The sequence below is a fragment of the Martelella sp. FLE1502 genome (assembly GCF_053484255.1).
The window spans coordinates 53,963-111,633 of sequence record NZ_JBAKFQ010000005.1; the positions used below are offsets into that span (position 1 = coordinate 53,963).

Sequence of the window (57,671 nt, forward strand, 5' to 3'; positions counted from 1 at the left end):
TTCCTATTACGAATATACCGGCGACGACTATGAGGCCGATCAGGCCAGGATGGCGGCGGACCCCAAGACGCAGGAATGGTGGTCGGTCTGCATGCCCTGCCAGAAGCCGCTTGATACGGCAAAGGACGGCGAATGGTGGATCGAGATGGAAGACGTGTTCCACCTCGACTGAAGGACTTTGAGGCGCGCCGGAGCGGGCCTCAGATCTTCTTCACGAATTCAGATTTCAGCTTCATGGCGCCAAAGCCGTCGATCTTGCAGTCGATATTATGATCGCCGTCCACCAGACGGATATTCTTCACCTTGGTGCCGACCTTGAGAACCTGGCTGGAGCCCTTGAGCTTCAGGTCTTTGATGACGGTCACCGTATCGCCGTCGGTCAGTTGATTGCCATTGGCGTCGGCAAATACCGGGGCGTCGCTTTCAGCCGCTCCCGGCGACCATTCATTGCCGCATTCGGGGCACATCAACAGCGCGCCGTCTTCATAGGTGTAGACCGACTGACATTTGGGACAGGGCGGCAATTCGCTCATGAACATCCTCTTGAGTGTTGGCGCTGCGATGAGCGGGATAGCGCCAGCAGACTGCACGACGCCTATTCCGGTGATCGGAAAACCCGAGCGTCGTAGTGGGAAACGGAGGGCTTGTCGAGTATGCGGAGACGTTTCACCGCTGCGGGATGAACGCCGCCAGCCGGATTGTAAAACGCGCATCGCCAAAAGCGCCCCTTGCATTCCATCCAAATTTAAATAATCTATTCAGATAAGAATGACGCACTAACCTGAAGGAGGAGCAGGTGTCAGAAAATCCTCGCAATCCGGCGCAAAGCTGGGCGGCAGTTCGCGCCCCGCGCCCCATCGTGATCTTCGGCGGCGGCTCGATCGTGGGCGATGCCCATATGCCCGCCTACCGCATGGCAGGCCTGCCGGTCGCCGGCATCTACGACATCGATCCCGAGCGCACCGCCAAGGTCGCCGCTGAATGGGACATCACCCCGTTTGCGAGCGTCGAGGAAGCGGCGGCCGTGCCCGGTGCGATTTTCGACCTCGCCCTGCCGCCCGTCGCCCATGTGGACGTGCTGAAGCGCCTACCAGATGGTGCTGCCGTGCTGATACAGAAGCCGATGGGCCGCAATCTCGATGAAGCGACGCAAATTCTGGAAATCTGCCGGGCCAGGAATCTGACGGCGGCGGTGAACTTCCAGCTCCGCTTCTCGCCGATGATGCTCGCCATCCACGATCTCTACCAGAGCGGCGCGCTCGGCGAACTTGTCGATGTCGAGATGCATGCCAACATGATGACGCCCTGGGACCTTTGGCCGTTCCTCAAGTCCATGGACCGGGTCGAGATCCTGCTGCACTCGATCCACTATCTCGACCTGATCCGCCATTTCCTCGGCAATCCTGCCGGCGTTCACGCCCGCACCATGGGCCATCCACTCTCGACAATGGCACAGACCCGCACCTCCGCGATCCTCGATTATCCGGAGCCTGTCCGCGCGGTGCTCTCGATCAATCACAACCACGATTTCGGCCCGAAATTCCAGGACTGCTACTTCCGCTTCGAGGGCACGAAGGGCGTCGCGACGACGACGCTCGGCGTCAACCTCAACTATCCGAAGGGTGTGCCTGACGAATTGTGGTTCTGCGAAAAAGGCGGCGAATGGCAGCAGATTCCGCTTTCCGGCACCTGGTTCCCGCATGCCTTTATCGGCGTGATGAGCAATCTCCAGCGCTTCGTCTCCGGCGCTGACGCCCGCCTGATCACCTCCGTCGAGGACGCCTGGAACACCATGGCGCTGGTCGAGGCCGCCTACCAGTCGAGCGCCTCGCCCGCGACGCCCATCAAGGACAAACCATGACTGCCGAAAATGACGACCTGCCGCTTGCCGGTGTGCTGGTGCTGGACATGTGTCAGTTTCTGTCGGGCCCTTACTGTTCGCTTCGCCTTCAGGACCTCGGCGCCCGGGTGATCAAGATCGAACGCCCCGGGCTCGGCGACCTGTCGCGCCGGCTCTACCTCTCCGATACCGAGATCGGCGGCGATTCGACCATCTTCCACGCTATCAACCGCTCCAAGGAAAGCCTCGCCATCGACATGAAGGACGAGGCCGATCTGGCGGCGCTGCGCAAGTTGATCGGCAAGGCCGATGTCGTGCTGCAGAATTTTCGGCCCGGCGTGATCGAACGGCTCGGCCTCGATTACGAGACGGTCAAGGCCTTCCATCCGGGCGTGGTCTACGGCTCGATCACCGGCTATGGCGACGAAGGCCCCTGGGTCAAGCGGCCGGGTCAGGATCTGCTTGCCCAGGCGCGCTCCGGCGTGATGTGGCTGAACGGCGACGAGGATCAGGGTCCCGTGCCCTTCGGCCTTGCGATTGCCGACATGCTGGCGGGCGCGGCATTGTGTCAGGGCGTGCTGGCCGCACTGGTGAAGAAGGGCCGCACCGGCAGGGGCGCCCATGTCGAGACCAGCCTGCTCGAAGCGCTGATCGATTTCCAGTTCGAGGTGCTGACCACCCATCTCAACGATGGCAAGCGCCCGCCGAAGCGGTCCTCCTTCCGCTCGGCCCATGCCTATCTCTCCGCGCCCTACGGCGTTTATCCGACAGCGAACGGCTATCTGGCGCTGGCGATGATGCCGATCGATCAGCTCGCCGATGTGCTGAAGATCGATGCGCTTGATCCCTATCGCGGCAAGCCGCCGCTATGGTTTTCCGCCCGTGATGACATCAAGCGCATCATCGCGGCGACGCTGAAGGAGCAGACCACCGAGCATTGGCTCTCCATTCTGGAGCCGGCGGACGTCTGGTGCGCCAAGGTGCTGGACTGGCCGGAACTCATGGATCACGCCGGCTTCAAGGTGCTCGACATGCTGCAGACCGTGACGCGGGATGATGGCATCGAAATCCAGACCACGCGCTCGCCGCTGAGGGTCGACGGCAAACGCATGCAGACCCGCCGCGCCGCGCCGAGGATCGGCGAGCAGAGCGTGGCTATCAGAGCGGAGTTCGGACTGTGACGATAAGACTGAAAGGCATGACCTGGAGCCACCCCCGCGGCTATGACCCGATGGTGGCGAGCGCCCGGGTCTGGCGGAAAAAAACAGGCGTATCGATCAAGTGGGACAAGCGCAGCCTCCAGGATTTCGAAAGCTTTCCCGTCGAGGAACTTGCCCGCCAATACGACATGATCGTCATCGACCACCCGCATGTGGGCCAGATCACGGCGGAACACTGCCTGGCGCCGCTCGATATCGAAGGTCGTGAAGATGAGCGCGAGGCGCTTGCAGAAGGCTCCGTCGGCGCTTCCTACCCGAGCTATAACTATAATGGCCGCCAATGGGCCTTTCCGCTGGATGCGGCAAGCCAGGTCATGGCCTATCGCGAAGACCTACTTTCCTCGGCTCCTGACGATTGGGAAAGCCTGATCGGCCTCGCCCGCGAGGGCCGCGTGCTGCTGCCGCTTCGCCCGCCGCACAATCTGATGACATTCTACACGCTGGCCGCCAACACCGGTACGCCCTGCCGCAATGACGGCCCCGGCCCGCTGATCGGCGAGGCGGACGGGATTGCCGTCTACGAGATGCTGGCGGAGCTTGCGAGCCTAGTGCCCGCGGACAATTTCGCGATGGACCCGATCGCGGTGCTTGAAGCCCTTGCCGAGCCGAGGCCGGCAGGCGTTCTCTCGCCCTATATCTACGGCTATGTGAACTATGCGATGGACGGCTTCCGCCCGCACCGCCTGACCTTTACCGATATTCCCGCGCTTGGGGACAATGGCCCCTGCGGCTCCGCGCTGGGCGGCACGGGCATCGCCGTTTCGGCTTTTTCGGGAAACAGGCAGGCCGCCATCGACTATGCCTATTGGGTGGCCGGCGGAGAGGTTCAATCCGGGCTCTACCCCGAAGCCGGCGGTCAGCCCGGCCACGACGCCGGCTGGGCCGACGACGCCGTCAACGCCAAGACCCATGATTTCTATCGCAACACCCGCAAGACGCTGGAAACCGCCTATCTGCGACCGCGCCATAACGGCTATATGCGCTTCCAGGCCGAGGCTTCAGAAGCGCTCAACGATGCGCTCAGGGATGGCGCATCTCCCCACGCAGCAATCACCTTGCTCAACAACATGTTCGAGGAGAGTTTCTGATGGAGCGTCCGCGCCATTTCGAGGATATCGCCGTCGGCGAGGAGCGCCGCACCTATGGCCGCACGATCACGGAAACCGATTTCGTGGTCCATGCCGGCCATACCGGCGATTTCTTTCCGCATCACATGGATGCCGAACACATGAAATCGACGCCCTTCGGCCAGCGCATCGCCCACGGGACGATGACGTTTGCGATCGGCATCGGACTTTCTGCCTCGGAGATCAACCCGCTCTCCTTCACCTATGGTTTTGAGCGCCTGCGCTTTCCGAAGCCTGTCTTCATCGGCGACACCATCTACACGGTGCTGACGATCGCGCGTTGTGAGGACGACCCCAAACGTCCCGACCACGGCCGCGTCATCGAGGAAGTGCGGGTGAAGAACCAGCGCGACGAGGTGGTGATGGCCTGCGACCACGTCTATCTGGTGCAGCGCCGGCCGGCCTGAAGGGGAAGCCGCAGAAGATGCCTTGGAATGACGGCGATCTGTCAGTGATTACCGAGCCTCGCGCCGAGAATTTCGCCGCGGCTGTTGACCAAGAGCACGACTTCCGGCTCTGGATTGTTCCCCGGGTGCCGCTTTCCTCCCGTATTAGCGCGCCGTACATCAGCAAACGGACCTTTCGACAAGATGTCGACTCGGCCAGGCGGTTGAGCGATGGACCCCGCCCCTTCAACACGAAGATCAAAGACGACCCGAGCTTCGATCTGTGTTCTGTTTCCCGCCTATTTTCTCGCCAATCCGAACATCCGGAAACGGCGGAAGCGGGCTGGCGACGCGGAAAGACCGGCAGGATGAAACTGCCGATCTTCCGGCGGAGCGCCTTCCGGCGGGAAATCGAGGGAGTCTCGGAGGGTGTTGACTTCCTCGACCGTGAGGTTGGGAATGGGCAGATCGCCGGACTGGCGCCAGGCTGACACCTGCTCTTCGGCCTCCGCGCCCTTCTCGCTGTCAACGCCGCGATCGCGCGCCAGCCGACAACAGGTTCATACCCGCTGCAATGCAAAAAAGCCGCCACTGCGAAAAGAGCGGGTCGGCCCAAGCCCGGCAGTGTGACGTCGCCAAGGCGCGCCTTACCGCCACCGTCCGCACTGACCGCGACAGACTTGCTTTCGCCGTGACGTTCATGCACCGTTATGGCCAGCAATCTTGAAAACTGGCAGGCAGGGGGATGCGTCTATGGTGGATTGGCTGGCAAGGCGATGGGTTTCCGCGGCGCTGTTCATGGCGTGCGGCTTTGTGGCGCTGGCGCCGGCAATCGCCATTGCCTTTCCCGCTTTCACCGTGCTGATCTATCTGCACCTGCCGATCTACATGTTTCATCAGTTCGAGGAACATGAGGGGGATCGGTTTCGACGCTTCGCGAACGAACGGATGTTCGGCGGAAAGGACGTGCTGCGCCCGGTCGACGTCATCATGGTCAACCTGCCGGTCGTCTGGGGGGTGAACCTCTACGCATTCTATGCGGCGCTGTTCCTGTCGCCGGGCGCAAGCCTCGTCGCGCCCTATCTTCTGCTTGTCAACGCCGTGCTCCATATCGTGACGACCCTGCGGTTGCGGTGCTACAATCCCGGCCTCGTCACGGCAATTCTTCTCTTCCTGCCGCTCAGCATCGCCACCCTGGTGAGCGCACGGTCAATAGCGGGCGTCACGATCCTGGATCACGCTCTGGGCCTTGCCGCGGCCCTCGCCATCCACCTCGCCATCATGGCGCAGTCCGGCTTGCGCTACCGTCATCAGGCGCGCGCGGCGAAGAACTGACGACGGCGCGCCAGCGCCTGAGAGCGTGTGGCTTGGCGCTTCTGAAGCATTTTCTTGAAAGCGTGGCCGGCGGCCGTCGGGTAAGTTCACAGCGTTTCCGGCTCACGCGTCGGACAACGCCTCGACCGTTGCGTTGAACACATAGCCGTGGCCGCGCTCGGTCTTGATGAAACGCGGGCTGGTCGGCGTCGGCTCGATCTTTCGCCGCAGCCTCAGGATCAGAACGTCGATCGTGCGATCGAAGATGTCGTCTCCGGCGCGGTGGGTGATTTCCAGAAGCTGATCGCGTGAAAGAACGCGGCCATGGCGCTGTACCATGGCATGCAGCAGATCGAACTCGGCCACCGTCAGCGCGATCGGCGCGCCGCTCGGCGCGCTCAGGCGCCGGCGCTCGGTATCCATGACATAGCCATGAAAGCGATAGCCCTGCCGAACCGGCTTCTCGTTGACGAAATCCCCGCGCGCCCGACGGCGGATGGCCTTGACCCGCGCGAGAAGCTCGCGAACGCTGAATGGTTTGACGACATAGTCGTCCGCGCCGATTTCCAGGCCCATGACGCGGTCCAGTTCCTCGTCCCGTCCCGTGAGCATGATGATCGGAACCGAACTGCTGGTGCGTATATTCGCGGCCACGCTGAAGCCGTCCAGATCAGGAAGCTGGAGATCGAGTATGATCAGGTCAAAGCTGTTTTCGGTTGACAATTGCGACAGAAAATCGCTGGCACAGGCAAAGCGCACCGCGTCCATGCCGCCCGAGGCAAGCATGTCGCCCACGACCTCACGGATTGCGGGGTCGTCGTCGACAACAGCAATGCGGGTACGCCCGGCCTCCATCAGTCCCATTGCGCCTTCTTCTCCGTTCCACCTCCAACGGCCTGCGGAAAACTTGTCATGAAGCCGAAGCCCGCGCAAGCTGTCAGTGTTTTTCGCACGCGTGAAGCCGACCTCCGTATGAACAAAGTTACAGCGCCGCTCGCTTTCCTGAAATTTCGGGTTCACAAGCTCTTCGAATACTGGCCAGATGTCGCGGAGATGGAGCGTGGAGAACTCAAGAGGAAGAGTGATGCCAAGCGGAACGAAAGCCCTGGTGGGCGCGGCCTTGCTCGCCTGTCTCCACGCAACCGACGCGAAGTCCAGCGATCTGAACGTCTATTGCGATCTTCCCGCGCGCCAGTGCAGGGCCTTGGTCGATGCATTCACGAAGACCGATCCGCTGGAGGTTGGCATATTCCCCCGGGCCTCCGGCCGCGAAGCGTTGGAAAAAAGCGACATTCTTCTGGCGCCACCGGGCAGTGAGCTGCTTGGGGAAAGCGTTCCCGAAACAGCCGACGCCGTTCCGCTCAATGCGCTTCGCGTATGGGCGCGTCGTCCTTTCGAGCAATCGCAGGGCAGAACTGTCGGGCTTTACGCCGGCATTCTGGGATTTGTGGTCAACACAGAGCTGATACGCCAGCGCCAGCTCAACGAGCCGGCCTGCTGGGCCGATCTTTTGCGTCCGGAGCTTTCGGCGGAAATCCGCATGGACGATCCCACCATTTCCGAGACCGGCTACCGCGTAATGGCGAGCCTCGTGCAGATTCTCGGCGAGGATGCCGCATTCGATTATCTGAGACGATTGCAGGCCAATCTTGCGCTCAACGTCGTCTCCGAAGCTTCCGCCGCCGAAGCGGTAGCCGAAGGCGATTTTGCGATTGCCGTGGTCAATCTTGGCGACGGCATTTCACTTGCAACAAGGGGCTATCCCGTCAAACTGATCGCGCCTTGCGAAGGCACCGGCTTTACGCCGGTTCTGATGTCGATCCTGGAAAAGGCGCCGAACCCGCAAAACGCGCGTCAATTCTACAGGTTTTCGCTCAGCGTTGCCGGTCAATCCGCATCGGCGCCAGCGCTTGTCTACCCTTTGATGTCAAACCCCGGCGTGGTCTTGCCGCCTTCCGCGTCTATCGCCGGTCCTGTTCGCCTCATCGACTATGATTTCGACGTCTACGACAGACCCGACGAACGCAAGCGGTTGACGGCCAGATGGATTGACGCCACCGGCAACCCGAACTAGCGCCGACCCGAAATGAAAGCAGATATCACGACGGCCCCGGCCAGACCGCACGAGAAACAAGCTATGGCGAAGGGTAGCCTCCGTCGACGGCTGCTCCTGACGTCGGTTGCCGTCTTCAGCGCCATCCTGCTGATCGAAGGCGCAGCACTCGTCAGTCTCGAATATCTCGACGGCCAGCTTTCCCGGCTGCAGGCGGAATCGATTGCTGATGGCCGCCGGATGCTCGCCATCACCGAGACCACCTCCGATCTCGCGATCGCAGCACGCCGGTTCCACGAGGTGGCGGATCGCGAGGCTCTATATCAGGCCGAGGCGGAGTTGCGCGGCCAGATGCAACGCTTTTCGGCGCAGATACCATCGCTGACGCAGTCGGGAGAGACAGCACCGGCTCCCTTCGTGGCTGCCGATATTATCGCTGAGGCAAACCGCCTGGAAGGCATTATCGAGCACCTTGCCGCCACCGCGGCGGAAGCGATCGATGCCCATGCCGGTATGCGAACCGATGCGCAGGACCTCGAATTCATCAAATCCGAACTGATGCCGCAAGCACCCGGGCGACCGATGATCGCCGTCGCCCTAACGCTCGCGAGCACGGCGCTCGCCTCATCCGATCGCGCGGATGTGGAAGGCCAGAGGGATGCCTATATCCGGCTTCTTGACGACAATGACCGGCCGATGGCGCTTTCGCTGCTGACATCGCTATTCGATCGTCGCCTGGCCGTCATCGATGTGGAGACCCGCCAGCGCTTTCTGGTCGCGGCGGCGGAAATGGCGACCCGCGAGATCACCGCGCTGGCGCGCGAATACACCAGACTGCTCGACCACGCCAATCTTGAACGCCAGGAAACCACCCGCCGGCTGCTGTTGTTTGGCAAGATCGCCGCGCTCGCCATCGGCCTTGTCGCCCTGGCCGCGGCATTCATCGTGGCCAATGTCTCCGTGCGCGGCGCCGTTCGCGATCTTGCCGGCATCGCCGAGGCCATGCGCCGCCTTGCCGCGGGAGATCCGACGGCCGAAGCGCCGGGCGGCGGGCGGCGCGACGAAATCGGCGCGCTCGCGAATGCCTTTTCCGTTTTCAAGGCCCAGATGATCGAGCGCGAAGAGATGCGCCGGCGACTGACCGAAGCCGAGCGCCTGGAAGCGATCGGGCGGTTTACCGGCGGCGTGGCTCACGATTTCAACAATGTGCTGACCGTGATTTCCGCCAACCTTCAACTGATCCAGGAGACCACCGATCCGGCATCCCTCAACGGCAAGCGCGCGCTGAAGGCCCTGGAAGCCGCCGAGGGAAGCGCTTCCATGGTGCAGCAATTGCTGACCTTCGGCCACCGCCGCACCCTCGATCCCGCGCCGACCGATATCAACGCCGTCATCGCCTCGCTGGTCGATCTCCTAGAAGACAGTTTCGGCGATGCCATCGTGCTGGAAGTGGAAAGCCCCCCGGGTGAAGGCGCAGTGCCGCTGATCGCGCTCGTCGATCCGGGCCAGCTCGAAAATGCCCTGATCAATCTCCTCTTCAACGCGCGTGATGCTATCGGGGAGAAGGGTAGAATACGGATATCGGCGGGCGCATTGCCAACCGGAGAAATCCGGATCCGGATCACGGATGACGGCGCCGGCATGACGCCCGAAGTGCTCACGCATGTTTTCGAGCCCTTCTTCACCACCAAAATCGGTTCCAGGGGGCACGGCCTCGGGCTTTCCACGGTCTACGGCTTCATTCGCCAGTCCGGCGGCGATATTGAATTGCGCTCGACACCGGGGACGGGAACAACGGTCGAGATACGTCTGCCGTCTTATGCGGGAGATCATATCCCGACGTGAAAAGTCGGCCACCATAACCGGCGGCCGGGTTTTATGCAGGCCCCGCGAAACGGCTTATTGCCGCAAAACGATAACCGTGCGGTCATCGAAGTGCTGGGTGGCGCTGGAGCCCTTCACGCCGGGATATTTTCCGATTTTCAGCGGGTCCTCTCGTTCAATTCGCGCCGCCGTCTCTTCCCACGCAGCAAGCGAGACTTCTTCGGGCAGATCGAGATAGCCGTCGCTGAAAAGCTCGATCGATCGGACCGACGCAGTCGGTCGCTCGAAACTCATAAGGCCGGGCCCGCGCGACTTCGTGCCGTTGATGACCGCATAGCCAAGCGGGTGATCGGGATCGTTGGCATAACGGTACTGGCCCTTGGCGATGCCCGCCTTCAGCATCGGCGCGACATACTGCAACAGACCGTTATCGAGCTTGCCTTTCAGCATGTCGGTGGCCTGGGCTAGCAGGTAGGCGCTTTCATCGGCTGAAATCAGTTCGGGCACCGCGGCATCGAAACCCTGGAATACGCCGCGCCGCGATTTTACTTCCAGGTCGCATCCGTCATTTCTGTCGCGTAGCAGAAAGTAGAGCGCCACGCGCCCTGCGGACATGATGTCGTCCACCGGCTTCAGCCCCTGAAACACCTCCTCGCCATTGACGCGGGCGCCGCTGTCGCCGACCAGGGTGAAACGCAGGGTCTCGCCAACCGCCTCCACCAGAACCATCGTTGTCGAAGCCCCTACCCTGCGTCCGAGCAATTCGCTCTCCCGGGCCAAGGCGGTCGCCAGATCGTCATTGATGGTCGTCACGATTTCGTCCGTGGACAAAGCGCCAGGGGCACTCCGGCTGAACAGGGAAGCCAGCGAGGCGGCAGCGGTAAGGGCTGCGAACCGTCCGGAACCCACCCCCCTTATCTGCGAACCATTCACATCGGTGGCGCCATCGAAAATAGCATAGCAGCGGTCCGGCAGCACGAATGGCACATCATCGCCGGGCTGGTCGGAGTTCAGATATTTGGAAATGGAAAGACATTCGATGCGCATTGAAACTCCTTTCGCTCCGGCCGCAGGCGGGCCGGAGACATTGCAGCCGAAGGGGGGTCGCGGCCCCGCCCGCCCGATGATCAGACGAAGGCCCCTTCACGGCTTTCGGAAAGCCGGAAGACGACAAAGACGCAGATGCCGGAACTCACCAGTAGAATTGTCGACAGCGCCGCCGCCAGCCCGAATTCTCCGTCCAGCACCGCGCCGTAGATCTTGATCGGCATGGTGGCGGTCGCCCCGGTATAGAGCAGCAATGTCGATGACAATTCGTTGATGGCGGTGATGAAGCTCATCATTGCCCCGATGATGATGCCGGGAATCATGATCGGAACCGTTACCTTGAGGAAGGCGCGCGCCGGCGGCGCGCCGAGATTGATGGCCGCTTCCTCGATCGAAGGCTTGATCTGCCTAAGGATCGTTGAGGTGGAACGCACGCCGTAGGGCAGACGCCGGATGAACACGACCAGGATGATGATCAGCGCCGTTCCGATAAGGTCGACCGGCGGTTTGTTGAAGGTCAGCGCAAAGCCGATCGCCATAACCACGCCGGGCACCACATAGGGCACCATCAGAAGCCCGTCCAAGAGGCCTGAAAGCCATGTTTCGCGCCGCACGACGATATAGGATATGAATGCGCTGGTAACGGTGATCATCGCAACCGCGGCAAAGGCGAAGGTGAAGGAATTGCCGACGACATTGGGAAGCTCGTTCCATACGCGCTCATAGCTCGACAGCCCGAACCCGCCGGTAAAGACCGGACCGCTGGTGGCGAGAATCGACGTGTAGAACACGATGATCATCGGCAGCGAGGCCATCACAACAACGAAATAGCAAAAGCCATGCACCAGCCAGTTCGGCAGGCCGGAGAGCTTCTTCTGCTCTGGCAGGTTGGTGAGCGCGCCGGCGTAACGCCGCTTGCTGAGGAAGTAGCGCTGCAACACCACCGCCGCCATCGAAATGACGATCATGAGCACCGAGATCGCAACGGCGATCGACGGCGTTCCGCCCATCTCCGACGTGTACTGGTTATAGGCGATGGTCGACAGCGTCCGGAAATTCCGCCCGATGATCGCCGGCGTTCCGAAATCGGCAATCGACAGCACGAAAGCCAGAATGGCGCCCGAACTGACCGCCGGAAATACCAGCGGCAACGTCACCTTGAAAAACCGCGACAGCGGCGAGCAGCCGAGATTGGCGGCGGCCTCCTCGAACGACCGGTTGATCGAGCGCAGCGCGCCCTCGGTCATCAGGTAGACGAAGGGAAAGAACTTCAGCGTGAACACCAGAATGATGCCGGACGTGCCGTAGATCGATGGAATGTCGAGGCCGAGATCGCGCAGCGGACGGGTGATCCAGCCGTTGTTTCCGAGAAGAAGGATCCAGGAATAAGCGCCGATGAAAGGCGGCGAGACCAGCGCCAGCACGGCCACCGTCGAAATGACGCTGCGCCCCTTCACCTGGAAACGGGCAACGAAATAGGCAAGCGGAACACCCACGAGACAGGCACCGATCATGCCGCCGATGCCGACCAGCATCGAATTGCGCAAGGCGCCCAGATAATAGGGATGCGAGAGCACCTGCGCATAATTGCCGAGCGTGAAGTCGCCGCTTTGGGGATCGACGAACCCGACGATGAAGACCTCGGAAAGCGGCGCGATCAGCAGGATCGCGATCACGACGAAGCAGAGCGCGAAGACGACATTCCAGAAATTGAACAGCCGCCGCCAGCTTTTCCGCTGCGGTTCGGAAAGCGGAACGGCGGTCATGACAGCAGCCTCCCGTTTTCGCGATCCTCATAGACCGAAAAATCATCAAAGGGCAGAGAGATCCCGACTTTGTCTCCGGGCCGCAGCCGAACCACATCCTCCCGCGGTTCGACAAGGGCGGTTATCGCGCCAGCCTCCGTGTCGACGGCGATCTCGAGCTCGCGTCCGATGAACATGGCATGGCGCACAGTGCCGGCCATCTTGACGGAGGCGTCTAGCCCCTCCGTACCGACCGCAACCTTCTCCGGGCGAATGGTGGCGACGACCGGCCCGTTGGCCCCGGACAGCGCGCGCGCGAAGGACGTTTCGGCAATGGTCAGCCGGCCGTCCGAAAACGCGGCTTTCATGCGGTTGTTCGAACCGACGAACGACGCCACGAACAGATTGGCCGCGCGGCTGTAGACATCCCAGGGCGAAGCCACCTGCTGGGCGATGCCGCCATACATGACGCAGACGTGATCGGAGATCGCCAGCGCTTCTTCCTGATCGTGGGTCACGTAAATCGTGGTAATGCCGAATTCGCGCTGAAGGTCGCGGATATCGCGGCGCAGATCGACGCGCAGCTTGGCATCGAGATTGGAAAGCGGCTCGTCCATCAACAGCACTTTCGGCCGGATGACGAGCGCGCGCGCCAGGCCGACGCGCTGTTGCTGGCCGCCGGAAAGCTGATGCGGCATACGCTCGGCCAATGGGCCGAGTTGAACGATATCAAGCATTTCGCCGACGCGTTTCTTCAGCGCCTCGCCGCCGATCTTGCGCTGGCGCAGGCCGAAGGCGACATTGTCAAAAACATTGAGGTGCGGAAACACGGCATAGTCCTGGAACACCATGCCGACATCACGCAGATGTGCCGGCTTGTCGCCGATCGATTCCTCATCGACATGAATGGTGCCGCTGTCCTGCAGATGGAAGCCCGCAATCGCGCGCAAAAGCGTGGTCTTGCCGCAGCCGCTGGGGCCCAGCAAGGTGAAAAACGCGCCGGAGGGTATATCGAGAGAGATGTTTTCCAGCGCCGTGAAGTCGCCATAGGTCTTCTTCAGATCGGTGATACGTACGCGCGCCATGATCCGTTCCTGAGTTTAAATTTTCGCGGAATGATGCGAAGGGCGGCGCCGGAGCATCGCCGGAAAAAAACGATTGCCGGAGATACTCTATCTACTTGTTGCGAAGCCTGTTCCCTCCCGGGCGTCAGATCAATCCACCTGACTGCGAGATGCTCCAGGCCGCCCTTCGGGCAATCACTTGGTCATGATCACTTCGTTCCACTCCTGGAGAGCGGTGGGGCGATATTCGGAGGCCCAATCGATATCATATTTGATCAGGTTCAGATCGGAGAGCGGCGTCAGCGCATCGCTTGCGGGAACGTCGTCACGCACGGGACGTCTGCCGATCGATGCCACGATTTCCTGGCCCTCCTTGGACAGGGCGTAATCGAGGAAGGCCTTCGCGCCTTCTTCATTCGCCGGCGTTGCCATGATCGCCATGCCATCGGCCTGCGCCGTCGTCCCGTCGGCCGGATAGATCACGTCGACCGGTCCGCCGCCGAATTTGAAACGCAAACCGACATCCTCGTTGGAAACGCCGACCCATGCCTCGCCGTCATTGACGAATTTCGGCACGGCGCCCGAAGAGTTGGACAGCATGGTGTTGTCGAGGATGCGGCTGTAAAGGTCCCAGCCTTCTTCCAGACCATAAATCTGCAGGACGGTGGCGAGCTGGATGTAGGCAGATGACGACTTGTCGAGGCGCGCGATCGAAACCCGATCCTTGTATTCCGGCCTGGCGAGGTCTTCCCAGGTTCTGGGCCATTCATCCTCGCTCAGTTCATCGGTGTTGATGACGAAGCTCGTGGCGATCACCGTGAACGGCGTCCATTTGCCATCGGGGCGCACGGCTTCAACGATATGATCGGATCCTTCCGGCTGGTAGTCGCCGAACAGATCGGGATTGGCCTGAAGGATTTCACCGCCGACGGACCACAGGACGTCCGAGGTTTCGCGCCCCTTCTCCGCCTTCAGGCGATTGATGAGTTCGCCGGCGCCGGCCTTGATCAGTTCGACCTGCATGCCGGACTCTGCCTCGAAGCCCTGCACCATCTTGTCGACGAGTTCCTGTGGCGCGGCCGTGTAGACGATGACCTTGCCGTCCGCGGCAAACGCCGTCGCCGACGAGATCAACCCGAATGTGGCTGCTGCGGCGAGAATAGCTGCTGTTTTCATTTTCTGCCCTCCTTATATTGGCTTTTCGATCTTTGTCTGCCTTGGCTCCGGCCCCCGCGCCAACGCGGCAACTACAGTGTCTGGGAACGGACCACAGCCACGTAATACTGCGTGCCCGACCTTGCGCTTGAGCCGAGATCTCGCGCCGTGCCGTAGCCCGGCAATTCACTCGAAGCATTTGGATATACTATGGTCTGCGGTGGTGAACTCAGTATTTCAGAAATAGGCAGCGTGTTGTAACACTGTTCATAAAAGCCACGCAGCCTTTCGAACCTTCACTGCGAGCAGTATCGCGAAAGAGAGAAGCAGGTCAAAGACGGATGGAAACCTGCAAATCCGCAGGGATGACAGCGCACCGGAGCCGAAGACGTTTTATCCGACAATAAGGCAGCCGCCGGGAAAAGCGAGCTTCAGCCGTTCGTCCGACCGTGCAGGATTGACATTCTTGGGGAGCGTGACGACTTCCACACGAGCGTGTCCGTGGAATCTAAAACCAGAACCGAAAGTCCACAAAAGGTTCGCGAGGGTCGGAATACGACCTTCCTCAGCAGCGGTGTCATGTACCTTCTTATCGCACAGGAAACGTGAGGTCACTCAGCCCAATCGCAGCCAACAATTGTCGATCAGAATGCAAGACACGCCAAGCCGGCGGTGGATGGACGTACAGCCTGCATGACCATCCACCACGGCTCCATTCCGGCCCGTCAGTCGCGAACGCCGCCTTCGTCGTCCAGTCTCATTCTCTTCAGCTGCCGCAGGCGGCCGAGGAAGATCGGCAGGACGAAGCCGACGATGGCGATGACCCACAGCGTGATCGACAAGGGTGAGCTGACGAGCGTCAAGTAGTCGCCATTGGCGATATTGACTGCGCGGCGGAAGTTCACCTCCATCTCGTTTCCGAGAAGCGTGCCGAGAATGACCGGGACGAGCGGCACGTCCAGCTTGCGCAGGACCCAGCCCATGATGCCGAAGCCTACCATGACGAGCAGGTCGAAGCTTGAACCGGATATGCCGTAGATCCCGACGAAGGAGATCATGGCGACGATCGGCATGAGGATGCGCGGCGGCACCAGCAGCAGGCGCGTGAAGAACCCGACCATGGGTATGTTCATGGCGAGCAGCATGAAGTTGGCGATAAACAGCGCCGCAATCAGGCCCCAGACAACGTCCGGGTTCTGCGTGAACAGCAGAGGACCGGGGGTGATGTTGAGCGCCAGCAGAACCGCCAGCAGAACCGCGGTTGTTCCGGAGCCCGGGACGCCCAGCGCCAGCATCGGCACCAGCGCGCCACCGGCGGCCGCGTTGTTACCTGCTTCCGGCGCAGCCACGCCGCGCGGATCGCCCTTGCCGAACGTGCCCTTGCGGTCGACCAGCCGCTTTTCCATCGAATATGAGATAAACGATCCGAGCGAGGCGCCCGCGCCCGGCAAGACGCCGGCTATGAAGCCGAGCCCGGTGGTGCGCAACATGGTCGGCGTGCATGAACGGATCAGTTTCCACGACGGTGTAATCCGGCCGATTTTCATCTTTGGCTTCGCGGAGATGTCGCTATCGGTGCCCCGATGCTCCAGGAAGACGAAGACCTCCGACAGGGCAAACAGGCCGACGATGGCGACGAGGAAGTCGATCCCGTCATAGAGATGCACCTCGCCGAAGGTAAAGCGGGGCACGCCGGTTTGGGTGTCGACGCCGATCATCGCCAACCCGAGTCCCAGCGCCGCCGCGAATGCGGACTTCGCCTGATTTGTCGACGAGATGCCGCCGAGTGTCGCGAAGGCCAGCGTGAACAGCGCGAAGTATTCGGCAGGACCGAAAAGCAGCGCCACCTTGACCAGCTGCGGCGCCAGAAGGACGAGGCCCCATGTGGCGAAAAACGAACCCACGAAGGAGGCGATGCCGGACAGCGCCAGCGCCTCGCCGGCCCGGCCCTGCTGGGCCATCGGATAGCCGTCGAGACAGGTCATCATCGCCGGCTCGTCGCCGGGAATGTTCAGCAGGATAGAGGAAATTCGGCCGCCATACATGGCGCCGTAATAGACCGAGGTCAGCAATATCAGCGATGGCGTGGCGCCGAGGCCGAGCGTGAATGCGAGCGGGATAAGAATGGCGACGCCATTCGACGGTCCCAGACCGGGAAGCGCCCCCATGATCGTGCCGAGAAAACAGCCGAGCAGCGCGAGCGCGAGGTTCTGCCAGGTCAGGGCGACGACGAAGCCGTCGGCGAGGGAAGAAATCGTGTCCATCGGTTCCTCCTCAGAAGCCGAACGGGCCGCGGGCCAGGGAAAGACCGAGAACCAGGTGGAAGATAATGTAGATGCCGACCGATGTGGCGATGCCGATGATGAGACTTTCAATCGGGCGCGAGCCGAGACGCCAGGTCAGGTAGGCCGCGGCGATTGCCGTGGCGACCACGAAACCGGCAACCGGCAGCAGCTCGGCATAGGCGGCGAGAACCAGCACGGCCAAGCCGATCTCCGCAAGTCGTCCGGCGCGCGGCCAGTGCGGCTCGGGGTCCGGCTTGACCAGGAAATAGACCGAGGAAATGCCCATCACGGCAGCGATGATGTAGGGAAAGACTTTCGGGCCGACGGCATCGGTCAAGAAGCTTTCCTGGATGATCGAGGCCTGCCAGGCGAAGAAGATGGCGATAACGAAGCCGATCCCGCCAAAAATGCGATCGCTCATTCTATCCTCACAATAAACATTGATACTGTCAGGCCCCCGCAGCGGCGTGCGAGGGCGCTTTTCCGGTATTGCGGACGGTTATTGCAGGATGCCGATCTGTTTCGACAGGTCGGTGATGTTCTGCACCGATTCAGCCACGAACTGCTGGAATTCCTCGCCCTGCAGGTCGAGAGGGGCGAGCCCGTTCCGTTCCATCACGGCTTTCCATTCATCGGAGCTGTAGAGCGTGCCCACCGCGTCGACCCAGTAATTGTAGGCTGCGTCGCTCATCTTGCCCGGGCCGTAAAAACCGCGCCAGTTGGCGCCGATGGCGTCGATGCCCTGCTCCCTGGCGGTCGGGAATTCGGCGAATTCGCCGCTGAGGCGTTCGGGGGCCAGGACGGCGAGCACCTTGATGTCGCCGGATTCGACGAAGCCCTTGGCTTCGGACAGATCGCCGGTAAAGGCCTGAAGCGAACCGGCAAGGAGCTGCGTTACGGCTTCGCCGCCACCGGCAAACGCGATGTACTTGACCTTGCGCACGTCCTCGATGCCGGCCTTCTGCGCCGCGATCAGCACCTTGAGGTGATCCCAGCCGCCCACGGCCGAACCGCCGCCGATCGCGACCGAGGTCGGATCGTCCTTGATCTGATCCATCAGTTGCGGAAGCGTATCGATGTCGCTGTCGGCAGCGACCGCAATGACGCCGTAGTCGGCGCCGACGGCGCCGATCCAGCGCACCTGGTCCATCGTATTGCCCGGAAAGGCGTTTTGCGCGAGGCGCGTGGCCGTAGCGGATGAGGCAGCGACAATGAGGTCGTTGTCGTCATCCCGCTTGTTCACGACTTCAGCAAAAGCCACGCCGCCGCCGCCGCCCGAAAGGTTCACGACCTGCATGGTGGACGGGATGATATCGAGATCCTGCATGGTCTTGCCCACCTGCCGGCAGGTGAAGTCCCAGCCGCCGCCGGGATTGGCGGGAGCGATACATTCGGGATTTTCGGGTGTGAAATCCTGCGCGGTCGCCACGAAGGGTGCAAGGGTCAGTGCGGCGGCAACCAGTAGGCTGCGCCCGGGAATCAAAAAGTTCATGATTTCTCCTCCAAAAAGCATACCCGGACATCGTTTACGTCTGCCCGATCGTCTCACCCTACCAGGACAAGCTGTCATCAACCTGTCATTGCTGGCCAGTGAGACTTTCGCCCCGGCGGAGGCGGGTATAGTGTAACTCCGGGAGGAGCAGCGAAACGAAATGCGGGTACTGATCGTGGAGGATGCGGCGGATGTCGCCGAGGCCATAGCGGCGAGCCTGGCGCGGGCGGGCTTTGTCTGCGACATCGCTGCCGATATCGCCCACGCTTCGGCCTTTCTCAAGGCGCAGACTTTCGACGTGCTCGTGCTCGACATCAACCTGCCGGACGGAGACGGTCGTGGCTTCCTGCGCAGCCTGCGCCGTGGCGGCAACCACACGCCTGTGCTGATGCTGACGGCGCGCTTCGACGTTTCGTCCCGCGTCGGCGCGCTGGATGAGGGGGCGGACGATTATCTGGTCAAGCCCTTCGACCTGCGCGAACTGGAAGCGCGACTGCGGGTGCTGACGCGCCGCAATCGCGGCCTGGCCGACAGCCAGCTTTCGCTGGGCCGGCTGGTGATCGACACGGCCGGACAGACCGTGCGATGCGACGGCGACCTCGTCAGCATGACCCGCCGCGAAATGGCGCTGCTCAATCTTCTCGCGGCCCATCGCGGTCAGATCATGTCGAAGGAGCGTCTTTTCGATGGTCTGTTTTCACTCGACAACGCGGATGTCGGCCTGAATACGGTGGAGCTTTACATCGCCCGGCTGCGCAAGAAGCTGGCGGGAGCCGGCGTTGCGATAGAGACGCATCGCGGTCTTGGATACCGGCTGGATGTCGGGGATGCGTAAGGCGGCCGGTTTGCGCGGAACCCTGTCACTCAAGAGCCGTGTCGCGCTCGCCATGGCCGCTGTCCTGGCCGTCGGCGGCGCGATGGTGCTGGTGGCAGCACTTGCCTATGGTCGCCAGGCCGCGCGCGAGGCCTATGATCGGCTGCTTGTCGGCGCGGCAAGCGATATCGCGGAATCCATCACGGTCCGCGACGGCGCAGCACTGGTCGATATGCCGGTCTCGGCGTTCGAACTGCTGGCCCTCGCGCCCGATGACCGGATCAGCTACCGTATCGTCGGTCCGGACGGTCAGACAATAACCGGTTACGATACCGCGCCCTTGCCCCGCGAGGAGGGCGATCTCGTATTCTATGACGGGGCGTTCGGGAGCGAGAAAGCACGCTATGTCAGTCTTGTGCGCCGGTTTGCGGAGCGTAGTTTTTCGGGACCGGTGCAGGTCATCGTTGGTCAGACGTTGAAGGCGCGCACGGAACTGGCCCGTGATATCGCGCAGAACGCGCTCATCGTTCTGGGCGCGGCCGGCGCGGCCATGGCGTTCTTTGCGTGGCTGGTGATGCGCTCCGCGCTTCTGCCTCTGCCGCGTATCGGTTCCGCGCTCAGGCGACGCGACCCGACAGACCTGACCCCCATCGATCTGTCGGCTCCGTCCGAGGTCGCAGCGCTCGTCCAGTCACTGAACGGATTCATGGCGCGCCTCGACCATCAGATGACCACGAACCGAAACCTGATCGGCGATGCCGCGCACCAGCTTCGCACGCCCGTTGCGGCCATTCGCGCGCAAGCCCAATTGGCGACGGAGGAGCCCGATGCCGCGCGACGGGAAAAAATGGTGGCTCGCATTCATGATCGCGCCGTGAGCCTGAGCCATCTGCTGGACCAGATGCTGAACCACGCAATGATCATACACCGCGCGGATACGGCCCCCCGCGCACTCGTTGATCTCCGCGATGTCGCGATCGAGGCCTTCGAGGCGAACGAGCCGGGTGCTTTCGGGAAAACGTACGCAGTCTCCCTTGACCTTCCGGATTTTCCTGTGACGGTCCGCGGCGACATGATGTCGCTTGCCGAGGCGGCCAAGAACCTGCTCGGCAATGCCCTCAATCACGGCCGTCCGCCGGTGCGAATCGGCGTGCGCAGCGGCGATCGCGCGATCCTTTTCGTCTATGACCGGGGCGATGGTCCGCCCGCGGAGATTCTCGACGAGCCTGGTAAGCGTTTTGCCGGCGATCAAAGCAAGGCAAGCGGCGGTCTCGGGCTGGCGATTGCCCATGCGGTCGCCGCAAGCCACGCCGGATGGATAACGTTTCATGCCATCGACGGCGGCTTCGAGGCCGCCCTCGACCTGCCCAAGGACGGATAACGACATGCGCTATCTCGCTTGTGTTCTTTTCCTCGTCTGGTCTTCTTCTGCCGCAGCGCAGGAACTGTCCGAATCATTCGGTCCGCCCACCGCAAGACCGCTCATCATACGCTCGACCACGGATCTTACGGTCATGAAGCCGGTGCTTGAGGGCTACCTGGCGGGAAAGCCGAACCTCAGGATCGAATACGAACAGTGGGGCTCCAACGATCTCTACGAGCTTGCAGCCAGGGACTGCGCCGAGGCAAGCGCCGGCGCCGACATCGTCATCAGCTCTGCGGTCGACCAGATGGTGCGGCTGGTCAATGACGGCTGCGCCGCGACTTACCGCTCCGAACTGACTGCATCGCTTCCAACCGAACTCAGATGGCGCGACCAGCTCTGGGGGATCTCGCGCGAGCCCGCGGTGATGGTCTATAACGCCGATCTTGTGCCCGCCATGGACGTCCCGCGATCGCGTTTCGACCTTCTCGATCTGCTTCGCCCCGAAAACAGCCGCTACCGTGGGCGGCTGGCGACCTATGATATCGAGACATCCGGGCTCGGCTATCTCCTGGCATTTGCCGATTCGCTTGAGGCAACCACCTTCGGCGGTCTCATGGAATCCTTCGGCCGCAGCGGCGCGGTCGCGACCTGCTGTTCCGCCGAAATCATCGATGCGGTGATCGAGGGCAAGTACCTCATCGCCTACAATATTCTTGGGTCCTATGCGCTGGCACGCGCCGAGAAAGACCCGCGGCTCGGCATCATCGCGCCCAGCGACTACACGCTCATGCTTTCACGCGGCGCGATGATACCGCGTGACGCCGCCTCGAAGCAGCTTGCCGCAGAATTTCTCGATTACCTGCTTTCGCGCGCTGGCCGCGAAGCGCTCGAGAAGGCGCTGCTCCTGGTCCGGCTGGACAATGACGATGGTTCGCCGCTCGAACGACCGGAAACCGCGCAGTCCAACGAACGCCTGATCCCGCTTTCTCCGACGCTTCTGATCGCGCTCGACAGGCAGAAGCGGTATATTTTCCGCGAACGCTGGCGCGCCGCATTTCCACGCGAAGAGTGAAAGTTCGTCCCATTTTTCGACACGTTCTCACCAAGCGAGCGTCCCGGCACCCAACAATCGGCCCAGGCCGATGCCAATCAAACAGCCGATGCTTTCCAGACTGTTGAAGCGATCGACAGGCCACTGCCGAGATCATCGGGTCGGATGCGGTTTAGCGACCATTCCCATTGTGGCATTCTGCGACGTGACGAGCGGGAGTTCGAACAGCGATGCCCACGCCATAACGTGAAGGCGCTGAACAACCAGTATTCCGTTCCGGCTTCCCCACCTGTTATTGGAGATTGCCAGAATGATGTCAGGATGGTGCCAGAGCGATTGCAGGACGGGCCAGATGAGCAGTTCTTCATAGATGCTGAAAAATTCTCAGCACCTGCTCCTGTGTTCGGCATGGCTTCAACCTCCTCTGAAGCAGCCTGATGCCGTTTGTGCTAAAGTCATGGGTGACACTGCGGTTTGGATTCGCAGAGTAACAGATAAAACTGTTTTAATTTCAATACTTTGAAGATTGATTTGGCTGGGGAACCTGGATTCGAACCAGGACTAACGGAGTCAGAGTCCGTGGGTCTACCGTTAACCTATTCCCCAACGCGGCGCCCATGGGGCACCGTGGATGTGGTGGGCTTATAAACAGAAAGGCCGGGCTTTGCCAAGGGGGAGATGCAAAATTTTCCGTGCTTCGGGAAGGTCGCTGTCGACAGCATCTCGCGACTGATGCCACTCCGGCGTCCGTTCCGGGTCTGCCGAAGCGGGATTGTCCGAAATCGGGCGTTACCGTTTCCTGCGTCGTGCCGGCAAAGGCCTGCAGAAGGAAGGTCGCGGCGTCGCACAAACGCGCGTGAACCGGGCGCCATCGGGCGCGGCCGGCAGCCTCTCAGAAAAGTCATTGGCCTTGCGGCCTTACGCTGCTATGATTACGTCAACTGAAAATCATATGAGCGCCTTGCAGCGAGCCATTCAATCGGTTTGCGCGGCGTGATGGAATTGGCAAAGTGGAAGACCCCCAAAACAGCGCTGAGCTGTCCGATGGCGGGGCGCGCTTGAACAATGGCGGCAAGGGCAAACGCGCCCGCCGCCGATCCCGGAAAGGTCGCCGCAAGGCCGCCGCCGGAGTGCCCGCATCGCAGGATGCCGTCGTCGCCGACGGCAATGAACAGGCGCGTTCGCCGGAGAGCGGCGAAGCGAAGCCCGCCCGCAACGGCAAGGCTGCGCGCCATCCCTCTTCGGACCGGAAATCCGGCGAAAACCTCGCCAACAGCCCGGATCGTGACGGCGACAAGCCGGCGCGGCGCAAACGCAGGCGTCGGCGCGGCCGGCGTGCGCATACCAAGGGGCCGCTCGGCGCCGATGGCTGCAAGCATGTAGCGGAAAACAAACCCGCTGGCAGTGCCGACACGGCCACACAGCCCCCGCCGCCTCCACCCCGTCGCGAGACGCCGCAGAGCAGTGTCGGCGCGCCGCAACGCGCGCCCGGCCACGGCCTCTATGCCGCGCTCGACCTCGGCACCAACAACTGCCGGCTGCTGATCGCCCAGCCCACGCGCCACCATCAGTTTCGCGTGGTCGACGGCTTTTCGCGCATCGTTCGCCTGGGCGAGGGCCTTGCCGCCACCGGCAGCCTTTCGCCCGCCGCCATGGACCGCGCCATCGAAGCGCTTGCCATGTGCGCGGCCAAGCTCAGGGGCCGCTCCGTCCGGCGCATGCGGCTGATCGCCACCGAGGCCTGCCGCTCTGCCGACAATGGCGAGATCTTCCTCAAACGGGTGCGCCAGGAAACCGGGCTGGAACTCGAAATCGTCAACCGCGAAACCGAGGCAAAGCTCGCCGTATCGAGCTGCGCCTCGCTGATCGGGCGGGAGACGCGCTCGGCCGTACTGTTCGATATCGGCGGCGGCTCCTCGGAAATCGCGGTGATCAAGCTCGACGAGAACCGATCCTACCGGCTCGCCAACCACATCTCGCACTGGACATCGCTCCCCGTCGGCGTGGTGACGCTGTCCGAGCGCTATGGCGGCCATGACGTGACGCCGGAAATCTTCGAGGACATGGTGGCCGAAGTCACCCGCATGCTCGGCGATTTCAACTGTCCGGGTATTGGCGGCGGAAAGGACGATGAGGGCTTTCATCTGATCGGCACGTCGGGCACCGTCACGACGCTCGCCGGCGTCCACCTCGATCTGCCGCGCTATGACCGCCGCAAGGTCGACGGCATCTGGCTGACCGATGACGAGGTCACGGCCATGCAATCCAAGCTGCTGTCCTGGGATTTCGCCGGCCGCGCCGCCAATCCCTGCATCGGTCCGGATCGCGCCGACCTTGTGCTTGCCGGCTGCGCCATTCTGGAAGCGATCCGCCGGCGCTGGCCGTCCTCGCGCATGCGGGTTGCCGACCGCGGCCTGCGCGAGGGACTTTTGACCGATATGATGATGCATGACGGGGTCTGGCGCAAACAGCGCCGCCGCGGCGGCTTCAACCGCCGCCAGGGCGCGGCTGCAAACAATGACTGAATGGGACCGAACGTGACCAAACCACCCGCCAAGCCGGCCAGAACGGGTCGCAAGATCGGCCAGAAAGTCAAGAAGACCAAGCTGAAGGCGTCCTCGCGCCGCTGGCTGGAGCGTCATATCAACGACCCCTATGTGCAGCGCGCCAAGACCGAGGGCTTTCGCGCCCGCGCGGCCTACAAGCTGCTGGAAATCGACGAGAAGCATCAGATTCTCAAAGGCGCGCGCCGGATCATCGATCTTGGAGCGGCGCCCGGAAGCTGGTCGCAGATCGCCGCCAAGGTCACCGGCTCCACCGATACCGACATTCGCGTCGCGGCCATCGACTTTCTTGAGATGGACGGCGTTCCGGGGGTGAAATTCTTCCAGATGGATTTCCTTGACGAAACCGCCCCCGCGCTTCTGCGCGAGGCGCTGGACGGGCCGCCCGACGTGGTCATCTCCGACATGGCCGCGCCCACCACCGGCCATCGCCGCACCGACCATCTGCGCACCATGTATCTGTGCGAGGTCGCGGCCCATTTCGCCGTGGAGACGCTTGCCGAGGGCGGACATTTTCTCGCCAAGACCTTTCAGGGCGGCGCCGAACATGATCTCTTGACCATGCTCAAGCAGAACTTCCGCCAGGTGATCCACGTCAAGCCCGCGGCGTCGCGCTCCGAATCCGTGGAAATGTTCGTGCTTGCCAAATCATTCAAGGGGCGGAATGCCTGACGATGGATGACTTTTTGGCCGGGCAAGGGAACCATCCCCTTGTTTGAGAATTTGCAACTCATGGACAGGCTCACTGGCAGTCGGCCCGACAACCGATTGCGGTGCGTTTGATGCAGGCTTTGCCCCTACTGGATTTCAAGACCCTCGAAGTCGTCAACCTCGTGGTCGCCATCATCTCTGCGGTGGTGTGGGCGACGACGGGCCTTGCCTATCGCGGTCTTCCGGCCGCGCGCTATCTGTTCGGCTCGAGCCTGGCAATTGCCTTTGGCGCCGCGCTGAAGACGGGTCTTACGCAGGACAGTGCCGCATGGATCAGCATTCTCGCCCTGGAAAGCATCGTGTGCGGGCTGTGGCTGCTTTATAGCGGGGTGCGGAGCTTTTTCGGCCGGCCGATCCGCGCCCGGCAGGCGGCTGCCGCATTGCTCGTTACCCTGGCTTTGCTGATCGTGTTTCACCAACGCTGGCTGCTGCGCGAGGCCATCTTCGTTTTCGCGCAGATCCTGCCGCTGTTCCTGCTGCTACCGCTATTCGTGAAACATGGCAGCCGCAACAGTTTCGGCATCCAGCTTGCGGCGGCGGGCGCCGTCATCGGAATATTTTCCTATCTGACGATCGGCCTCGCCTGCGCGGCCAAGGGGATCGCGCTCTACGCCATCCCGTCGCTCGAACACGTTCAGACCTATGGGCTGCTTCTCGGCATGGTCAGCGCGTCGCTTCTGGTTTTCGGCATCGCGCTGATGATCATCGAGCACCTGCTGCACGAGGCGGAGAATATGGCCAAGCACGATGAACTGACGGGCATTTCAAACCGCCGCGATTTCATGTTCCAAATCGAACGCGTTCACGCGCTGTGCGCTGCCGCCAATATCCCTTACAGCGTGCTCCTGATCGATATCGACAAGTTCAAGAACTGGAACGACAGCTATGGCCACGCCGTTGGCGACGAGGCCCTGCGCCATTTCGCCCGCACGGCCCTGGACCAGCTCAAAGACGATACCCAGGTCCTCGCCCGCACCGGCGGCGACGAGTTCTCGCTTCTCCTGCCGGGCGAAGGCGCAAAACAGGCGGCCGAGATCGCCCAAACGCTGGTCGAAGCGGTTCGCGCCCGCGCGGTCTGCGTCAATGGAGAGGTCCTGCACCTGACCGTCAGCATCGGCGTGGCGGTGTACATGCCCGGCAGCCAGGCCGGCTACAACGATATTCTGGCCAATGCGGACGTGGCGCTCTACGGCTCCAAGAATGCCGGGCGGGACCGCTATACTGTGTTCGACAAGCGGAACGTCAGGGCCGGTGACGCCCCTTTTCCGGCGCGGTTCCGGCTGATCGAAAAGCCGGGCGCACCGCCTGCGGGCGTTCCCGAACGGCGCACGCCGGAACTACCGCAATCTGGCTGAGATGACCTGAAGGCGAAGAGCGCGTCGTCGCTCCGCCGGCACTTGCGACGCTCAGCCGTGCGGTCCGCCCTCGGCCATCACCATATCCCGCAGCCGTTCGAAGACGGCCGGACTCTGGCGCACGCCGTCATGCTCATATTCATTGGTGACCCAGACCCGACAATTGCCGAGACGGTTTGCCGTCTCCAGCGACAGGCCCGCATCGACATACATGTCATCATGATAGACGGCGGCGGCCACCGGAACGTCATTGGCGAACAGCCGCGTGGCGTCGTAAAGCGGCGGATTGTCCGTTCTTGCCGCAAGCGCCTCGACGGCGGCGGCGAACGGACGCAGCGACCGGATTTCCTCGAACATCCACGGATACATCATCTCGCCGGTGAACAAGAGCGGCCGGCGCGCCGGATCGAAGCGCGGGAATTCGGCCCGTATCCGTTCGGCGGCGGAGGCGGTGGGCCGGGGCCCCTGGGCATAAATGCTTTCCTGCAGCACCGCGAACAGCGGATTGCCGGCAAAGCCGGTCTCAGCCATCACGGAGAACACGAAGCTCTCCGACAGCCGCGTTTCGTCGGCGTCCGCGAAGGCCTCGTCGAGGAGGAAATGAAGCGCTTCGAAGCCGGGCCCCATGCCGAGCCCCAGCCCGAGGGTCTGCAGCCGCCGCACGCTTAACCGGTCGCCGTCCGGCAGGTGAACCGCATTGTTTTCAATGAAGTCGGCAATGCGCCCGGCAAGCCGCTCATCCTCGGGATAGCGCTGGAAAAAGCGCCGATTCTTGGAAAGGACGCGCGGATAGGTGCGGCGGTAGACCTCCTCCGCCTCGGTTGAAAGTCCGGCAAGCCCGCCGGTGACATAGCAGGCGGCGAGACCCTCCGGCGCGCGCGACAGATAGGTGAGCGTGATGAAGCCGCCGAAGCTCTGGCCGAGCGTCTCCCATTTGACATCGCCCAGCAATTGTTTGCGGATGTGCTCGCAATCGGCGACGATGCTGTCGGCGCGGAAATGCATCAGGTAGTCCGCGGCCGCCGCGCCGCTTTCGAAACGGGAGATGATATGGCCGTCGATCGGACTGCTGCGGCCGGTTCCGCGCTGGTCGATCAGCACCACCCGGTGGGTCTTCAGCGCGGCCTTCAGCCATGGCGGGCCGCCGGCGACCGGGCGCGGCGATTTTCCGCCCGGCCCGCCTTGCAGAAAGGCGAGCACCGGCAGGTTCTCCCGCCGCTTGACCGGATCGACGATCTCGCGGGCGAAAACCTGCAGCACCGGCCCCTCCGGCCGGCTCCAGTCGAGCGGCACCGGCACCAGCATGTCCCGGATCATCATGCCGGGAATGATATATTGCTTCGGCATCATGGCGGCAGATCTCCTTCTGTCTCTGCCGTGGCCTAGAGCAGTTCGGGGTGAAGGGCAACCATGCCCGGCCAAGACAACAAAAAAGCGGGCGCCAGGGCCCGCTTTCGATTGTCTTGAATGCGCTGAGGCTTACTTGCGCTTGCCGTCGAGGCTGAAGGAGCCGGGACCCGCGAAGACGAGGTAGAGGAAGATGAAGCAGAACAGGATTGCCGCGTCGCCGCCGTTCAGAGCCGGGAAGAAGCTATTCGGCGCATGCATCATGAAATAGGCAACGGCCATCATGCCCGACAGGATGAAGGCGGCCGGACGGGTGAAGAGGCCGAGAATGATCAGCACGCCGCCGACGATTTCAAGAATGCCACCGACCCACAGCAGCGAAAACATGGGCGGATGAAAATCCGAGACCGGAAAATGCAGTATTTTCTGGGTGCCATGCTCCAGAAAGAGAAGCCCCGTGACGACACGCAGAATGGCCAGGAAGATCGGCGCCATCGGCTGCAACATGCGGTTTGTGCTCATAAATCAGCTCCGTGATAATGGTTGCCCGCGCGGGCGCGGTTTCAGAAGCCGCTAACATACGCGAAAAAACAGATCGCGGAAGACGAGGATGTGTAAACACTGCGTCGCCAGCCGCACCGCCTCCCGAAATCCAAAAGCGACTGAAGCGCACCCGATGGATTGCAGTTCCTTTTTTCCGCTCATATAGTCGCCCGACTTTATGGGGACCGGATTTTTCGCCGTGCAAGGAGACCAGACGATGAGCGAACCGACAGGAAAGAAGCCCGCCGGGGAAGACCTCCAGCAGCAGGCTCTTTTTTATCACCGCTATCCGCGCGCCGGTAAGCTGGAAATCCAGGCGACCAAGCCGCTCGGCAACCAGCGCGACCTCGCCCTTGCCTATTCGCCCGGCGTCGGCGCGCCCTGCATCGCCATTCACGAAAACCCGCATGACGCCGCGCAATACACCTCCCGCGCCAATCTGGTCGCCGTGATCTCGAACGGCACCGCCGTTCTCGGCCTCGGCAATATCGGCCCGCTCGCCTCCAAGCCGGTGATGGAAGGCAAGGCGGTGCTGTTCAAGAAATTCGCCGGCATCGACGTTTTCGATATCGAGATCGACGCGCCGTCGATCGATGGCATGGTCTCCACCATTGCCGCGCTGGAGCCCACATTCGGCGGGATCAACCTTGAGGACATCAAGGCGCCGGAATGTTTCGAGGTCGAGCGGATATTGCGCGAGAAGATGCAGATCCCGGTGTTCCACGACGACCAGCACGGCACCGCCATCATCGTCGCCGCCGCGATCCTGAACGGGCTGGAGCTTGCCGGCAAATCACTGGAGAACGTAAAGATCGTAGCCTCGGGCGCAGGTGCTGCCGCGCTCGCCTGCCTTAACCTGCTGGTCTCGCTTGGCGCCAAGCGAGAGAATATCTGGGTCTTCGACATTGACGGCCTGGTCTATCCCGGCCGCGAGACCAATATGGACCAATGGAAGGCTGTCTATGCGCAGGAGAGCGACGCCCATGCGCTGGCCGATCACATCGCCGGTGCGGACGTGTTTCTCGGCCTCTCGGTCGCCGGCGCGCTGAAGCCGTCGCTGCTCAAGCAGATGGCGCCGCGCCCGATGATCATGGCGCTCGCCAACCCCGTGCCGGAAATCATGCCCGATCTCGCCCGCGCCGAGCGCGATGACGCAATGATCTGCACCGGCCGTTCGGACTTCCCCAACCAGGTCAACAACGTCCTGTGTTTCCCCTATATCTTCCGCGGCGCGCTGGATTGCGGCGCGCGCACGATCAACGAGGAAATGAAGATGGCCGCCGTGCGCGCCATTGCCGGGCTCGCCAAGGAGGAGGTCTGGGAGGCCTCTCGCACTGCCGCCAATGGCGAGCCGCTGATCTTCGGTCCGGATTACCTGATCCCCTCGCCGTTCGACCCGCGCCTGATCCTGAGGATCGCGCCCGCCGTTGCCCGCGCCGCGGAAGAAACCGGCGTCGCCGAGCGCCCCATCCCGGACTATCAGGCCTATTACGATCATCTGAACCGCTTTGCCTTCCGCTCCGGCCTGGTGATGAAGCCGGTCTTCGCCGCCGCCAAGGCGGCAGAGCGCAAGCGCGTGATCTTCTCCGACGGCGAGGACGAGCGCGTGATGCGCGCCGCCCAGGTGCTGATCGAGGAAGGCATTTCCCAGCCGATCCTGATCGGACGCCCGAACGTGCTCGAAACCCGCATGAAGCGCTACGGCCTACGCATGAAGCTGCACGAGGATTTCGAGATCATCAATCCGGAGAGCGATTCGCGTTTCCGCGAATATGTCGACGAATACCTCTCCTTCGTCGCGCGCAAGGGCGTCACCCCGGAGCGCGCGCGGACCATCGTGCGCACCAACACCACGGTGATCGGCGCGCTCGCGGTCAAGCGCGGCGATGCGGATGCGCTGCTGTGCGGCGTCGAGGGCCGGTTCGAAAAGCACCTGCGCGATATCGGCAACATCATCGGCAAGCATGAGGATGTCCGCGATTTCTCGAGCCTGGGGCTTTTGATCTCTAACCGCGGCGCAACCTTCTTCGCCGATACCCATGTGACCTATTGCCCGAGCGCGGAAGAGATCGCGGAGACCACGATCCAGTCCGCCCGCGCTGTTGCCCGTTTCGGCATCACGGCGAAGGCAGCACTCGTCTCGCACTCCAATTTCGGCTCGCGCGATTCCGAAAGTGCCGCCAAGATGCGTGAAGCGCTGGCGCTGGTGCGCGCCCGGATGCCCGAGCTCGAGGTCGACGGCGAAATGCACGGCGATACCGCGATTTCCGAATTGCTGCGCGAACGCGCCATGCCCAACAGCACGCTGACGGGCGAAGCCAATCTCTTGATCTTCCCCTCGCTCGATGCCGCCCATATCACCATGACGGTGGTCCAGAGCATGCTCGAAGCGCTGCATGTCGGCCCGATCCTGCTCGGCAGCGCGCTCCCGGCGCACATCATGTCGCCCTCGGTGACCTCGCGCGGCATCGTCAACATGGCGAGCCTTGCGGTGGTCGAGGCGGATGTCGCGGCCTCGGAGAAGCGCCGGGCGGCCGAGTAGGCCGCGATCGCAATAACTCGCTGACTTCTAAGCCCAATACGGTCAGCACATCGCCGGCCACGGCTTTTGGCCGAGCGAAACCGCATGCGCCGTGAATATTTTGACACGCCGAGACCGGGCGTTCCGCTCCGGGATTTTTTCTTCAGCCTGTCGTGACGCAGCGACCGGAACATTAAGAATCCTTGCGATCAACTACAACCTTAACTTGATTTTTATATATTAAAAGGTTTATCAGACTCCGGGCGCTGCTCTAAAATAGACATTGCCCGTGTCAACTAATGGGAGAACAGACCACCAGCGCGGTTGCAAATATGTGCGACAGCAGGCGATCGGCCTGAACCGGTCAACTTGTTTAGCGATACAAAATGTACTTTTAAATCAACATAACAGAAGCAATAATGACGGACGAAGCCAGAATCTCGGAACTGCACGCTCGGGTCGCAGGCGCGGACACAACAACGGTACTGATCGTTTCGCTGGGGGAGATAACATCAACCTTTGGTTTTAACCACTTTACGTTGACTGACATTCCTCAGAGCAATGATGCGCTGCTGCAGTCGCTGATCCACTTCACCTCGCTGCCATACCCCCTTATAGCCGCCTATGATCAGGCGGAGATTCTGCAAAACTCTGCCTTTGTGCGATCATGGAGGAAAGCGGATTCGCCGATCGAATGGGATATCGACCAGTTCGAACTGGAGGACACGGAGGCCGCGTTCGGCCAGCGCCTCAAGACGATCCATGTCCGCATGGGGGTGGTCTTCACGGCGCCGGATTGTCAGCCGGAACCCCTGGCCTTCCTGCTGTTCGGCGATCGTGAACCGCTCGGCGAGGCGGAAAAGGCGGCGCTCGACAGGCTGGCCGTTGCCGCCTGTCGCCGGTTCGAGCAGTTGCGGCCGGTTTCCGCCCACCATCTGAAGAGCCTGTCCTCGCGCGAGCTGGAGGTCATCAAATGGACCGCCGAGGGCAAGACATCGCACGAAATCGGCAGGATCCTCAATCTCTCCGACCATACCGTCAATGCCTATCTGGCGAACGCGATCCGCAAGATGGAATGCGTCAACAGGGCCCAGCTTGTCGCCAAGGCGATCCGTCTCAAACTGATCGAATGAGCGCGGAGCGGTGCAGTGCGGTGCGGTGCGGGAGGAAACGCTCTATCGGCGGCCCGTCTTCTCCTTCCAGTGCAAACGGCAATAGGAAACGTAGCGATCATTGCCGCCGACCTCGATCTGCGGGCCTTCGAGCAGCGCGTTGCCCGCCTGATCCAGTCGCACGACCATGGTTGCCTTGCGGCCGCAATGGCAGATCGTTCGCACTTCCCTCGCTTCATCCGCGAGCACGAACAGTTCGGCCGAGGCTGGAAACAGCCGGCCCATGAAATCGGATCTGAGGCCATAGGCCATCACCGGAATCTTCAGTTCATCGACGACCCGCGCCAGTTGCCAGGCATGCTCGGCGGTCGCGAAATGGGCCTCGTCGACAAACAGGCAATCGATCTTGCGCTCTTGGTCGAGCGCGCTGGCGCATTCGAACAGGTCGGTGTCGTGACCGAACGTGACCGCATCGGCCTTGAGCCCGATCCGCGAGGAAACCACGCCCTTGCCGCCGCGATCGTCGAGTTCGGCAAGCAGGATAACGGCATGCATGCCGCGCTCGCGGTAATTATAGGCGGCCTGCAGCAGCAGGGTCGATTTGCCGGCGTTCATCGTGGCATAGTAGAAGTGAAGTTTCGCCATTTCGCGGTCCTTTTTCTTCCTTCTTGCCGCGAACCGCAGCCCGCAAGAAGCCTGAATCGCGGAAAGCCACAGAAAAGCGCGGGCCGCCGCTTTCGCGCGGCGCATCTTGCCGCTTGTGCGCGAATATGAGAAACAACCGCCTGCCATCCCCTCCTGCCATGCCGATGCAAAGCCCATGGAAACAGTCGTCGAGATCAACGCAATCGATATCGTCTACGGCAGGCATGCGCGCCGCGCCCTGCCGCTCATCGATGCCGGCCTTTCGCGTGATGACATTCACGCCCGCACCAGCAGCCTCGTCGGGGTCTCCAACGCCTCGCTGACGCTTGGACGCGGCGAGATCGTCGTTCTGATGGGCCTTTCGGGCTCGGGAAAATCGACCTTGCTGCGCGCCGTCAACGGCCTGGCGCCGGTCGTGCGCGGTGACGTCGACGTGCACACCGAAGACGGCGTCATCAATCCCTATACCGCCAGTGCAAAAGCGCTCAGGGCGCTGAGGGCGCGGTCCGTTTCCATGGTGTTCCAGCAGTTCGCGCTGCTGCCCTGGCTGAGCGTTGCCGAAAATGTCGGCCTCGGGCTAGAGCTTTCGGGTGTGCCCAAACGCGAGCGGCGCGAGCGCATCGAAGAACAGCTTGAACTGGTCAACCTCTCCGACTGGGCCGACAGCCCGATCGACGCGCTTTCAGGCGGCATGCAGCAGCGTGTCGGCCTTGCGCGCGCCTTTGCCACCGGCGCGCCGATCCTTCTGATGGACGAGCCGTTTTCCGCGCTCGATCCGCTGATCCGCGCCCATCTGCAAGATGAACTGCTTGCACTGCAGCAGCGCCTCAGAAAATCGATCCTGTTCGTCAGTCACGATCTCGACGAAGCTATCAAGCTCGGCGATCGCATCGCGATCATGGAAGGCGGCAAGATAATCCAGACGGACACGCCGCGCACAATCATCAAGAACCCGATAAATGACTATGTTGCCGATTTCGTGGCCAACACCAATCCGATGGCGGTTCTGACCGCAGCAGACATCATGAGTCCCGTTTCATCCCGCAGCCAACTCGACACGCAGATCGCAGCGACCGTCAAGGCCGCCACACCGGCCATGACGCTGATACGCCTGCTTGCCGAGCGGCCGGGCACGATCGGGGTGGTCGAGGGCGGGCGGATTGCCGGAACGATTTCCCACCGCGAAATTGCCGCCGGCCTTTCGCCGCGACGGCCGCAATCGGCAGGGCCTTTGACATGAACGAGAAAGCCTCTCCCTTGCGCGAAACCGACGAAGCGGCCATCAGCCTGGCAAAATCGCTTCTGCGCGATGCCGGTTTTGCCGCCCTTGCCGTCAACGAACCGGAGACCGGATTTCCGCTCGCAAGCCGAGTGCTGATCGCGACCGACACCGACGGCGCGCCCGTGATCCTGATTTCGGCGCTATCGAGCCATACCAGGGCGATCGAGCGCGACGGCAGGGTTTCGCTTTTGACGGGGGAACCGGGAAAGGGCGACCCGATGGCCCATCCGCGCATGACGACGCGGTGCCTGGCCGGGGTCATAGAACGCGGCAGCGACGACCACGCGCGGATGCGGGCGCGGTTCCTCGAACGCCACCCGAAGGCAAAGACCTATATCGATTTCCCGGATTTCAACCTCTACCGCCTGTCGCCGGTATCGGCGAACCTCAATGGCGGCTTTGGCAAGGCGTACGCCATCGAGGGCAAGGATCTGATCGAACCCGAGTGAAAGCCTGACCGCATGTCGCGTCACGTCGAGATCGGCTCCTGCTTGTCATTTGTCAGTAATCAGTCGAGTTAATTCGATGCAGAGGGCGGACGGAAATGGGTTTCTCCTTTATTTTCGGTCACCCTGTTAAAAAATACCCTAAATTTCGTATTATTTTTTTCCGGGAGACTCAGTTACATTCCATTTTAGGCATTGGAAAAATTATTGACACTTCGCGTCAAGCTAAGGAGTACTGATGTGAGCGCAAACAAACTATCAGACAAGACCTCTCCGGCCGCCAGCCTGCTTTCGGCGATGGCAAATCCGAAACGTCTTCAGATTCTCTGTGTGCTGATCGAAAACGAAATGCCGGTTGGCGCGCTCGCGGTCCGCGTCGGCCTCAGTCAGTCCGCCCTGTCGCAACACCTGTCGAAGCTGCGCGCGCAGAACCTCGTGGAAACGCGGCGCGAAGCGCAGACCATCTATTACAGCACCCATGCCGAACCGGTACGCAAGCTTCTCGACACGCTCGGCGAGATTTACGACGAGGAAGTGATCGCCAGCCGCAAGGCGGGCTGATACCAAGGGTATGAGCCTCTGTCGGTCGGCGCGTCGCGGACCGGCAGGAATAGTCAGGGCAATGCCTGACGGATTGTGCCTCCTGGCAGAGGCTTTCGCTTGACGGCGGCGGTACCGCTGATAACGTGCTCTCCAATAGTAATGAAGCAACAGGGCCCGGCGACGGGTCGCTTTCTTTTGTGGAGCAGCTCATGTCCGACAGCGCCAATGTGACGCCCAACAACCTCGACGCATTCTGGATGCCGTTTACCGCCAACCGGCAGTTCAAGAAGGCCCCGCGCATGTTCGTGGCCGCCAAGGACATGTATTACACGACCGCCGACGGACGAAAGGTTCTGGACGCGACCGCGGGGCTGTGGTGCGTGAATGCCGGTCACTGCCGGCCGAAGATCGTCGAGGCGATCCGCAAGCAGGCCGGCGAACTCGATTACGCCCCCGCCTTCCAGCTCGCCCACCCCAAGGCTTTCGAGCTTGCCAACCGGCTGGTCGACATCGCGCCGGACGGCATGAACCATGTGCTCTACACCAATTCCGGCTCCGAATCGGTCGAAACCGCGCTCAAGGTCGCGCTTGCCTATCACCGGGCGAAGGGCGACGGCTCGCGGTTCCGGCTGATCGGGCGAGAGCGCGGCTATCACGGCGTCAATTTCGGCGGCATCTCGGTCGGCGGCATCGTGGCCAACCGCAAGATGTTCGGCACGCTTCTGACCGGCGTCGACCATCTGCCCCACACCCACCTGCCGGAAAAGAACGCCTTCACCAAGGGCCAGCCGGAGCATGGCGGCGATCTGGCGAGCGAACTCGAGCGGATCGTCACGCTTCACGACCCCTCGACCGTGGCCGCCGTCATCGTCGAGCCGGTCGCCGGCTCCACCGGCGTTCTCATTCCGCCGAAGGGCTATCTCAAGAAGCTGCGCGAAATCTGCACCAAATACGGCATCCTGCTGATCTTCGATGAGGTGATCACCGGTTACGGCCGTCTCGGCACGCCCTTTGCCGCGCAGTATTATGACGTCAAACCGGACATCATCATCACCGCCAAGGGTCTGACCAACGGCGTCATTCCGATGGGCGCGGTGTTCGTGACCTCCGCGATCCATGACGCCTTCATGAGCGGCCCGGAGCACATGATCGAGTTCTTCCACGGCTATACCTATTCCGGCAATCCGATGGCGTCGGCAGCGGCGCTCGCCACGCTCGACACCTACAAGGAGGAAGGCCTGCTGACGCGGGCCGCAGAACTCGCGCCCTATTGGGAAGAACAGCTCCACAGCCTGCGCGACTGCCCCTATGTCATCGACATCCGCAATACCGGGCTGATCGGCGCGATCGAGCTGGAGCCGATCGCGGGAGAACCAACCAAGCGCGCCTTCACCGCTTTCCTGAAAGCCTATGAAGACGGCCTGCTGATCCGCACCACCGGCGATATCATCGCGCTGTCGCCGCCGCTGATCATTTCCAAATCCGAGATCGACGAACTGTTCGAGAAGCTGCGCAAGGTGCTGATGAACAATATCTGAGGCCGCCGCGCATTGTAGCGGGCGTGAAAGCCGGCGCATCGGGTTTTCCCGCCGCGCCGCTTTCCGCCGCCGCTTCGGATCAGGCGAGAACCGGTTTCGCCTTTTAGCCCGTCCTTTATTGCTATTGCGCTGCCGCAAACGGGAGATGCCGTCATGTCCGACGATATTCTGATCAAGAACGAACGCCTTGCCGTCGCGGTCTCGCCGCTTGGCGCCGAGACCCGATCAATCACCGGCAAGGACGGGCGAGAATGGCTCTGGGATGGCGACCCGGCCTATTGGACCGGCCGCGCGCCCATCCTGTTTCCGATCGTCGGCAAGGCGCCGGATAACAGGGTGACGATCGAGGGCATGGCCTTCCCGATGCAGCAGCACGGCTTTGCCCGCAAGAGCCTATTCGCGCTCGAGGACAGCTCGCCCTCCTCCTGCCGCTTCCGGCTTGACCCGACGGACGAGACTCGGTTGGCCTATCCGTTCGAATTTTCGCTTGCGATCACCCATGCTTTGGCGGACGCGACACTGACGGTGACCGCCGAGGTGGACAACCGGGACGAGCGGCCAATGCCGTTCGGCTTCGGCTTTCATCCCGCCTTCCGCTGGCCGATGCCGGGCCTCTCCAGGGGCCATGTCCATCACATCGCGCTCGCAAACCGCGCCGCGCCCGCCATGATCCGCCTGCGCGACGGCCTCCTGGACCTGACGCCGCTCGCCTCGCCCTTCTCGGGCGGCTTGCTTGCCCTCGACCACGATTATTTCGAGGCGGATGCGATGGTCTTTCCCGAAGGCGCTGGCGACCGTCTGAGCCTCAGCGCCGAGGATGGCCCGTCGCTCAATTTCCGCTTCGAGAACCTGCCGAACCTGGCGCTCTGGACCAAGCCCGGCGCGCCCTATATCTGCGTCGAGCCCTGGCACGGCATGGCCGCGGCCCATGGCAAGGGCCCGGCGATCGAAGACCGGCCTTTCACCCTAACGCTGCCCGCCGGCAAATCGGCGCGTTTCGGCTGGTCCGTGACGATAGACGGATAGGTTGCCGATCTCTTATTTTGCTTGCTAAACGCGAACTAATCGCGCATATCTCGAAAAAAACACCTGGGTCGCTCCACATTGATCGTTCAATTGTCGGCGAGCCGCTCGGGGAATGGGGGCCGCCGTTTTTTTCGGGGTCCTCAACATGAAGAAACTCGTGGCGGAATTTATCGGCACGGCCGTGCTTGTGCTGTTTGGCTGCGGCGCAGCCGTTCTTGGCGGCGATGCCATCGGGCAGACCGGCATCGCCTTTGCCTTCGGTCTCGCCATTGTCGCCATGGCCTATGGCATCGGGCCGATTTCCGGTTGCCACATCAACCCCGCCGTCAGCCTCGGCGTGTTTGTCGCGGGCCGCATGCCGGCCGGTGAAATGCTGCGCTACTGGGTCGCCCAGTTCTCCGGCGCGCTGGTGGGCGCTTTCGTTCTGGCGATCATCGCCGGCTCCACGGCCAGCCTCGGCCAGAACGGCTGGGGTCCGGGCTATCTCGGCGAATATGCCCTTCCGGCGGCGCTCGTCTTCGAGGTAGTGTTCACCGCGATCTTCGTGATCGTCATTCTCGGCTCGACCGGCGCCGCGGCGCCCGCCGGCTTTGCCGGGCTTGCAATCGGGCTTACGCTCGTTGCCATTCATCTCGTCGGCATTCAGGTCACGGGCGTCTCGGTCAATCCCGCCCGCAGCTTCGGTCCCGCACTGCTTGCCGGCGGCCATGCGCTGGCCCAGCTCTGGCTGTTCATCGTCGCGCCGCTCGCCGGCGGATTGCTCGGAGCCTTGCTCTATCGCTTCAAGGCGCTGGAAGACTGAGCGCGACGCGGAGGCCCGGCGAACCGGGCTTCCGCCATCACATTGCGCACGGCGAACCTGTTCTAGATCCGCGCGCAAAACCCGTCGAAGGCGCCGAGTTCCACCTCGGCGCCGTTCAGCACGCCCGTCATGCCCGGCAGATCGACGGATTTGACGTGGTCGACGGTCATCTGCAACGGCACGTCCTGCGGCGTGTCGGCGAAGTTGAAGATGAACAGCAGGGTTTCATTGCCCTTGCTGCGGGTAAACATCAGCACGTCGTCACTGTCGCAGTCGTGAAATTCGATATCGCCGTCAAACAGCGCCGCATGCTCGGCGCGAAAGGCGAGCGTGGCGCGGTAATGGCTATAGACCGAGTCCGGTCGGGGCGCCTGCTCGAACACCGAAAGCGCCAGATGGGCTTCCGGCACCGGCAGCCAGGGCTTTTCGGCCGTGGAGAAGCCGGCATCGGGCGGCACATTGCTCCATGGCATCGGCGTGCGGCAGCCGTCGCGGCCCTTGTAGGAGGGCCAGAAGCGAATGCCATAGGGATCGCGCAGATCCTCGAAGGCAAGCTCCGCCTGCGGCAGGCCGAGTTCCTCGCCCTGATAGAGGCAGATCGACCCCCGCAGCGTTGCCAGAATCGAAATGGCGAGCCGCGCGACCGGTTCGCGCTCGGCTTCCGTTTTGGCGAAGCGCGAGACATGGCGATCGACATCGTGGTTTGAAAACGCCCAGCACACCCAGCCGTCGGACACCACGGTGAAGAAATTCTCCACGCATTTGCGGATATGGGCCGGCGAGAAATCCGGGCCGAGGAAATCGAAGGTGTAACACATGTGAAGCTTGTCGTTGCCGGCGGTATAGTCGGCAACCGTCTTCAAAGAGCGCGCACCGTCGCCGACCTCGCCCACCGAGGAGCGGTCGTCATATTCATCGAGCAGCGCCCGGAAACGCTGGAGAAAGCCGATATTCTCCGGCCTTGTCTTGTCATAGATGTGCTTCTGAAAGCCGTAGGGATTGACGTCCGGCGCATCGAGGCCTGCGGCATCGTCATCCTCCAGCATTGGCGGATTGTCGCGCAGCTTGTCGTCGCAGAAATAGTAGTTGACCGTATCGAGGCGGAAGCCGTCCACCCCGAGATCGAGCCAGAACCGGACCGCGTCGAGCAACGCATCCTGCACCTTCTCGCAATGAAAGTTGAGATCGGGCTGGCTCGTCAGGAAATTGTGCATGTAATACTGCTTGCGGGTGCCGTCCCACTCCCAGCCCGGCCCGCCGAAGATCGACATCCAGTTGTTGGGCGCCGTGCCGTCGGGCTTGGCATCGGCCCAGACATACCAGTCGGCCTTTGGGTTGTCCTTGCTCGAACGGCTTTCCTTGAACCAGGGATGCTGGTCGGAGGTATGCGACAGCACCTGATCGATGATGACCTTCAGGCCGAGCCTGTGGGCCTCGTCCACCAGCGCCCTGAAATCATCGAGCGTGCCGAACATCGGATCGACATCGCGATAATCCGAGACATCGTAGCCCATGTCGGCCATCGGCGACTTGAAGAACGGCGACAGCCAGATCGCATCGACGCCGAGCTCGGCCACATAGGTGAGCCGCCGGGTGATGCCGGGCAGATCGCCGATGCCGTCGCCTGTGGTATCCTGAAAGGAGCGGGGATAGATCTGGTAGATGACGCCGCCACGCCACCAATTGCCGGTATTGCCGTCCGTCATTGAAAATTCCTTGCTCGAAATGTCTGGTCCTGAGCCTATCTCCGCGCCCGCCCGAGGTAAATGCGGCGCGGCATTTCTTTTGCAACGCACAATCGCGCCGAAAGTGCCACTGTAATATGACTGACATATGCGCGGGCTAAAGCGGCTGAAACCCGCAAATGCCTTTTGTCAAAGGACATTCCGTGAATGGCTGAACCGGTGAAGAGACTGACTGTCATCTCGGATGCCTGGCATCCGCAGGTCAACGGCGTGGTTCGCACCATAGAGAACACCAATCGCGAGCTGGCGAAGATGGGCATGGAGGTGACGATGATCACCCCCGACATGTTTCGCAATATGGGCATGCCGACCTATCCTGAAATCCGCCTGGCGCTTGCGAGCTACCGTCACGTGGCCCGCCTGATCGAGGAAAGCCGCCCGGATTACGTTCATATCGCCACCGAAGGGCCGCTCGGCTACAAGGCGCGGCGCTGGTGCCGCAAACGGAAGTTCCGCTTTTCGACGAGCTACCACACGCGGTTTCCCGAATATGTCTCCGCCCGCCTGCCCATCCCGGCAAGCTGGCTCTATTCGGTAATGCGCAATTTCCATAATGCCGGCAATGGCTGCATGGTCGCCACCGAAAGCCTAGCCCGCGAGCTGGAAGGCCACGGCTTCAATAATCTGATGCGCTGGAGCCGGGGGATCGACAACACCCTGTTCTATCCCCGCCCGAAGACGGATGCCCCGTTTGGCGGCCTTGCCCGCCCGATCTTCCTGACGGTCGCGCGCGTGGCGGTGGAAAAGAACATCCAGGCACTGCTTGCGCTCGACCTGCCGGGCAGCATCGTGATCGTCGGCGATGGTCCCGCGCGGCGCGATCTGGAGCAGAAATATCCGAAGGCCCATTTTCTCGGCATGCTGAAAGGCGACGAACTGGCCAAGGCCTATGCCGAGGCCGATGTCTTCGTCTTCACCTCCAAGACCGACACCTTCGGTAACACCATCATCGAGGCGCTGTCATCCGGCATTCCGGTCGCAGCCTTCCCCGTCACCGGCCCGGCCGATATCCTCGGCGGACATGAACAGGCGGGCGCACTCGACGAGGACCTTAAGGCCGCCTGCCTGAAGGCGCTTGATTGCTCATCGGAAAAGGCCCGCGAACTGGCCGCGACCTACACCTGGGAAGCCGCCGCCGCGCAGTTCCATGACAATGTGATCCGCGCACATGACGGCTGAGGTTCAGTCGGGTTGTCGCACCGCTATTCATCCACGATCGAAATTTCCGGCTTTCCGTCGATCACCAGCCGGATCTGACCGCGCCCGGGGCGCTCCAGCCGCACCGGCCCGCCGCGTTCTTCCAGCCGCCGGCGCAACAGGATCAGACGGGTCTCCAGATTGTCCTTAAAATCCGGCAGGTTGAGGCTCTTGTCCCGACGGATTTCGCGGTTGGAGAAAACCGTCCTGTCCGACTGCGCATAATTGCTTACGAAATGATGCAGCAGCCGGCCCGGCACGCCCCGAATGACGTATTCATTGTCGATGAACACGCCGCCGTCACGCGGGAAAAACTGAAACACGAAACTGCTTTCATCGCCGCTTTCAGCCGCCGACGCGGCGGCCTGAGGGCTCGCCTCGCCCAGACCATCAGCGACCTCGAAATTAACCAGACCTGCGGCCACCTGCGCCCCAACCACCCTGAGGGCGGCTTCCTCGTTATGCGAAAAGTCGAAGCTTCTTTCGGATTCGGCAAACATCACGCCGACAAGGCGTCCGCCGGCGATCATCGGCACCGCAACCTGGCTTTGCGGCTCATCGATCGTCGGCATGGGAATTTCGTCATACGTTGCAGCAGCAGCAGAGGCGATTGCAGAGACGTAACGCCGGCTGCGTCTTAGATCGGGGATGCGGACGGTTTGCCGGCGTTCGGCGGCAATGCCGATAATGCCGTCTCCGATGGGGATCTCGGCCCCAAAGCCGAAATGCGGATAGCCACGGCTTGCGACGGTCACGAGCCTGTTTGTCTCAAGATCGGCGATCAAGATCATGGAGTGAGCGAACCCGAAACGTTTTTCCAAAACCGCAAGGCTAACGTCGAGAAGCGTCTCGGCATCGCCGAGCGTGGCGAGTTCACCTGTTGTTACGGCAGCTTGCCAGAGATGGTTTTCGCAGTTTTGCAACAGCGGCGGCGGCAGCGCCAACGGCGCGACCGGATCGATGCGGTTGCACGCCTCCACCCGGTAGATGTCCACGGCCCTTAGCCGCAACATGTGCGACGTCTCCTGAAGACCCGCCATCACATCGAACTGGGCGGCGAGACGATCGAATATACCACCGGAAAGGTCGGAGCGCTCGAACACAAGGTCGAGGACATGCTGCAAGCCCGTGCGTCCGTCCAGCACGACCAGAGTAGCCCTGCCCGTTATCGCGATATTGGCCGCCGTCTTCGAAAAAAACTGGTTGGAAAGGCCGACACGTTCGCTGTCGACGTAATGGACCTGCGAGAGATAGGAGATATTGGGCATGCCCGCGGCATCGCTGGTCGCGATAACGGAGGGCATGATGCCCTCGAAACTGTCGCGGATCGCCTCCAGCGGAACGCTCAGCATTTCTCGCTCCATATCCGCGCGCCGGCGCCAGGGCCCGGGGTCTGCACGAAAAGATCGGCCGGCCAGAACCGGACCGCCGCCAGATCGGCATCGCAGAACACCGAGGAAAGCTGAAGACGGCTGACGCCGAGGCCGGCCAGCAGATCGAGCATCTCTTCCATATAGCGGCTCGCCCGTTCCGTCTGCTCGAGGTTCGCCGGCGCGACCGAGCCGATAGAACCCTTTACCTGCACAGCGCGATACGTGCCCGGATTGGCAAAGGTCACGGCGATCAACCCGCCCTTTCTCGCATTGGCGTGGAAGCCCGGCCACTGGCTCGAAGAGGCCAGGAGGACGATATCGCCCTGATCCGCATCGAAATAGGCGCCGCATCCGCGGCCGACATGGGGCCGCAGCGCCGCGTCGGTGGTCGCTGCAACAATCATCACGTTGCCGGACAGAAAAGCCGCGACGTCGCCTTCAAGCACCTTGTTCCCCAGAGCAGGCGCGATTGCCGTGACACTATTCTACCCGCGACCGTCGGATCGGCATAGCCACAACCCGCAAATAGGAAAGATTTAGGAAAGCGGAGCAGCGCTTAGCAAGCTTTTAGGAAGCGCGGCGCGAGGCGTGTCGCTAATGCAGGAGCCGCCGCCGGATTGCCGGCATTTGCAACAAACCAGCGAGACCGAAATGAGCCATAACGACTTCATGACCAACACGCCTATCCTTGCGCACCGCTATGACCTCTACGGCAGCGTCCACAAGGGGCTGCGTCGCACGCAATGCCTGCTCCTTACGCGCCTCGGCGCGAATGACTTCACCGATGCCGCCACGACCGAGAAGCTTCTTTCCGATATGAAGCGCCTGCTTTCGATGGCCGCCGCCCATGTCGAACACGAGGACAGGGAGATCCATGCGGCCCTCCACGAAAGGGGGATCGGCACCGGTCTCGTCGATGAGCAGCACGACGATCACCGAAAGGCCTTCGCCATCATCGCCAACAAAATCACCGCGGTGGAGAATGCCAGCGGCGCTGCGCGCGTCGAGGCCGGACGTGGGCTCTACCTCACCTTCGCGGCCTATATCGCCGATGACTTCGCCCATATGCATGAAGAGGAAACCGTGCTCTGCCCGATCCTCTGGCAGAATTTCTCCGATGCGGAACTGCAGGCGATCGAGATGCGCATCATCGCCTCGATCCCGCCGGAGGAGAACATGGCGTTTACCCGCATGATGTTGCCGGCGATGAACCCGGCCGAGCGCAATGCGATGGTCGGCGGTATGTATCGCGCCATGCCCGCGGAGGTCTTCAACGCGGTCGTCGAATTCGCGATCCGCCCCAGCCTGACGGAGGCGGAGTTCGCCGCCGTTCAGACCGGCATCGGACTGGCGGCATGACCACCGCCGAAAACGGCAGCGGCTGCAGCCCGGAAGACTGCGCCGCCTGCGCCGGGCGCTTCTGCACGACAATCACAAAGCTCTACATTCTGGAGAACGACAATGCGTATCAATACCCTTCTGCTCGCCCTCATGATCGCCGCCCCCGCGATGGCGGACGGCCCGCAGCCAGCGCCGAGCGGCCTTTATGAACAGGACAGCCCGCACACCAGCGTAACCTGGAAGATCGACCATTTCGGCCTGTCGCACTTCACCGCCCGCTTCATCGGCGCCAACGCGCGGCTCAACTGGAACGCCGACCAGCCCGCGCTTTCAAAGCTGACGGTGGAAATCGATCCCACCAATGTCAGAACCGATTTCCCCTTCCCGGAAGTCGAGGATTTCGACGGCAAGATCGGCGGCGATCCGGCATTCCTTGCTGCAAGCCCGATCACTTTCGTCTCGGACAGCATCACGATCACCGGCGAGAATACCGGCCGGATCGAGGGCAACCTCACCATGCGCGGAGAAACCCATCCGGCCGTGATGGATGTCGTCTTCAACGGCTCGCTCGCCGAGCACCCGATCGAGAAGATCGCCAAGCTTGGCTTTTCCGGCCACATGACGGTCAAACGCTCGCTCTGGGGCCTGACATTCGCGACGCCGGCGCTCAGTGACGATGTGGATGTGGCGATCGAAATCGAATTCAAGCCGGCCGGGGCCTGACCCCAGCTGAGATTACCTACCGCTTCTTCTTGCGCTTGTGCTCGAACGGGTTCTCGCCGGCGCGGAAGTGGATGCGGATCGGGACGCCCGGCATCTCGAAATCATTGCGCAGGCCGTTGGTCAGGTAGCGGATATAGCTTTCCGGCACCGCATCCGGCCGCGTGCAGGAGATCATGAAACCCGGCGGGCGGGTCTTCACCTGCGTCATGTATTTCATCTTCAGCCGCCTGCCGGAGACGGCGGGCGGGGGATGGCTGATGGTCTGGTGGTCGAGCCAGCGGTTGAGCCTTGCGGTGGAGATGCGCCGGTTCCAGACCTTGTCGGTGTCGGCGATCGCCTGCATCAGCTTGTCGAGGCCGGTGCCGCGCTCGCCGGAGATCGGCACGGCGCGGATGCCGCGCGCCTGCGGCAACAGCCGCTCGGTCTTCTCGCGCAGATCGGCTAGCACGGCCTGGCGATCCTCGATCATGTCCCATTTGTTGAAGGCGAGCACGGCGGCGCGGCCCTCGCGCAGCACCAGATCGACGATCTGGAGGTCCTGTTTCTCGAACGGGATCGTCGCGTCGAACACGATCACCACGCATTCGGCAAAGCGGATCGCGCGCAGCGCATCGGAGACCGAGAGCTTTTCGAGCTTTTCGACCACCCGCGCCTTGCGGCGCATGCCGGCCGTGTCGAACAGCTTGATCGGCCGGCCGCGCCATTCCCATTCGACCGAGATCGAATCGCGGGTGATGCCGGCCTCGGGGCCGGTCAGCAGCCGCTCCTCGCCGAGATAGCGGTTGATCAGGGTCGACTTGCCCGCGTTCGGCCGCCCGACGATCGCGACCCGAAGCGGCTTGCTGTCGTCATAGGGGGCCGCCTCCTCCGGGTTGTCGGCCTCTTCCTTGGTCAGCATCACATCGGTGAGCGCTTCCTCGGCGGGCTCTTCCTTCGGGAAGGCGCGCTCCTCGCCGATCGCCTCGACGATCGCGTCGCGCAGATCGTGCATGCCCTGGCCGTGCTCGGCGGAAATCGGGCAGGGTTCGCCAAGGCCGAGCGTGAAGGCGTCGTAGAAGCCGGCATCGGAGCCGCGCGCCTCGGCCTTGTTGGCGACCAGCACCACGGGCTTGCCGCGGCGGCGCACCATTTCGGCGAGCGTATTGTCCGCCGGCGTCAGCCCGGCCTTGGCGTCGATGACGAACAGCGACAGATCCGCCTCGTCGATCGCCGCCTCGGTCTGGGCGCGCATCCGCCCCGGCAGGGTGTCGGCGGCAGCCTCTTCAAGGCCGGCCGTATCGATGATGGTGAAACGCAGATCCGCAAGCCGCGCCTCGCCCGGACGGCGGTCGCGGGTGACACCCGGCGTGTCGTCGACAAGCGCCAGCTTCTGCCCGACCAGACGGTTGAACAGGGTCGACTTGCCGACATTGGGTCTTCCGACGATGGCGACCTTGAAACTCATGAAATGTTTCTCCTGGCGGTCATGTCCCGCCGCTTTTTCGCGCGCTTCGCCTCGCCGCGAAAGACGTGTCAGCCGGCCGCGGTCTCGGCGACATTGCCGTCGGCGGTCATCACTTCGAGCATGATCTGGGCGCGGTTCAGCACATTGCGCGGGGCTTCCGGATCGTTGGCAATCGCCTCGAACCATTGCTGGGCGCGGGTGTAATCCTTTAGCCGGTAGGCCGACAGGCCGAGGATTTCGCGCGCGGAGAAGCGGAACGGATTGCCGTCATTCGACAATTCCTCGACCTCGGCGGACACCTGCTCATAGGTGCCGGTATCGACCAGCAGCCAGCCGGCGCGCAGCTTCGCCGCATCGCGGATCGCTTCCGGCACCGAGCGGTCCTTGCCGATCGACGAGAAGGCCGAGATCGCCGCGGCGGTGTCGCCCGCTTCGGAAAGCAGGGTGGCGGCGCGCAGCTGCGCCAGCACCGGATAGGAACCGTGGCCTTCCTGCTCGAGCTGGGCCAGCGTCTGTTCGGCGGCATCGAGATTGCCGGCCTCGATCTGGTTCAGCGCGGTGAGGAACACGTCGCCGGATTTCGCCGCCTCGCGGGATTGCCAGTATTCGTAACCGCGCCAGCCGGCCGTGCCGACCACGAGAATGACGGCAGCCGCAATCAGAATCTTGCCATAGCGTCGCCAGGCATCTTTCATCCTGTCGGAACGCAGTTCCTCATTAACCTCGCGGATAAAGCTGTCGTTCTGATCTGCCATTCCGTCACTCCGGCATGCATTTTGTTACGTGCCGGGCCTTCTAACCGTTTTTTCGCTCTGTTGTAAGGGCAAAAGGCGCTTCGCCGCACCGATTATGCGGCGAACTGGATCGGCACGCCGATCAGCCAGACATGCAGCTTCCAGATGAACAGCCCCCACAGCACGATGCCGAGGATAAAGGCATAGGCGTCATAGCGCGCCGAGACGAAGGGCTTGCGCGTCAAAAGCCCTGCCCGCTCACGCCGCGCCAGAGAAATGCGCAGGATCACCGCCCAGATCAGGATACCGGCAAACAGGATGACCGAGGCCGCCTCGCCATTGGCCAGAAGATGGGCGAGCGCCCAGATCTTGACCGACAGCACCATCGGATGCTTGGCGATCGCCGCGATCTTGCCCGGCGGAAAGAAGCTCGCCGAAAGACAGATCATCGCGATCAGCATCAACAGGATGGTGATATGCGCCATCCAGAATGGCGGCGAGTAGAAAACCGCCCCGCTTTGGCGCGCCTGGCCGAAGGCGAACACGAGAAAAACGAATTCGGCCAGCGCCGCGAGCGAAAACAAGCCCTTCCACGGGTTCTCGCCGATGCGGTCGATGATCGACTGGCGAAACCCCGGCGCGAAGGTGTGAATGAGATGCGTTCCGGTGAAAAGCAGAACGGCGATTATGAGCATGACCATGAAGGAACCCCGAAAGAACAATCCACCCGACGCCACCATAAGCCGGAAGCGCGCCATTTAGAAGTGTTCCAGTCGAAGTCGCGACAGGCCAATGGGACCGACGGGATCGGGTGACAACCCCGTCCTTTCTCAGCTTTACCCCTCGGGATGCGGCTCGACAACGTCGCCGCCGGGCTCCTGATAATCCTCTTGGTCGATCTCGGGCAATTTCTGGCCGAAGATCGCGGCCTCGAAGGCGGCAAGACGCTTGTAGATCGAGATCAGTTCGATGATCGTCGACCATGACATCACGAGATACTGGAACGAGCTTGCGACCTGCCCGAAGGCCGTCACGATCTGCTGCACGAGACCATAGGTCACAGCCCCCGCCACGATCGCCGGGACGAGGATGAAATAGGCGAAGATATTGTCGGCCTGCAGGTAGAGCGAGCGGGCGAGGTTGAAATAGGTGTAGTGCAGATAGAGCCGGAAATAGTTGCGCCGCACATTGTCGAACAGTTCGACTAGGGTTTCCGGCTGCGCGCGGTCGGCATGGTCCTCGCCATAGACGAGTTCCTTACGATAGGCCGCCTCAACACGCTGGTTGCGGAATTCGAGCCCCGGCAGCTTGACGCCGACCACCACCATCAGGATCGTGCCGAACAGCGACCAGAAGATCGCGGCGGTGAAAAGCGGCGCCGGGATTGCGCCGACGATCGGCAGTTCGGTGACATATTGCGACAGCGAGAACAGCACCGGCAGGAAGGCGATCAGCGTCATCACCGAATCGATCATCGAGACGCCGAGGCCTTCCATGATCGAGGCGAAGCGCATCGTGTCTTCCTGCACGCGCTGGGAAGCACCCTCGATGTGGCGGACGCGATCCCACATGCCGGTGTAGTAATCGTTCATCGCCGTGCGCCAGCGGAAGATATAGTGGCTGACGAAGAAGCGCGTGACGATGAACAGCGTGACGGACAGGAAGGCGATCTGCAGGAAGATCAGCATCAGCGTGTAGAAATCCTGCGCGGTAATGCCGGCCTCGCCCTGCAGCGCTGCCTGCAGCGTATCGCCGAACGGGCGGCGCCAGTTGTTGATCGCGACCGATATCTGCACCGAAAAATAGGTGATGAAGATGATCAGCTGCGAGCCCCAGACCGACCAGAGCTGCCATTTGCGATTGTCGCCGACAATCCACCAGAACACGCCGAAGATGACCGAGAATACGGCGTAGTAGAGGTAGAACCAGAGAAAATCCGGCGTGAAGAAATGCGCAAGCCCGATCGGTTGATCACCCTCGGGAAACGGCTTGAACCCGATACTGACGCCGAGTTCGCGGACCACGCCGTACCAGCCGGCGATGGCGACCAGGGTCCATATCAGAGCGGAGAGGAAAAACCATTTCGGCCGGGGAAAAAATGACTGAAACAAGAGCAGGCCTTCCGGAAATGTTTGCGCTTTCGCAAGTCTTACGGCATTTGGCTTAACAAAGAGAAATTAAAGATAATTAAGGTGCCTCACATTCCCGTGGGCAGCCGCCGCGGCTAAATCACCCCCCGGCCCCCTCGCCCAGCGTCAGCACCAGCGGCCCGTTGCGGGTGGCGACGATCGTGTGTTCGAACTGGACGGTGAGCGCGCGCGGCTGGGAATAGAGCACCCATTCGCGGTCTTCCTCCTCCGCCCATTCGCCGCCGAGCGACAGAAACGGCTCGACGGTGAAAACCTGGCCTTCGGCGATGATCCGCCGCTCGGCCCTGTCCGGCCAGGTGGAAAGCTCGGCGGGCTCCTCGTGCAGCGACCGGCCGATGCCGTGGCTGGCGAGGTTCTGGATCAGCGAATAGCGATTCTTGCGGGCAAAATCGCCGATCGCGTTGCCGATCGCGGAAAAGCCGCTTCCGGGTTTGACCTGATTGATGCCGGTCCACATCGCCCGCTTGCCGTCGCGGCACAGCCGCTTGACCTTGGAGGTGACCGGCGGCACGGCGAAGGACGCGCCGGTATCGGAAAAGAAACCGTCTTTTTCGGCCGAGACGTCGATATTGACGAGGTCGCCTGCGGCAATCACCCGGTCGCCGGGAATGCCGTGGGCCACTTCCTCGTTGACCGAAATGCAGGTAGCGCCGGGAAAGCGGTAGGTCACCTCCGGCGCCGATTGCGCGCCATTTTCCTCCAGGAAAGCGCGGCCGATATTGTCGAGCTCCAGCGTGGTGATGCCCGGCTCCAGCGCCGCCGCCATTTTTTCAATCGCGGTGGCGCAGATCCGGCCGATATCCTTCAGCGCGGCCAGTTCTTCTTCAGTCTCGACAATCATGGGACGCTTTCTTTCAGACCGGCTCTCCCTGAGCCAGCATTTCCTTCACCATCGGCGCGACTTTCGTGCCGTAAAGTTCGATGGCATGCAACACTTCGTCATGCGGCACAAGCCCGACGGCGAACTGAATCATGAACCGGTCGAGCCCCATGATGCGCTGATGGGCGACGATCTTCTTCGCCAGCTCCTCCGGCCCGCCGACGAAAAGCGCGCCTTCCGGCCCGCGCGTCGCATCATATTGCGCCCGGCTTTGCGGGCCCCAGCCGCGCTCGCGCCCGATCCGGTCCATTACGGCCTTTTGCGGCTCGTAGAAAATGTCTGCGGCCTTTTCGGTGGTATCGGCGAGAAATCCGTGGACGGAGATCGCGCGCTTCAGCTTCGATACGTCATGCCCCGCCTGCTCGCCGGCCTTCCTGTGAAGATCGAACAGCGGCGCGAACCGGCGCGGCTGGCCGCCGAGAATGGCGATGATCAGCGGCAGGCCGAGAAAGCCGGCGCGCGCCATCGATTGCGGCGTGCCGCCGGCCGCGATCCACACCGGCAGCGGGTCCTGCACCGGACGGGGATAGACCGGCAGGTTGTTGATCGGCGCCCGGGTCTTGCCCGACCACGTCACCGTCTCGTTGTCGCGGAGCTTCAGCAACAGATCGAGCTTTTCCTCGAACAATTGGTCATAGGCTTCCAGCGGATAGCCGAACAGCGGGAAGCTTTCGATGAAGGAGCCGCGGCCGGCCATGATCTCGGCGCGGCCGCCCGAAAGCAGATCGACGGAGGAGAATTGCTGGAACACCCGCACCGGATCATCCGAAGAGAGGATCGAGACCGCGCTGGTGAGGCGGATGTTTTCGGTGATCGTCGCCGCTCCCGCCAGCACCGTGGCCGGCGAGGACACCAGATAGTCGACGCGGTGGTGCTCGCCAACGCCGAAGACATCGAGCCCGACGCTGTCGGCGAGCTTGATTTCCTCCATCAGGTTCTTCATCCGCTTTTCGGCCTCGCGGCCGCGATCGATGCCGTCGGCGGGATCGACATCGGCAAAGGTGAAAACGCCCAGTTCCATACTCATCCTTTCAAGCGCGTCGTGTCGCTTCAGCTTGGTTTCCCCAGCATATGGAGCAATCATGGGCGAATGTCATGGCCCTGCGCGGGGTGACGGATTGTTCAGGCTTTGTGACCGCATTGTCTCGTGACGCCTCTTCAGGTTGCACCGACTGCATTTCCATCACAAGATGCGTCAAGGAAAACGGCCCGGGGGAAGCAGGTCGGCATGGAGTATTCGGAGTGCCAGGCATCGCTGGGCTGCATCAGCCTTATGGCACCGATGGTCGGCCTGACCCTCGGCATCCTTTACATCTTTGTTGTCGCGATCCTCGACATCATGCAGGCCAATCTGCACTCCTATTTCCGAACCGTTATCGCCGCTCTTTTTCCGTGGGTGGCAGCGCCGAAGGATGACGGCGGGAAAGACGGCCACCTGCGCTACGCCCTGCGTCCCGTTTTGGGCGTTAGCGCGATGATGGCGATAGTGGTGACGTTTTTGGTGTTCTTTGGGCTCGATTCCGACAGGATCACCTTTTCCGCCGTGCTTGCAACCAGTTTCGTCGCCGTGGGCACGCTCGCCAGAAGAGGTTCCTCCTTTACGATCCGATGGCCTGCCCGTGGCATCGAATGGCGCATCTATCCCATAGCATCCCTCGTCTGGCATATAAGGGCGGCACTGTGGTGCACGATGTTTTTCTGGTTCATGCGGTTTGCTCAGGAAGTCGACCTCTAGAGACAAATCGACAACAAACGGCGCTTGAAGACCGACAGAAAATGCGAGTCGGGATCTGCAGCGGCATTTTCGAACCGTTTGGTCAATTTTTTCCGAACCGGCTGCATTCACGCCTCTTCGGGCGATTGCATGGATTGCTGATTGCGCATAACCTTTCCGACAAAACATCAAGAACGGGAATGGACTGAAGAATGGCGCGGACTGTCGTGATTACCGGCTCCACCAGCGGCATCGGGCTCGGCATCGCCGAGGGCTTTGCGGCGGCGGGCGACAACATCGTGTTGAACGGCTTCGGCAGCCAGGCGGAGATCGACGAAGCGGTCGAGCGTATCGGCGCGCTGGGCAGCGGATCGGTGATCTACCACCCCGCCGACATGACGAAGCCGGACGAGATCGAGGCGATGATCGCATCCGCCGCGGATACGTTCGGCGGCATCGATGTGCTGGTCAACAATGCCGGCATTCAGCATGTCAGCCCGATCGAGGATTTTCCGCCGGAACAATGGGACCGGATCATCGCCATCAATCTGACGAGTTCGTTCCATACTATCCGTCACGCCGTGCCGCTGATGAAGAAGGCGGGCTCGGGCCGCATCATCAATCTGGTCTCCGCCCACGGCCTCGTCGCCTCGCCGTTCAAGGCGGCCTATGTCTCGGCCAAGCACGGCATGATGGGGCTGACCAAGACGGTGGCGCTGGAACTTGCCGAACACAAAATCACGGTCAACGCGATCTGTCCCGGCTATGTGCTGACGCCCCTTGTGGAGGCGCAGATACCCGACACCGCCAAGGCGCGCGGCATGACCGAGGAACAGGTGAAATCGGACGTGCTGCTGGCAGCCCAGCCGACGAAGGAATTCGTGACCGTCGAGCAGATCGCCGCGACCGCGCTCTATCTGGCAAGCGACGCGGCGGCCCAGGTGACCGGCACTCATATTTCGATCGATGGCGGCTGGACGGCCAAGTGACGCTCGAACGAGCGGAATGAAGGACAATGGATGACGATACGGTTCATACTGAACGATGAGGAAATTGCGCTTGACGCGATGTCGCCCTCGGAGACGCTGCTCGACTATCTGCGCATCAAAAAGCGGCTGACCGGCTCCAAGGAAGGTTGCGCGGAAGGCGATTGCGGCGCCTGCACCGTGCTTGTGGGCCGGCTGACGCGCGGCAGGCTGGTCTACGAGACCGTCAATGCCTGCATCCGTTTCACCGCCTCGCTCAACGCCACCCATGTGGTCACGATCGAGCATCTGGCGGCGAAAGACGGCACGCTGCACCCGGTGCAGCAGGCGATGGTGGATCTCAACGGCTCGCAATGCGGCTTCTGCACGCCGGGCATCGTGATGTCGCTTTACGCGCTGTGGATGGAAAACGAGAAGCCATCGCGCTTCGCCATCGAAAAGGCGCTGCAGGGCAATCTCTGTCGCTGCACCGGCTACGAGCCGATCGTGAAGGCCGCCGAGAAGGCCTCGGCCATCCGCCCGGATGCGGCCTTCGACGCGATTGCCCGCGAGCGCGACAGCGTGATGACGCGGCTTGCCGGCATGAAGACGGATGCCACGATCACGGTCGGCGACGAGACCAGCCGCGCCATCATCCCGGGCTCGATCGCAGCGCTTGCCGAGACGCTGAAGGAATATCGCGACGCCACCATCGTCGCCGGCTCCACCGATGTCGGGCTGTGGGTCACAAAGCAGATGCGCAGGCTGAACCCGATGGTGTTCATCAACCAGCTCGAAGAGCTGCAGACCATCACCGAGACGGATACGAGCTTCATCATCGGCGCGGGTGTCACCTATTCCGAGGCGCTGCCGGCGCTGGCGGAAAAAATCCCGGCCTTTTCCCGGCTGATCTTCAGGATCGGCGGCGAACAGGTGCGCAATATGGGCACGATCGGCGGCAATGTCGCCAATGGCTCGCCGATCGGCGACACCCCGCCCGCCCTGATCGCGCTCGGCGCCACGCTGACGCTGCAATCGACAAACGGCACCCGCACCATCGCCCTGCAGGACTATTTCCGCGACTACGGCAAGCAGGACCGCAAGCCCGGCGAGTTCGTGCTGTCGCTCACCGTGCCGAAGCCCACGTCCGGCAGCCATTTCGCGGTCTACAAGGTTGCCAAGCGTCGCGAGGAGGATATCTCCGCCGTCTGCGGCGCATATTATCTGAAGCTTGCCGAGGACGGCACGGTCGCGACCATCCGCATCGCTTATGGCGGCATGGCGGGCATTCCCAAGCGCGCTTCCCATGTGGAGGCCGCGCTTTCCGGCAAGCCCTGGAACAGCGAAACGGTGGAAGCGGCGCGCGCGGCCTTCGAGGACGACTACCAGCCGATGACCGATATGCGCGCCACCGCCGCATACCGCATGCTGACGGCGAAGAACCTTTTGACGCGGTTCCTGCTTGAGACCGGCGGCGACGCGCAGGAACTGCGCCGTTTTGCCGAAGAGGAGGCGTAAGCGATGGACAAGGCAATCCACGACACCGCCAAGCTGAAGGCCGAAATCTCCGGCGGCATCCACAAATCCCGGGTGCATGATTCCGCCCACAAGCATGTGGCGGGCACCGCCGAATATATCGACGACATGCCGGAACCCGCCGGCCTGCTCCATGCCGGCGTCGGCCTTTCCGACCGGCCGCATGCCAAGATCGTCGCCATGGACCTCTCCAAGGTCGAGGCGGCCCCTGGTGTGGTCTGCGTTCTCACCGGCAAGGACGTGCCCGGCGTCAACGATATCTCGTCGGGCGGGCACCACGACGAGCCGCTGTTTGCCGACGAAATCGTCGAATATCACGGCCAGCTCATCTTCGCCGTGATCGCCGAGACCCGCCATCAGGCCCGCGCGGCGGCGAAACTGGCCGAAATCACCTATGAGGACCTGCCGTTCTGGACCAGCGTGCGCGATGCGCTCGCCCATAACGCGCCGGACGTGATCACGCCGCTGAAGCTCCAGCGCGGCGATGCCAGGGCGGCGCTCGAAACGGCGAAGAACCGGATCACCGCCGAGATGGAAATTGGCGGCCAGGAGCATTTCTATCTCGAAGGCCAGATCGCGCTGGCGATCCCCGGCGAGGATGACGAGGTGGCGGTCTGGTCCTCCACCCAGCACCCGAGCGAGATCCAGCATGTCGTCGGGCATGTCCTCGACATCCCCTCCAACGCGGTCACCGTCTACCAGCGGCGCATGGGCGGCGGCTTCGGCGGCAAGGAGACGCAGGGCAACGGCTTTGCGGCGATCGCAGCCCTGGCGGCGAAGAAGCTGAACCGCGCGATAAAATTCCGCCCCGACCGCGACGAAGACATGATCATGACCGGCAAGCGGCATGACTTCGTCGCCTTCTACGACATCGGCTATGACGATGACGGCGTCATCGAGGCGGTGGACGCCACCTTCGCCGCCCGCTGCGGCTTTTCCGCCGATCTCTCCGGTCCGGTGACCGACCGCACGCTGTTTCACGCCGACAGTTCCTACTACTACCCGAACGTCCATCTGGTGACGCGGCCGCTCAAGACCCATACCTGCTCCAACACCGCCTATCGCGGTTTCGGCGGGCCGCAGGGCATGCTGGCCGGCGAGCGCTTCATCGAGGAAATCGCCTATGCGCTGGGCCGCGACCCGCTCGATATCCGCAAGGCGAATTTCTACGGGCCCAACGGCTCCGGCCGCGATGTCACGCCCTATCACCAGACAGTGGAGGACAACATCATCCTGCGCATGGTCGAGGAGCTGGAGCAAAGCGCCGACTACCGCGCCCGGCGGCAGGCGATCATCGATTTCAACAGGACGAGCCCGATCATCAGGAAGGGCATCGCGCTGACGCCGGTGAAATTCGGCATCTCCTTCACCATGACCGCCTTCAACCAGGCCGGCGCGCTCGTCCATGTCTATCAGGACGGTTCGGTGCAGCTGAACCATGGCGGCACGGAGATGGGCCAGGGGCTCTATATCAAGGTCGCGCAGGTGGTCGCCGACGTGTTCCAGATCGATCTGGAGCGGGTGAAGATCACCGCCACCACCACCGGCAAGGTGCCCAACACCTCCGCCACCGCAGCCTCCTCGGGCTCCGACCTCAACGGCATGGCGGCCTATAATGCGGCGAAGGAAATCAAGGATCGGCTGATCGGGTTTGCGGCCAGCCACTATCAGGTCGCGGCCGAGGACATCGAGTTCCTGCCCAATCGTGTGCGGATCGGGAGCAAGGAAATCCCCTTCCCCGATCTGGTGAAGGCCGCCTATTTCGGCCGTATCCAGCTTTCGGCAGCGGGTTTCTACAAGACCCCGAAAATCCACTGGGACCGGGCGGCGGGCAAAGGCCGGCCGTTCTACTATTTCGCCTATGGCGCGGCCTGCACCGAGGTCTCGATCGACACGCTGACCGGCGAATATATCTTCGAACGCACCGACATCCTCCACGATGTCGGCCGCTCGCTGAACCCGACCATTGATATCGGCCAGATCGAGGGCGGATTCATTCAGGGCATGGGCTGGCTGACAACTGAAGAGCTGTGGTGGAACGACAAGGGCCACCTCAGAACCCACGCGCCCTCCACCTACAAGATCCCGCTCGCCTCCGACCGGCCGAAGATCTTCAACGTCAAGCTCACAGATTTTTCCGAAAACCGCGAACCGACCATCGGCCGCTCCAAGGCCGTCGGCGAACCGCCCTTCATGCTGGCGATCTCCGCGCTAGAGGCGATCTCGATGGCCGTCGCCAGCGTCGCCGACTATCGCGTCTGCCCGCGCCTCGATGCGCCAGCCACGCCGGAACGCGTGCTGATGGCGGTCGAGCGGATGAAGCAGGTTTGAACGATGGGCGAGGCGGAGACATATCGGCGGTTCTTTGCGACGCACGGTCCATCCGTCATCGTCACCGTCGCGGCGATCAAAGGCTCGACGCCGCGTGAGGCCGGAGCCGCGATCGCCGTCTCGGCCGGTGCCACCTCAGGCACGATCGGCGGCGGACAGCTTGAATATTTCGCCATCGACCACGCCCGCGCGCTGCTTGCGGGCCGCACGGCGCAAACCCGGCTCGATATCGCTCTCGGCCCGGATATCGGCCAGTGCTGCGGCGGGCGTACGGAGCTGGCATTCGAGGTCGCCGACGCGGCGACCATCGCAACCTTTCTCGCGCGACTTGAGACAGAGACCGCCCGCCAGCCCTCGGTGTTCATCTTCGGCGGCGGCCATGTCGGCTCGGCGCTGTCGGCGGCGCTCGCGCCGCTGCCCTTCAACACCGTGATCATCGAGAGCCGGCCGGACATGGTCGAGGCTCTGCCCGAGGACGTGGAGCTTCGGCTCTCCCCCCTGCCGGAGGCCGAGGTCGCCAACATTCCCGCCGGCGGGGCCGCCGTGATCCTCACCCACGACCACGCGCTGGATTTCCTGATCGCCACCGAGGCGCTGAAGCGCGATGACCTTTCCTATTGCGGCATGATCGGCTCGAAGACCAAACGCGCCACCTTTCTGAGCTACGCCGGAAAACAGGAGCTCTCCGAGGCCGCGCTTTCCCGCCTTGTCATGCCTATCGGCGGCACCGCGGTTTCCGACAAGCGCCCGGCGGTGATTGCCGCTCTGGTTGCAGCTGAACTGATTTCGGTCATTCATGCCGCAAAAGCGGGCAGGCTGCACACTACGGATGCAGCCCGGTAACGCCTTCCTATCTATTTGCGATCATTTGCAAAACATCTCTTTTTTTTCGCGTAGAAATTGCGCATCATCGGGACGATCTTAGTTTTGGGGACACTTTATGTTTGAACTCGCCATCATGTGGGAGTGGGCGCAATTCGCCGTGCGCTGGCTGCATGTCATCACCGCCATCGCCTGGATCGGCTCATCCTTTTATTTCATCGCGCTCGATCTCGGCCTCGTCGCCCGTCCCGGATTGCCCGAAGGCGTTTCCGGCGAGGAATGGCAGGTCCATGGCGGCGGCTTCTACAATATCCAGAAATACATGGTCGCGCCCGCGCACATGCCGGAGCACCTGATCTGGTTCAAATGGGAATCCTATTTCACCTGGATGTCCGGCTTCCTGATGCTGGCGCTGGTCTATTATGGCGGCGCGGACCTTTTCCTGGTCAACCGCAGCGTGCTCGACGTCTCGGCCCCGGTCGCGATCCTGATCTCGCT

General features: G+C 62.2%; 52 protein-coding genes, 1 tRNA gene and 1 pseudogene (2 of these 54 running past the window's edge). 32 read left to right on the plus strand and 22 right to left on the minus strand.

Translation table 11 applies throughout. The features are described from left to right. Window positions 1–172: the 3' portion of an L-rhamnose mutarotase gene (locus V6767_RS06250; RefSeq protein ID WP_448472668.1), read on the plus strand. Its footprint begins 158 nt before the window's first position; 172 of the gene's 330 nt are visible here — the last part of the coding sequence; its start codon lies beyond the left edge, outside the window; it ends in the stop codon at window positions 170–172. Window positions 173–200: 28 nt separating this feature from the next. Here the strand turns inward: V6767_RS06250 and V6767_RS06255 are convergent, their stop codons facing one another. Next, the gene (locus V6767_RS06255; protein ID WP_448472669.1) at window positions 201–533 is read right to left on the minus strand and encodes a zinc ribbon domain-containing protein YjdM; all 333 of its coding nucleotides are present in this window, start codon (window positions 531–533) and stop codon (window positions 201–203) included. 263 nt (window positions 534–796) lie between these two features. On the opposite strand from V6767_RS06255, the gene V6767_RS06260 reads away from it, so the two are divergent. From V6767_RS06260 to V6767_RS06285, 6 genes are all read left to right on the plus strand, one after another. Beyond that, entirely contained in the window at window positions 797–1,861 is a 1,065-nt protein-coding gene (locus V6767_RS06260) for a Gfo/Idh/MocA family protein (protein WP_448472670.1), read from the plus strand. Continuing rightward, window positions 1,858–3,021 (plus strand): CaiB/BaiF CoA transferase family protein, encoded by a 1,164-nt coding sequence (locus V6767_RS06265; RefSeq protein WP_448472671.1) that lies wholly within the window; start codon window positions 1,858–1,860, stop codon window positions 3,019–3,021. Before V6767_RS06260 ends, V6767_RS06265 begins: the two co-directional genes overlap by 4 nt. Window positions 3,022–3,038: 17 nt before the next feature. Further along, window positions 3,039–4,148, plus strand: a complete 1,110-nt coding sequence (locus V6767_RS06270; RefSeq protein WP_448472809.1) for an extracellular solute-binding protein — start codon at window positions 3,039–3,041, stop codon at window positions 4,146–4,148. Continuing rightward, complete coding sequence (locus V6767_RS06275; RefSeq protein ID WP_448472672.1) at window positions 4,148–4,594, plus strand: MaoC/PaaZ C-terminal domain-containing protein; 447 nt, start codon at window positions 4,148–4,150, stop codon at window positions 4,592–4,594. The genes V6767_RS06270 and V6767_RS06275 overlap by 1 nt, the downstream gene beginning before the upstream one ends. Window positions 4,595–4,611: 17 nt before the next feature. After that, entirely contained in the window at window positions 4,612–5,064 is a 453-nt protein-coding gene (locus tag V6767_RS06280; RefSeq protein ID WP_448472813.1) for a hypothetical protein, read from the plus strand. A 262-nt stretch (window positions 5,065–5,326) separates the two neighbouring features. Continuing rightward, the gene (locus V6767_RS06285; RefSeq protein ID WP_448472673.1) at window positions 5,327–5,908 is read left to right on the plus strand and encodes an HXXEE domain-containing protein; all 582 of its coding nucleotides are present in this window, start codon (window positions 5,327–5,329) and stop codon (window positions 5,906–5,908) included. Between the two features lie 102 nt (window positions 5,909–6,010). Here V6767_RS06285 and V6767_RS06290 read toward each other — a convergent pair whose 3' ends face one another. After that, window positions 6,011–6,751, minus strand: a complete 741-nt coding sequence (locus V6767_RS06290) for a response regulator transcription factor (protein WP_448472674.1) — start codon at window positions 6,749–6,751, stop codon at window positions 6,011–6,013. Between the two features lie 220 nt (window positions 6,752–6,971). Here V6767_RS06290 and V6767_RS06295 point away from each other — a divergent pair, with 220 nt between their 5' ends. Both V6767_RS06295 and V6767_RS06300 read left to right on the plus strand, forming a co-directional pair. Beyond that, on the plus strand, window positions 6,972–7,961 hold the full coding sequence (locus V6767_RS06295; protein ID WP_448472675.1) for an ABC transporter substrate-binding protein: 990 nt from the start codon (window positions 6,972–6,974) through the stop codon (window positions 7,959–7,961). Between the two features lie 63 nt (window positions 7,962–8,024). Further along, window positions 8,025–9,785, plus strand: a complete 1,761-nt coding sequence (locus tag V6767_RS06300) for a sensor histidine kinase (RefSeq protein WP_448472676.1) — start codon at window positions 8,025–8,027, stop codon at window positions 9,783–9,785. Between the two features lie 54 nt (window positions 9,786–9,839). Here the strand turns inward: V6767_RS06300 and V6767_RS06305 are convergent, their stop codons facing one another. From V6767_RS06305 to V6767_RS06335, 7 genes are all read right to left on the minus strand, one after another. Further along, entirely contained in the window at window positions 9,840–10,811 is a 972-nt protein-coding gene (locus V6767_RS06305; protein ID WP_448472677.1) for a hypothetical protein, read from the minus strand. Between the two features lie 80 nt (window positions 10,812–10,891). Next, window positions 10,892–12,577 carry an ABC transporter permease gene (locus V6767_RS06310; RefSeq protein WP_448472678.1) on the minus strand — a complete coding sequence of 562 codons (1,686 nt, stop codon included), beginning with the start codon at window positions 12,575–12,577 and terminating at the stop codon, window positions 10,892–10,894. Next, window positions 12,574–13,641 (minus strand): ABC transporter ATP-binding protein, encoded by a 1,068-nt coding sequence (locus V6767_RS06315; protein ID WP_448472679.1) that lies wholly within the window; start codon window positions 13,639–13,641, stop codon window positions 12,574–12,576. The genes V6767_RS06310 and V6767_RS06315 overlap by 4 nt, the downstream gene beginning before the upstream one ends. A 174-nt stretch (window positions 13,642–13,815) precedes the next feature. Beyond that, window positions 13,816–14,796: an extracellular solute-binding protein gene (locus V6767_RS06320; RefSeq protein ID WP_448472680.1), complete on the minus strand. Its 981-nt coding sequence runs from the start codon at window positions 14,794–14,796 to the stop codon at window positions 13,816–13,818. Between the two features lie 704 nt (window positions 14,797–15,500). Further along, window positions 15,501–17,039: a tripartite tricarboxylate transporter permease gene (locus V6767_RS06325; protein WP_448472681.1), complete on the minus strand. Its 1,539-nt coding sequence runs from the start codon at window positions 17,037–17,039 to the stop codon at window positions 15,501–15,503. A 10-nt stretch (window positions 17,040–17,049) separates the two neighbouring features. Continuing rightward, window positions 17,050–17,481, minus strand: coding sequence for a tripartite tricarboxylate transporter TctB family protein (locus tag V6767_RS06330; protein ID WP_448472682.1), 432 nt, complete (start codon window positions 17,479–17,481; stop codon window positions 17,050–17,052). A 78-nt stretch (window positions 17,482–17,559) separates the two neighbouring features. Continuing rightward, complete coding sequence (locus tag V6767_RS06335; protein WP_448472683.1) at window positions 17,560–18,552, minus strand: Bug family tripartite tricarboxylate transporter substrate binding protein; 993 nt, start codon at window positions 18,550–18,552, stop codon at window positions 17,560–17,562. Window positions 18,553–18,712: 160 nt separating this feature from the next. Between V6767_RS06335 and V6767_RS06340 the strand changes: the two genes are divergently transcribed. Genes V6767_RS06340 through V6767_RS06350 form a run of 3 tightly spaced genes read left to right on the plus strand, consistent with a single transcriptional unit; the run spans window position 18,713 to window position 21,804 of the window. Next, window positions 18,713–19,387 (plus strand): response regulator, encoded by a 675-nt coding sequence (locus V6767_RS06340; protein ID WP_448472684.1) that lies wholly within the window; start codon window positions 18,713–18,715, stop codon window positions 19,385–19,387. Continuing rightward, on the plus strand, window positions 19,380–20,747 hold the full coding sequence (locus V6767_RS06345) for a sensor histidine kinase N-terminal domain-containing protein (protein WP_448472685.1): 1,368 nt from the start codon (window positions 19,380–19,382) through the stop codon (window positions 20,745–20,747). The genes V6767_RS06340 and V6767_RS06345 overlap by 8 nt, the downstream gene beginning before the upstream one ends. A gap of 4 nt (window positions 20,748–20,751) precedes the next feature. Beyond that, window positions 20,752–21,804: an ABC transporter substrate-binding protein gene (locus tag V6767_RS06350; RefSeq protein WP_448472686.1), complete on the plus strand. Its 1,053-nt coding sequence runs from the start codon at window positions 20,752–20,754 to the stop codon at window positions 21,802–21,804. A 511-nt stretch (window positions 21,805–22,315) separates the two neighbouring features. Here V6767_RS06350 and V6767_RS06355 read toward each other — a convergent pair. Continuing rightward, window positions 22,316–22,389: transfer RNA gene (locus V6767_RS06355), tRNA-Gln, on the minus strand. A 404-nt stretch (window positions 22,390–22,793) separates the two neighbouring features. Here V6767_RS06355 and V6767_RS06360 point away from each other — a divergent pair. The 3 genes from V6767_RS06360 to V6767_RS06370 all read left to right on the plus strand — a co-directional run bounded on the left by V6767_RS06360 (window position 22,794) and on the right by V6767_RS06370 (window position 26,413). After that, window positions 22,794–24,308 (plus strand): Ppx/GppA phosphatase family protein, encoded by a 1,515-nt coding sequence (locus tag V6767_RS06360; RefSeq protein WP_448472687.1) that lies wholly within the window; start codon window positions 22,794–22,796, stop codon window positions 24,306–24,308. Then, on the plus strand, window positions 24,309–25,019 hold the full coding sequence (locus tag V6767_RS06365) for an RlmE family RNA methyltransferase (RefSeq protein ID WP_448472688.1): 711 nt from the start codon (window positions 24,309–24,311) through the stop codon (window positions 25,017–25,019). A gap of 110 nt (window positions 25,020–25,129) precedes the next feature. Next, window positions 25,130–26,413 carry a GGDEF domain-containing protein gene (locus V6767_RS06370; RefSeq protein ID WP_448472689.1) on the plus strand — a complete coding sequence of 428 codons (1,284 nt, stop codon included), beginning with the start codon at window positions 25,130–25,132 and terminating at the stop codon, window positions 26,411–26,413. Between the two features lie 51 nt (window positions 26,414–26,464). Here V6767_RS06370 and V6767_RS06375 read toward each other — a convergent pair whose 3' ends face one another. Together V6767_RS06375 and V6767_RS06380 are read right to left on the minus strand one after the other, a co-directional pair. After that, window positions 26,465–27,760 carry an alpha/beta fold hydrolase gene (locus V6767_RS06375; protein ID WP_448472810.1) on the minus strand — a complete coding sequence of 432 codons (1,296 nt, stop codon included), beginning with the start codon at window positions 27,758–27,760 and terminating at the stop codon, window positions 26,465–26,467. Between the two features lie 132 nt (window positions 27,761–27,892). Next, complete coding sequence (locus tag V6767_RS06380; protein ID WP_448472690.1) at window positions 27,893–28,282, minus strand: DoxX family protein; 390 nt, start codon at window positions 28,280–28,282, stop codon at window positions 27,893–27,895. Window positions 28,283–28,520: 238 nt separating this feature from the next. Here V6767_RS06380 and V6767_RS06385 point away from each other — a divergent pair, with 238 nt between their 5' ends. Further along, window positions 28,521–30,845, plus strand: a complete 2,325-nt coding sequence (locus V6767_RS06385) for an NADP-dependent malic enzyme (RefSeq protein WP_448472691.1) — start codon at window positions 28,521–28,523, stop codon at window positions 30,843–30,845. Between the two features lie 398 nt (window positions 30,846–31,243). Continuing rightward, a complete protein-coding gene (locus V6767_RS06390) occupies window positions 31,244–31,957 on the plus strand; it encodes a response regulator transcription factor (protein WP_448472692.1) in 714 nt (237 codons plus the stop codon). A gap of 42 nt (window positions 31,958–31,999) precedes the next feature. Here V6767_RS06390 and V6767_RS06395 read toward each other — a convergent pair whose 3' ends face one another. Beyond that, a complete protein-coding gene (locus tag V6767_RS06395; protein WP_448472693.1) occupies window positions 32,000–32,581 on the minus strand; it encodes a thymidine kinase in 582 nt (193 codons plus the stop codon). 175 nt (window positions 32,582–32,756) lie between these two features. On the opposite strand from V6767_RS06395, the gene choV reads away from it, so the two are divergent. The 6 genes and pseudogenes from choV (at window position 32,757) to V6767_RS06425 (ending at window position 38,218) form a co-directional block, all read left to right on the plus strand. Next, window positions 32,757–33,821 (plus strand): choline ABC transporter ATP-binding protein, encoded by a 1,065-nt coding sequence (choV, locus tag V6767_RS06400; RefSeq protein ID WP_448472694.1) that lies wholly within the window; start codon window positions 32,757–32,759, stop codon window positions 33,819–33,821. Then, window positions 33,818–34,300 (plus strand): annotated as a pseudogene (locus V6767_RS06405) (HugZ family pyridoxamine 5'-phosphate oxidase); the annotation flags it as partial. The gene choV and the pseudogene V6767_RS06405, both read left to right, overlap by 4 nt. Window positions 34,301–34,549: 249 nt before the next feature. Then, on the plus strand, window positions 34,550–34,870 hold the full coding sequence (locus V6767_RS06410) for an ArsR/SmtB family transcription factor (protein WP_448430882.1): 321 nt from the start codon (window positions 34,550–34,552) through the stop codon (window positions 34,868–34,870). A gap of 191 nt (window positions 34,871–35,061) precedes the next feature. Then, window positions 35,062–36,390: an aminotransferase class III-fold pyridoxal phosphate-dependent enzyme gene (locus V6767_RS06415; RefSeq protein WP_448430880.1), complete on the plus strand. Its 1,329-nt coding sequence runs from the start codon at window positions 35,062–35,064 to the stop codon at window positions 36,388–36,390. Between the two features lie 153 nt (window positions 36,391–36,543). Then, the gene (locus tag V6767_RS06420) at window positions 36,544–37,416 is read left to right on the plus strand and encodes an aldose 1-epimerase family protein (protein ID WP_448472695.1); all 873 of its coding nucleotides are present in this window, start codon (window positions 36,544–36,546) and stop codon (window positions 37,414–37,416) included. Window positions 37,417–37,561: 145 nt separating this feature from the next. Further along, window positions 37,562–38,218, plus strand: coding sequence for an aquaporin (locus tag V6767_RS06425; protein WP_448472696.1), 657 nt, complete (start codon window positions 37,562–37,564; stop codon window positions 38,216–38,218). Between the two features lie 62 nt (window positions 38,219–38,280). On the opposite strand, the gene bglA is transcribed toward V6767_RS06425, so the two are convergent. Beyond that, on the minus strand, window positions 38,281–39,924 hold the full coding sequence (gene bglA / locus V6767_RS06430) for a beta-galactosidase BglA (RefSeq protein ID WP_448472697.1): 1,644 nt from the start codon (window positions 39,922–39,924) through the stop codon (window positions 38,281–38,283). 186 nt (window positions 39,925–40,110) lie between these two features. On the opposite strand from bglA, the gene V6767_RS06435 reads away from it, so the two are divergent. Next, the gene (locus tag V6767_RS06435) at window positions 40,111–41,142 is read left to right on the plus strand and encodes a glycosyltransferase family 4 protein (protein WP_448472698.1); all 1,032 of its coding nucleotides are present in this window, start codon (window positions 40,111–40,113) and stop codon (window positions 41,140–41,142) included. A gap of 23 nt (window positions 41,143–41,165) precedes the next feature. On the opposite strand, the gene V6767_RS06440 is transcribed toward V6767_RS06435, so the two are convergent. Together V6767_RS06440 and V6767_RS06445 are read right to left on the minus strand one after the other, a co-directional pair. Continuing rightward, window positions 41,166–42,512: a GAF domain-containing protein gene (locus V6767_RS06440; protein WP_448472699.1), complete on the minus strand. Its 1,347-nt coding sequence runs from the start codon at window positions 42,510–42,512 to the stop codon at window positions 41,166–41,168. Further along, window positions 42,506–42,979 carry a hypothetical protein gene (locus V6767_RS06445; protein WP_448472700.1) on the minus strand — a complete coding sequence of 158 codons (474 nt, stop codon included), beginning with the start codon at window positions 42,977–42,979 and terminating at the stop codon, window positions 42,506–42,508. Before V6767_RS06445 ends, V6767_RS06440 begins: the two co-directional genes overlap by 7 nt. A 205-nt stretch (window positions 42,980–43,184) precedes the next feature. On the opposite strand from V6767_RS06445, the gene V6767_RS06450 reads away from it, so the two are divergent. Both V6767_RS06450 and V6767_RS06455 read left to right on the plus strand, forming a co-directional pair. Next, on the plus strand, window positions 43,185–43,892 hold the full coding sequence (locus tag V6767_RS06450) for a hemerythrin domain-containing protein (protein WP_448472701.1): 708 nt from the start codon (window positions 43,185–43,187) through the stop codon (window positions 43,890–43,892). Window positions 43,893–43,994: 102 nt separating this feature from the next. After that, window positions 43,995–44,597, plus strand: a complete 603-nt coding sequence (locus tag V6767_RS06455; protein WP_448472702.1) for a YceI family protein — start codon at window positions 43,995–43,997, stop codon at window positions 44,595–44,597. A gap of 16 nt (window positions 44,598–44,613) precedes the next feature. On the opposite strand, the gene der is transcribed toward V6767_RS06455, so the two are convergent. From der to V6767_RS06485, 6 genes are all read right to left on the minus strand, one after another. Then, window positions 44,614–46,041: a ribosome biogenesis GTPase Der gene (gene der / locus V6767_RS06460; RefSeq protein WP_448472703.1), complete on the minus strand. Its 1,428-nt coding sequence runs from the start codon at window positions 46,039–46,041 to the stop codon at window positions 44,614–44,616. Between the two features lie 68 nt (window positions 46,042–46,109). Next, complete coding sequence (locus tag V6767_RS06465; protein WP_448472704.1) at window positions 46,110–46,796, minus strand: tetratricopeptide repeat protein; 687 nt, start codon at window positions 46,794–46,796, stop codon at window positions 46,110–46,112. A 92-nt stretch (window positions 46,797–46,888) separates the two neighbouring features. After that, the gene (locus tag V6767_RS06470) at window positions 46,889–47,476 is read right to left on the minus strand and encodes an NnrU family protein (protein WP_448472705.1); all 588 of its coding nucleotides are present in this window, start codon (window positions 47,474–47,476) and stop codon (window positions 46,889–46,891) included. Between the two features lie 135 nt (window positions 47,477–47,611). Next, window positions 47,612–48,886, minus strand: a complete 1,275-nt coding sequence (gene sbmA / locus V6767_RS06475) for a peptide antibiotic transporter SbmA (protein ID WP_448430855.1) — start codon at window positions 48,884–48,886, stop codon at window positions 47,612–47,614. A gap of 118 nt (window positions 48,887–49,004) precedes the next feature. Beyond that, complete coding sequence (map, locus tag V6767_RS06480) at window positions 49,005–49,766, minus strand: type I methionyl aminopeptidase (protein WP_448472706.1); 762 nt, start codon at window positions 49,764–49,766, stop codon at window positions 49,005–49,007. 13 nt (window positions 49,767–49,779) lie between these two features. Continuing rightward, a complete protein-coding gene (locus V6767_RS06485) occupies window positions 49,780–50,826 on the minus strand; it encodes an LLM class flavin-dependent oxidoreductase (RefSeq protein WP_448472811.1) in 1,047 nt (348 codons plus the stop codon). A gap of 207 nt (window positions 50,827–51,033) precedes the next feature. On the opposite strand from V6767_RS06485, the gene V6767_RS06490 reads away from it, so the two are divergent. The 6 genes from V6767_RS06490 to V6767_RS06515 form a co-directional block, all read left to right on the plus strand. Continuing rightward, on the plus strand, window positions 51,034–51,540 hold the full coding sequence (locus tag V6767_RS06490; RefSeq protein ID WP_448472707.1) for a hypothetical protein: 507 nt from the start codon (window positions 51,034–51,036) through the stop codon (window positions 51,538–51,540). Between the two features lie 191 nt (window positions 51,541–51,731). Beyond that, window positions 51,732–52,508 (plus strand): 3-hydroxybutyrate dehydrogenase, encoded by a 777-nt coding sequence (locus tag V6767_RS06495; RefSeq protein WP_448472708.1) that lies wholly within the window; start codon window positions 51,732–51,734, stop codon window positions 52,506–52,508. Window positions 52,509–52,538: 30 nt separating this feature from the next. After that, complete coding sequence (gene xdhA / locus V6767_RS06500) at window positions 52,539–54,002, plus strand: xanthine dehydrogenase small subunit (RefSeq protein WP_448472709.1); 1,464 nt, start codon at window positions 52,539–52,541, stop codon at window positions 54,000–54,002. A 3-nt stretch (window positions 54,003–54,005) separates the two neighbouring features. Continuing rightward, entirely contained in the window at window positions 54,006–56,351 is a 2,346-nt protein-coding gene (gene xdhB, locus V6767_RS06505) for a xanthine dehydrogenase molybdopterin binding subunit (protein WP_448472710.1), read from the plus strand. Between the two features lie 3 nt (window positions 56,352–56,354). Then, window positions 56,355–57,194, plus strand: coding sequence for a xanthine dehydrogenase accessory protein XdhC (xdhC, locus tag V6767_RS06510; RefSeq protein WP_448472711.1), 840 nt, complete (start codon window positions 56,355–56,357; stop codon window positions 57,192–57,194). Window positions 57,195–57,291: 97 nt separating this feature from the next. After that, window positions 57,292–57,671: the beginning of a urate hydroxylase PuuD gene (locus V6767_RS06515; protein ID WP_448472712.1), read on the plus strand. The gene runs 859 nt beyond the window's last position; 380 of the gene's 1,239 nt are visible here — the first part of the coding sequence; its start codon is at window positions 57,292–57,294; the stop codon falls past the right edge of the window.

Coding starts and splice junctions, on each gene's coding strand:
- V6767_RS06385 (WP_448472691.1), top strand. CDS start 28,521: ATGAGCGAACCGACAGGAAAGAAGCCCGCCGGGGAAGACCTCCAGCAG.
- V6767_RS06325 (WP_448472681.1), bottom strand. CDS start 17,039: ATGGACACGATTTCTTCCCTCGCCGACGGCTTCGTCGTCGCCCTGACC.
- V6767_RS06270 (WP_448472809.1), top strand. CDS start 3,039: ATGACCTGGAGCCACCCCCGCGGCTATGACCCGATGGTGGCGAGCGCC.
- map (WP_448472706.1), bottom strand. CDS start 49,766: ATGATTGTCGAGACTGAAGAAGAACTGGCCGCGCTGAAGGATATCGGC.
- V6767_RS06305 (WP_448472677.1), bottom strand. CDS start 10,811: ATGCGCATCGAATGTCTTTCCATTTCCAAATATCTGAACTCCGACCAG.
- V6767_RS06365 (WP_448472688.1), top strand. CDS start 24,309: ATGGGACCGAACGTGACCAAACCACCCGCCAAGCCGGCCAGAACGGGT.
- V6767_RS06435 (WP_448472698.1), top strand. CDS start 40,111: ATGGCTGAACCGGTGAAGAGACTGACTGTCATCTCGGATGCCTGGCAT.
- V6767_RS06375 (WP_448472810.1), bottom strand. CDS start 27,760: ATGCCGAAGCAATATATCATTCCCGGCATGATGATCCGGGACATGCTG.
- V6767_RS06320 (WP_448472680.1), bottom strand. CDS start 14,796: ATGAAAACAGCAGCTATTCTCGCCGCAGCAGCCACATTCGGGTTGATC.
- V6767_RS06255 (WP_448472669.1), bottom strand. CDS start 533: ATGAGCGAATTGCCGCCCTGTCCCAAATGTCAGTCGGTCTACACCTAT.
- V6767_RS06395 (WP_448472693.1), bottom strand. CDS start 32,581: ATGGCGAAACTTCACTTCTACTATGCCACGATGAACGCCGGCAAATCG.
- V6767_RS06345 (WP_448472685.1), top strand. CDS start 19,380: ATGCGTAAGGCGGCCGGTTTGCGCGGAACCCTGTCACTCAAGAGCCGT.
- V6767_RS06300 (WP_448472676.1), top strand. CDS start 8,025: ATGGCGAAGGGTAGCCTCCGTCGACGGCTGCTCCTGACGTCGGTTGCC.
- V6767_RS06285 (WP_448472673.1), top strand. CDS start 5,327: ATGGTGGATTGGCTGGCAAGGCGATGGGTTTCCGCGGCGCTGTTCATG.
- V6767_RS06275 (WP_448472672.1), top strand. CDS start 4,148: ATGGAGCGTCCGCGCCATTTCGAGGATATCGCCGTCGGCGAGGAGCGC.
- V6767_RS06440 (WP_448472699.1), bottom strand. CDS start 42,512: ATGCTGAGCGTTCCGCTGGAGGCGATCCGCGACAGTTTCGAGGGCATC.
- V6767_RS06340 (WP_448472684.1), top strand. CDS start 18,713: ATGCGGGTACTGATCGTGGAGGATGCGGCGGATGTCGCCGAGGCCATA.
- V6767_RS06425 (WP_448472696.1), top strand. CDS start 37,562: ATGAAGAAACTCGTGGCGGAATTTATCGGCACGGCCGTGCTTGTGCTG.
- der (WP_448472703.1), bottom strand. CDS start 46,041: ATGAGTTTCAAGGTCGCCATCGTCGGAAGACCCAATGTCGGCAAGTCG.
- V6767_RS06490 (WP_448472707.1), top strand. CDS start 51,034: ATGGAGTATTCGGAGTGCCAGGCATCGCTGGGCTGCATCAGCCTTATG.
- V6767_RS06370 (WP_448472689.1), top strand. CDS start 25,130: ATGCAGGCTTTGCCCCTACTGGATTTCAAGACCCTCGAAGTCGTCAAC.
- V6767_RS06470 (WP_448472705.1), bottom strand. CDS start 47,476: ATGGTCATGCTCATAATCGCCGTTCTGCTTTTCACCGGAACGCATCTC.
- xdhC (WP_448472711.1), top strand. CDS start 56,355: ATGGGCGAGGCGGAGACATATCGGCGGTTCTTTGCGACGCACGGTCCA.
- choV (WP_448472694.1), top strand. CDS start 32,757: ATGGAAACAGTCGTCGAGATCAACGCAATCGATATCGTCTACGGCAGG.
- xdhA (WP_448472709.1), top strand. CDS start 52,539: ATGACGATACGGTTCATACTGAACGATGAGGAAATTGCGCTTGACGCG.
- V6767_RS06465 (WP_448472704.1), bottom strand. CDS start 46,796: ATGGCAGATCAGAACGACAGCTTTATCCGCGAGGTTAATGAGGAACTG.
- bglA (WP_448472697.1), bottom strand. CDS start 39,924: ATGACGGACGGCAATACCGGCAATTGGTGGCGTGGCGGCGTCATCTAC.
- V6767_RS06315 (WP_448472679.1), bottom strand. CDS start 13,641: ATGGCGCGCGTACGTATCACCGATCTGAAGAAGACCTATGGCGACTTC.
- V6767_RS06350 (WP_448472686.1), top strand. CDS start 20,752: ATGCGCTATCTCGCTTGTGTTCTTTTCCTCGTCTGGTCTTCTTCTGCC.
- V6767_RS06290 (WP_448472674.1), bottom strand. CDS start 6,751: ATGGGACTGATGGAGGCCGGGCGTACCCGCATTGCTGTTGTCGACGAC.
- V6767_RS06455 (WP_448472702.1), top strand. CDS start 43,995: ATGCGTATCAATACCCTTCTGCTCGCCCTCATGATCGCCGCCCCCGCG.
- V6767_RS06310 (WP_448472678.1), bottom strand. CDS start 12,577: ATGACCGCCGTTCCGCTTTCCGAACCGCAGCGGAAAAGCTGGCGGCGG.
- V6767_RS06415 (WP_448430880.1), top strand. CDS start 35,062: ATGTCCGACAGCGCCAATGTGACGCCCAACAACCTCGACGCATTCTGG.
- V6767_RS06390 (WP_448472692.1), top strand. CDS start 31,244: ATGACGGACGAAGCCAGAATCTCGGAACTGCACGCTCGGGTCGCAGGC.
- xdhB (WP_448472710.1), top strand. CDS start 54,006: ATGGACAAGGCAATCCACGACACCGCCAAGCTGAAGGCCGAAATCTCC.
- V6767_RS06280 (WP_448472813.1), top strand. CDS start 4,612: ATGCCTTGGAATGACGGCGATCTGTCAGTGATTACCGAGCCTCGCGCC.
- V6767_RS06420 (WP_448472695.1), top strand. CDS start 36,544: ATGTCCGACGATATTCTGATCAAGAACGAACGCCTTGCCGTCGCGGTC.
- V6767_RS06265 (WP_448472671.1), top strand. CDS start 1,858: ATGACTGCCGAAAATGACGACCTGCCGCTTGCCGGTGTGCTGGTGCTG.
- V6767_RS06485 (WP_448472811.1), bottom strand. CDS start 50,826: ATGGAACTGGGCGTTTTCACCTTTGCCGATGTCGATCCCGCCGACGGC.
- V6767_RS06295 (WP_448472675.1), top strand. CDS start 6,972: ATGCCAAGCGGAACGAAAGCCCTGGTGGGCGCGGCCTTGCTCGCCTGT.
- V6767_RS06330 (WP_448472682.1), bottom strand. CDS start 17,481: ATGAGCGATCGCATTTTTGGCGGGATCGGCTTCGTTATCGCCATCTTC.
- V6767_RS06495 (WP_448472708.1), top strand. CDS start 51,732: ATGGCGCGGACTGTCGTGATTACCGGCTCCACCAGCGGCATCGGGCTC.
- V6767_RS06380 (WP_448472690.1), bottom strand. CDS start 28,282: ATGAGCACAAACCGCATGTTGCAGCCGATGGCGCCGATCTTCCTGGCC.
- V6767_RS06335 (WP_448472683.1), bottom strand. CDS start 18,552: ATGAACTTTTTGATTCCCGGGCGCAGCCTACTGGTTGCCGCCGCACTG.
- V6767_RS06450 (WP_448472701.1), top strand. CDS start 43,185: ATGAGCCATAACGACTTCATGACCAACACGCCTATCCTTGCGCACCGC.